Source organism: Kitasatospora sp. NPDC101183 (genome assembly GCF_044767945.1).
In the GTDB taxonomy this organism is placed as follows: Bacteria; Actinomycetota; Actinomycetes; order Streptomycetales; family Streptomycetaceae; genus Kitasatospora.
Window position 1 is genome coordinate 112,531 of the sequence record NZ_JBIWOW010000014.1, and the last position, 57,317, is coordinate 169,847.

Below are 57,317 nucleotides of genomic sequence, written 5' to 3' on the forward strand. Positions count from 1 at the left end.
TGAGGGTCGCCGCCACGCCCACTCCGCACGCGCAGATCCTCAAGTTCGTCAAGGACAACCTCGCGGACAAGGCGGGCCTCAAGCTCGAGATCAAGGAGGTCACCGACTACGTGACCCCCAACACGGCGGTGCAGGACGGTTCGGCGGACGCCAACTACTTCCAGCACCTGCCGTACCTGGAGGACTTCAACAAGAAGAACGGCACGGACATCGTCTCCGTCGAGACGGTCCACCTGGAGCCGCTCGGCGCCTACTCCAAGAAGGTCAAGTCGCTCAACGACCTTCCGGACGGCGCCACCGTCGCCGTGCCCAACGACGCCACCAACGAGGGCCGCGCGCTCAAGCTGCTCGCCGACAACAAGCTGATCACCCTCAAGGACGGCGCCGGCACGGCCGCCACCCCGACCGACGTCACCGGCAACCCGAAGCACCTCAAGTTCAAGGAGCTGGAGGCCGCCCAGCTGCCCCGCTCCCTGGGCGACGTCGACGCCGCCGTGATCAACGGCAACTTCGCGATCGAGGGCGGCCTCAAGCCGACCACCGACGCGCTGGTCCTGGAGAAGGCCGAGGGCAACCCGTACGCCAACATCCTCGCCGTCAAGAAGGGCAAGGAGAACGACCCGCGGGTGAAGAAGCTGGCCGAGCTGCTCCACTCCGCCGAGGTCAAGAAGTACATCAACGACACCTTCCAGGGCGCCGTCATCCCGGCCTTCTGATCGTCGTACCGCACCGCCGGGCACCACAGCCGCTCACCAGCGACCGGGCCCCCGCCGCACTCGGGCGGGGGCCCGGTCGGGCAGTATGCCGGGAGGGGCGCCCCGGCGGACGGCGTTCTGACGTACCGTCGTGCGCGCGGCGCACCGGGTGCCACCCGCAGCACGGCAGGGGCGTACGGTGTTGTGTTCACGACCCGGCGAGGAGAGACGGCATGCCAGCGAGCTTCCCCGAGACCGCCATCAGCACCGAACGGCTGCTGCTGCGGCCCCTGGCGGAGGACGACGCCCCGGGCCTGGCCGAGATGATGGCCGACGAGCTCGTCCTGGCCTGGACGGACCTCCCGCACCCCTTCACCGAGGCGTACGCGGCCGACCTCGCCCGCACCCTCGCCCCCGCCCACCGGGCCGCCGGCCGGGGCATCCTGTTCGCGGTCACCGAGCACCTCACCCAGCGCCTGGTCGGCCTGGTCGAGCTGCGCAACACCGACTGGCGGCTGCGCAGCACCGAGATCGCGTACGTCACCGCCGCCTGGGCGCGCGGCGAGGGCTACGCCCCGGAGGCCGTCCTCGGCGTCGCCCAGTGGCTCTTCGAGGACCGCGACTTCCTGCGCCTCGAACTGCGCACGGCCGCCGGGAACACCGCCGCCCAGCAGGTCGCCCAGAAGATCGGCGGCATCAGCGAGGGCGTGCTGCGCAGCGCCTGGATAGTCCGCGGGGAATCCGGACGGTTCGTCGAGGAGAGCCGCAGCGACCTCATCCTGTGGAGCCTCCTCCCGGAGGACCTGGAGGCCCCCGAGCCCCGGCCCGTCGACCGCTACGTGCTGCGCGACTAGCGCGCGCCTCGCGGATCTTGCCGCGCACGGACACGTGTGCGAGTCATGAGCCTCCCGGGGGATCACACCCGGTAACCTCTCCTGCGGCACACCGAGTGGCGCCCACCGGCGCCGAGTCGCTCCGCGTGGCACCGAGTCGAGGGAGAACGGCCGCAGATGGCTGACCGGATCACGGTCATCGGGTGGGACGGCACACCGCTGACCGAGGCCGCCGGCGCGGCCCTGGCCGGCGCGACCCTCGTCGCCGGCGCCCCCTACCAGCTGGGCGCCCTGCCGGTGCCGCCCTCCGCCGAGCGGATCGCCCTCGGCAACGTCCGCCAGGCCGCCCGCAGGATCGCCGAGCACCGCGGCGCCGCCGTCGTGGTCGCCGAGGGGGACCCGGGCTTCTTCGGCATCGTGCGCACCCTGCGCCGCCCCGAGTACGGCCTCGAACTCGAAGTCCTGCCCGCCGTCTCCTCCGTGGCCACCGCCTTCGCCCGGGCCGGCATGCCCTGGGAGGACGCCCAGGTGGTCAGCGCCCACGGCGGGCGGCTGCGCCGCGCGGCCAACATCTGCCGGGCCCACCCGAAGGTCGCGGTCCTCACCGCGCCGGGCGCCGGGCCCGCCGAACTCGCCCTGATGCTGCGCGGGGTGCACCGCACCTTCGTCGTCTGCGAGGCCCTCGGCACCCCGGAGGAGGACGTCACCGTCCTCACTTCCGACCGCATCGCCGACCACGACTGGCGCGACCCCAACGTGGTGCTGGTCATCGGCGGCCACGTCCAGGCGCCCAGCGGCGTGGTCGACGAGGCGGCCGGCTGGCTGGCCGGACGGCCGATCGGCTACCCCGGCGCGGAGCGCGGCTGGGCGCTCCCCGCCGACGCCTACGCGGGCGCCGGGCGCGCGGAGGGCGAAACCGGCGCACCGGAGGCCCTCCCGGCGCACGCCCGCGCGCTCGTGCTCGCCCGACTGGGCGCACGCCCCGGCGACCTCGTCTGGGTGGTCGGCGCCGGCCACGGCGCGCTCGCGGTGGAGGCGGCCCGCTTCGGCGCCGCCGTGGTCGCCGTCGAGGGCTCCCGCTCGGCCTGCGCCAGGCTCACCGTCAACGCCCGCCGCTACGGCGCCGAGGTGGAGACGGTGCACGGCCACGGCCCCGAGGTGCTCGGCGGCCTGCCGGAGCCGGACGCCGCCGTGGTGGAGTCCGGCGGCCCCGACGTCGTACGCGCGGTGCTGGCCCGCAAGCCCGAGCGGTTCGTCGCCGTGCCCCGCAGCCTCGCGGAGGCCGAGGAGGTCCGCGCCGCGATCGCGGCCGCCGGGTACCGGGTGGACGGCGCGCTGCTGCAGTCCACGCCCCTGGTGGGGGAGGGCGACGGGCTGACGCTGGGCTCCGGCGGGGGCGGCGTGCTGCTGCTCTGGGGTGAGCAGATCCTGTGAAGGCCTCGGGTGCGGGCCGGGAGTGCCCGGGGCCCCCGAGGCGGCGCGGCGGTGATCCAGGTCGCATCCGGACACCGATTCGAGAGGTCACCGCGTCGGGCCGGTAGTGTGACGTACTGGCGACCGAGGTCGTCGACGGCTCGCCCGATTCGGTCGGTTTGTCACCTTTTTGACGCGGTGCAACCCGGTTCCGCTCGGAGTGTGGGCAATTCGACGGGCCGGGCGCCGGACCTGGAGAATGCCGTAGGGTCCGGTGCGGTCGTGCCGGTCACCCCGGGTTGTCGTTGTTTCAGACGGTGTGCCGCCCCTGCGGGCGGTGCCCGGGCCGGGGTGCCGCAGCGCGCCGGAAGGACTGGCCGCAGCGCCCCGGCGCGGCGGCCAAGTGTGGTTGAGGGGCGGGTCGGTGCAGGCCCGGCCCGGCGGATGGGCGCTGCGGTCGGTTGATCGCGTCGCCAAGGGGCGCGGCAGCGGCCTGGAAGGAGCTTTGACAATGACCGATGGCGGCCACGTCCCCGGTGAGGGACTGCCGGAGCACCTGCACGCCGGGCCCGACCCGCTCGGCGGACCGGAGGGCGTCGCGGGCGTTGCACCCCAGCACGGCGTCGCGACGGCCGGCGGCTCGATCCCGCACCCGGCGGCCCCGCACGGCGGCCTGCCCCAGGGCGGCGTCATCCCGCAGCAGGGCCAGCAGGGCTTCACCGTCCCGGCCCCTGGCCTGCCCGGCGACGGCTGGGCCGTCGACCAGGGTGCGCCCCGCCCCGCCTTCCACTTCCTCGACCAGCCGGACGGGCTGGACGAGGAGGAGGACGTGCTGCTGATGCCCGGCCCGCAGGGCTCCTGGGGCGAGCCGGCCGTGGCCGCCCCGCTCGATCAGGCCGCGCACGCGCCGCAGCCCGAGGGCACGCCCGTCGAGCCGTCCTGGCCGCCGGTGGACCCGCCGGTGCTCGGCGCCGAGCACGGGCAGCAGCCCGTCCAGGCCGTGCCGGTGCAGCCGCAGGCGCCTCAGCCGGTGACGCCCGTTCAGGCGCCGCGCCGGCCGCTGCACGCCGGGCCGCCGATCCCGGACCCGTCGATGATGACCGGCCAGGTGCCGGTCCGCTCGCTCGCCGACCGCGGGCCCTCGCAGGGCGGCACGCCCGCGCACGGCATCCCGGTCGTCGGGCGGTCGCCGATGGGCGAGGCCGTCGCTCCGGCGCCCGCGCCGCAGCCGGTGGGCGTGCCGCAGGTGACCTTCGTCGCCCCGGTGATGCCGGCGGCTCCGGCGGCGCCCGTGGCTCCGGTGGCTCCGGTGGTGGAGCAGCAGCCGTACGAGCAGGTCCCGCTGGTGCCGCAGGTGTCGCAGCCGGTCGAGGGCGTGCTGACGGTGGAGACGGTCGGCGCCATCGAGGTGGTCGAGGTCGTCGAGACGCCGGAGGCCGTCCTTCCCCAGGTGTCGCCGGTCGCGGAGCCCGTCCAGGCTCCGGTGGAGCAGGCCGCCGTCGTGGAGCCGGTGGCCGAGCCGGTCGTGGTCGAGCCCGCCTCCGTCGAGACCGTGGCGGTGGAGACCGTCGCCGTCGAGACCGTCGTGGTCGAGGCCCCCGTCGGACAGGCCGTCGAACAGACTGTCGAGCAGATTGCCGAGCAGGCCGCCGCCCCGGCCGGTCAGCCGCGCCGCATCTCCGCCTTCCTCGCCGCGCCGACCTCGCACGGTCTGCCCAAGGTCGAGGCGGCCGAGCAGGCGCCGGTGGCCGAGGCGGTCGTGGAGCAGGCCGCGCCCATAGCGGCCGCCGACGCGCCGCAGGCCGTCGAGGTGGCCGAGGTGGTCGAGGCGGCCGTGGTCGTCGCGCCCGCCGAGACCGTCGAGGCGCCCGTGGTTGTGGAGCCGGTCGCGCCCGTCGAGGTCGCCGCGGTCGTCGAGGTCGTCGAGCAGCCCGCCCCGGTCGAGGCGCCGCAGGCCGAGGCGGTCGAGCAGCCCGTGGCCGTCGTGGTGGAGGCCGTCGTCACCGAGGCCGTCACCGAGGCCGCCGTCGAGCCGGTCGCCGAGACCGCCGCCGGCACCGGCGAGATGCCCTCCGGTCAGGCCGTCGCCGAGCCGGCCGAGGCCGCCGGGCCCGTGGAGGTCGTCGAGGCCACCCAGGTCCCGGAAGCCGTGGAGGCCGTGGAAGCCGCCGCCGAGGCGCAGCCCGTCGAGCAGCCCGAGCCCGTCGCCCTCGCGGCCCAGCCGCAGCCCGTCGCCGAGGAGCCGCAGGCGGATCAGGCCGAGCAGATCGAGCAGGCCGAGCAGGCGGAACAGCCCGTCGAGCAGCCCGAGCCCGCCGCCGAGCAGACCCCCGAGCAGCCGGTCGAGGCCACGGAGCCCACCGAGCCCACGGAGCCCGCCGCCCCCGAGGCCGTCCAGGAGGACACCCCGGCCGCCACCGACGAGCAGCCCGCCGAACCCGCCGAGCCCCGCGGCCCCGCCGCGCCCGGCTACGACGAGGCCGGCCGCGACGCCGTCCACCAGGTGATCCGCGAGCGCCGCGACATCCGCAACGGCTTCCGCCCGGACCCGATCCCGCACGAGGTGCTGATCCGCGTCCTGGAGGCCGCCCACACCGCCCCCAGCGTCGGCTACTCGCAGCCCTGGGACTTCGTGGTGATCCGCTCGGCGAAGACCCGCAGGCGCATGCACGCCCTGGCCGAGCGCCAGCGCGAGGCGTACGCGGACTCGCTGCCCAAGGGCCGGGCCAAGCAGTTCAAGGAAATCAAGATCGAGGCCATCCTCGACACCCCGGTGAACATCGTGGTCACCGCCGACCGCACCCGCGGCGGCCGCCACACCCTGGGCCGCCACACCCAGCCGCAGATGGCCCCGTACTCGGCCGCCCTGGCCGTCGAGAACCTCTGGCTGGCCGCCCGCGCCGAGGGCCTGGGCGTCGGCTGGGTGAGCTTCTTCGACGACGAGGAGCTGGTCCGCGAGCTGGGCCTGCCCGAGCACCTGGAGGTCGTCGCCTACCTGTGCGTCGGCTTCGTCGACGAGTTCCCGGACGAGCCCGAGCTGGAGCAGCAGGGCTGGGCGAAGAAGCGCCCGCTGTCCTGGGTCGTCCACGAGGAGCAGTACGGCAACCGCGCGCTGCCCGGCGAGGAGCCGCAGAACCTGCTCGCCGAGACCCTGCGCGGCATCCGCCCGCTGGACGCCAAGGCGCTCGGCGAGGCCTGGGACCGCCAGAAGCGGATGACCAAGCCGGCCGGCTCGCTCGGCATGCTGGAGATCATCTCCGCCCAGCTGTGCGGCCTGTCCCGCAAGTGCCCGCCGCCGATCCCGGAGCCCGCCTGCGTGGCGATCTTCGCCGGGGACCACGGCGTGCACGCCCAGGGCGTCAGCCCCTGGCCGCAGGAGGTGACCGCCCAGATGGTGGCCAACTTCCTCGCCGGGGGAGCGGTGATCAACTCCTTCGCCAAGCAGATCGGCACCGAGGTCTGCGTGGTGGACGTCGGCGTGGCCGCCGAGCTGCCGGAGGCCGTCCAGCAGGGCCGGGCGACCGGCCTGCTGCCGCGCAAGGTCAAGCCCGGCACGGACGACATGACCCAGGGCCCGGCGATGACCCGCGAGGAGGCCCTCCAGGCCATCGAGGTCGGCATCGAGACCGCCCGCGACCTCGTCGCGGCGGGCAACAAGGCCCTGGTCACCGGTGACATGGGGATCGCCAACACCACCGCCTCGGCGGCCCTGATCTCGGTGTTCACCGGCCTCGACCCGGCCGAGGTCACCGGCCGCGGCACCGGCATCGACGACGAGACCCACGCCCGCAAGATCGAGGTCATCCGCGCCGCGCTGGCCCTCCACCAGCCCGACCCGGCCGACCCGATCGGCGTCCTCGCCGCCGTCGGCGGCCTGGAGCACGCGGCCATCGCCGGCTTCCTGCTCGGCGCCGCCTCGCTGCGCACCCCGGTGGTCCTGGACGGCGTCATCGCCGGCTCGGCCGCCCTGGCGGCCAAGGCGATCGCCCCCGAGGTGCTGGCCGCCTGCATCGCGGGCCACCGCTCCGCCGAGCCCGGCCACCAGGCCGCGCTGGCGAAGCTCGGCCTGCGCCCGCTGATCGACCTGGACCTGCGCCTCGGCGAGGGCACCGGCGCCCTGCTGGCCCTCCCGCTGGTGCAGAGCGCCGCGCGGGCGATGCACGATGTAGCCACCTTCGACTCCGCCGGGGTCACCGAGAAGGCCTGACGCGGCCCGTCACCCCTGCGCGGACCGGCCCGAGGGCGCGCCGGTCCGCGCAGTGGCGTACCACCCCACGTCCCCCGTACCCTCACCTCGCACCAGGAGCACCGCCGATGACCGCGCCCACCCCGCACCCCAGCACCGAAGGCCGTACGCCCTACCCCGTCGGCCTGCTGCTGGCCGGTCGCCGCGTCGTGGTGGTCGGCGGCGGCCACGTCGCGCAGCGGCGCCTGCCGGCCCTGATCGCCTCCGGCGCGGAGCTGCACCTGATATCCCCGGCCACCACCCCGGCCGTCCAGGCCATGGCCGACGCCGGCGAGATCACCTGGCACGCCCGCCCGTACGAGGACGGTGACCTCGCCGGCACCTGGTACGCCCTGGTCGCCACCGACGACCCGGCCGTCAACGCGGCCGTCAGCGCCGAGGCCGAGCGCGAGCGCGTCTTCTGCTCCCGCAGCGACGACGCCTCCGCCGCCACCGCCTGGACCCCGGCCAGCGGCCGCGACGCGGGCGCCACCGTCGCCGTCCTCACGGGGGACCCGCGCCACTCCGCCGCCCTGCGCGACTCCATCGTGGACGGCCTGCGGGACGGCTCCCTGGCCGCCCGCCAGTACCGCTCCCGCGGCGCCGGCGTGGCCCTGGTCGGCGGCGGCCCGGGGGACCCGGACCTCATCACCGTGCGCGGCCGCCGCCTGCTCGCCGACGCCGACGTGGTCGTCGCCGACCGCCTCGCCCCGCGCGAGCTGCTCGCCGAACTGCCCGAGCACGTCGAGGTGATCGACGCCTCCAAGATCCCGTACGGCCGGTTCATGGCCCAGGAGGCGATCAACCGCACCCTGATCGAGCACGCCAAGGCCGGCAAGTTCGTCGTCCGGCTCAAGGGCGGCGACCCGTACGTCTTCGGGCGCGGCGGGGAGGAACTGCTCGCCTGTGCCGAGGAGGGCATCCCGGTCACGGTCGTGCCCGGGATCTCCAGCTCGATCAGCGTCCCGGCGGCGGCCGGCGTCCCCGTCACCCACCGCGGCCTCACCCACGAGTTCACGGTGATCTCCGGCCACGTCGGCCCCGACGACGAGCGCTCGCTCACCAACTGGGACGCCGCCGCGCGGATGAGCGGCACCCTGGTGCTGCTGATGGCCGTGGACAAGATCGGCGCGATCGCCGCCCGCCTGGTCGAGGCAGGCCGGCCCGCCGACACCCCGGTCGCGATCGTCCAGGAGGGCACCACCGCCGCCCAGCGCCGGGTCGACGCGACCCTGGGCACCGTCGGCGCCGTGGTCGCGGCCGAGGGCGTCAAGCCGCCGGCCGTGATCGTCGTCGGCGAGGTCGTCAACGTCCTGGCCGCCGCCTTCCGGAAGTGAACCCCGGGGGAGCGGGAGGTCGGCCCGCCCGACGTCCCGCTCCCCGAGGTCACTCCAACGGCTGTTCCGTCCAGATGACCTTCCCCGTCGCCGTGTAGCGCGTCCCCCACCGGTCCGCGAACTGCGCGACCAGGAACAGCCCCCGCCCGCCCTCGTCCTCGTTCGCCGCGTACCGCAGGTGCGGCGAGGTGCTGCTGCCGTCCGACACCTCGCAGATCAGCGCCCTGTCCCGCAGCAGCCGCACCCGGATCGGCCCGGAGCCGTACCGGATCGCGTTGGTCACCAGCTCGCTGAGGATCAGCTCCGTCACGAACGCCGCCTCCTCCAGCCCCCACCCCTCCAGCTGCCGCGCCACCGCCGCCCGCACCTCCCGGACGGCCGCCGGGTCCGAGGGCACCTCCCACTGGGCGACGCGGTCCGGCGCCAGCACCCGCGTCCGGGCGACCAGCAGCGCGATGTCGTCCTGCGGCTCGGCCGGCAGCAGCGCCCCCAGCAGGTCCGCACAGGTCTGCTCCGGCGAGCGCGCCGGCCCGGCCAGCGCCGTCCGCAGCCGCTCCAGCCCCGCGCCGACCTCCCGGGTGCGGTCCGCCACCAGGCCGTCCGTGAACAGCACCAGCCGGCTGCCCTCGGCGAGCTCCAGCTCCACCGCCTCGAACGGCAGGTCCGCCATCCCCAGCGGCGGCCCCGTCGGCACCGGCGCGAACTCCACCCGCCCCTGCGGGTCCACCACCGCCGGGGCCGGATGCCCCGCGCTCGCCATCGCGCACCGCCGCGAGACCGGGTCGTAGATCGCGTACAGGCAGGTCGCCCCGGCCGGGCCCGAGTCCTCCCCGGCCGCCTCCTCCCGGTCGATCCGGCTCACCAACTCGTCCAGATGGGCCAGGAGTTCATCGGGCGGCAGGTCCAGCGTCGAGAAGTTGTGGATCGCCGTGCGCAGTCGCCCCATCGTCGCCGCCGCGTGCAGCCCGTGCCCCACCACGTCCCCCACCACCAGCGCCACCCGCGCCCCCGGCAGCGGGATCACGTCGAACCAGTCCCCGCCCACCCCGGCCCGCGCCGGCAGGTACCGGTACGCCACGTCCAGCGCGTCCTGCTCCGGCAGCGAGCGCGGCAGCAGGCTGTGCTGCAGCGTCACCGCCATCTCGTGCTCCCGGGTGAAGCGCCGCGCGTTGTCCACGCACACCGCCGCGTGCGCCACCAGCTCCTCGGCCAGCGCCAGGTCCTCCGGCTCGAACGGCTCCGCCCGCTGCGCCCGCCAGAACCGCACCACCCCCAGCAGCACCCCGCGCGCCCGCAGCGGCACCCGCACCAGCGAGTGCACCCCGTACGCCAGCACCCGCTCCGACTGCTCCGGGTCCTGCCGCCGCCAGCCCTCCGCCTCCGCCAGGCGCGGCTCCAGGGCCGACTCCCCGCTGTCCAGCACCCCGGCGAGCGGCGTGGTGGGCACCACCTCCAGCACCGAGCCGACGGGATGGAACGGCGCGTCCTCGCGCACCCCGGCGAAGGCCGCCCGCCGCACCCGCCCCAGCCGCCCGCCCGGCGGGGGCTCCTCGCCCGCCAGGACCTGCTCGGCCAGGTCCACCGTGACGAAGTCCGCGAACCGCGGCACCGCGACCTGCGCCAGCTCCTCCGCCGTCCGCGTCACGTCCAGCGTGCTGCCCACCGTCATCCCGGCGTCGTACAGCAGCCGCAGCCGCCGCTGCGCGCCCTCGGCCCGTCCGGTCAGCGCCAGCAGCTCGGTGGAGTCGCGCAGCGTCGCCACACAGCCGGGCGGCCCGCCCGCCTGGTCCGTCAACCGGACGTTCACCGCCAGCAGCCGCTCACCGGCGGGCACCACCTGGTCGGTCACCGGGCGCTCGGCGGTCAGCAGCTCCAGCGGGGCGGGCTCCAGGCCCAGCTCCTCGACGGGCCGGCCCTCGGCGTCCGCCGGCAGGTCGAGCAGCCGGCGCGCCTCGTCGTTGCACAGCACCAGCCGCCCGTCCCCGCCGACGATCACCACGCCCTCGCGCACCGCGTGCAGCACCGCCGCGTGGTGCTCGTACATCCGGGTCATCTCCGCCGGGCCCAGCCCGTGCGTCTGCCGCCGCAGCCGCCGGCTGATCAGCGCCGTCCCCAGCGTGGCCAGCGCGATCCCGCCCGCCGCCACGGCCAGCACCACCGGCAGCTGGCGCTCGCTCGCGGTGTCGACGTTGTGCACGGTGATGCCCGCCGAGACCAGCCCGACCACCGAACCGTCCGGCGCGTAGACCGGCACCACGGCCTGGATCAGCGGCCCGAGCGTCCCCGCGACCTGCTCCGTCACCACCTTCCCGTGCAGCGCGGGCTCGAAGGTGCCGATGAACCTGCCGCCGATCAGCGCCGGGTTCGGGTGGGTGTAGCGGACGCCCTGGTCGTTCAGCACCACGACGAAGTCCACGCCCGAGGCCGTCCGTGCCGCCTCCGCCCGCGGCTGCAGCACCGCCGTCGGATCGGGGGAGCGCAGCGCCTCCACGATGCCGGGGGAGTTGGCGAAGGTCTGCGCCACCGCCACCGAGTGGTCCCGCGCCTCGTGGTCGGCGTCCCCCCGCGACTGCACCACCAGCGCCACCGCGGCCGCCGCCACCAGCAGCAGGACCACCAGGATCTGCAGCGCGAACACCTGCCCCGCCACCGACCGCAGCCGCACCGGCCAGGGGCGCCTCGCGCGGGGCGCCTCTCTCCGACCGTGTGGGGCCATACGGTCATGTTGGCACCGCCGTCACACCGGTACCACCCGCCCCCTCGCCCGTTTGGCCTTCCCCACCCGGGCTTGGCAAGATCACAGGGTGTCCGAACCCAGCACCGTCACCGACCCCGCCGACCCGCGCCTGGCCGACTACACCGGCCTGACCGACGTCGAACTGCGCCGACGCCGCGAACCCGCCGAGGGCCTGTTCATCGCCGAGGGTGAGAAGGTCATCCGCCGCGCCCTCGCCGCGGGCTACCGGATGCGCTCGATGCTGCTGACCGCCAAGTGGCTGGACGTGATGGCCGACGTCATCGCCGAGGCCGACGCCCCCGTCCACGTGGTCGACCCCGCCCTCGCCGAAGCCGTCACCGGCTACCACGTCCACCGCGGCGCCCTCGCCTCCATGGAACGCAGGCCCCTCCCCGACGCCGCCGCCCTCCTCACCGCCGCCCGCCGCGTCGCCGTCCTGGAGGGCCTGGTCGACCACACCAACCTCGGCGCCATCTTCCGCAGCGCCGCCGCCCTCGGCATGGACGCCGTCCTGCTCTCACCCGACTGCGCCGACCCCCTCTACCGCCGCGCCGTCAAGGTCTCCATGGGCGCCGTCTTCGCCGTCCCCTACGCCCGCCTCGACCCCTGGCCCGCCGCCCTCGACACCGTCCGAGACGCCGGCTTCACCCTCCTGGCCCTCACCCCGGCCGAGCACGCCCTCGACCTCCCCACCCTCACCCCCCACCCCCGCACCGCCCTCCTCCTCGGCGCCGAAGGCGACGGCCTCACCCCCGCCGCCATCGCCGCCTCCCACCACCCCGTCCGCATTCCGATGTCCCACGGCATCGACTCCCTCAACGTCGGCGCCGCGGCAGCCGTCGCCTTCTACGCCGTCACCACCACCCCCTGACCCCTCCCACCCCGGCCCCACTCCGCGCACGCGTCTCATCGGGGCGCCCGCTACCCCGCCGCAGCGTCGCCGCCCTGCTCCACTCCGGCCCACCCCGTTCCGCTCCCCGCCGCGTACGGGGCCCACCACCCGCCGCCGTTCTGAGGCCCCGCGCTCGCGTCCCGGCTCTCTCGCCGCACCAGAAGTCGGCCCCGCCGACCTCCTGCGCAGCAGCGTTCCACAACCCCCACCCAGCTTCGCTCCGCCCCCGCTGGGCCCGGCTCCAGCCCAGGCCCACCCTGCGCCTCTCCGGCCCGCCGCGCGCTTTCCCGCCCCCGCGCTCCTGGCCTCTCGCCGCACCAGAAGTCGGCCCCGCCGACTTCCTGTGCAACCGCCTTCCAGAGCCCCCACCCCAACGGCCCACGCGCTGCGCGCCCGCCTGTCCGATCGGGGCACTCGCCATCCCGCCGCAGAGTTGCCGCTCCACTCGGCCCACCCCGCTCCGCCTCGCCGCGCGTCCCGAGCAGCTCCCCACCCCGCGCTTCGCAGGGCGCTCACCTGTCCCGTCGGGGCGTCCACCACTCCGCCGCAGTTCTGCGCCCGGCCTCGTGCCGCGAGAAGCTCACTCCGCCCCGCGCAGGGCACCTACTCTCCGCCGGGCTACCCACGCTCGCGTTTTGGCCCCCGCCGCGCCAGAAGTCGGCCCCGCCGACTTCCTGTGCGGCCACACACACCCCAGCGGCGCGAAGCGCACCCGCTGCCCACCGCTGAACCTTCCCGCCGCCCCGCGCACGCACCGAAGTCGACCCAGCCGACTTCCTCCGCAGCCGCACGGCACATCGCGCTCGCTGCCGCCCTCTCCCCGGCTATCCCGACCTCTGCCGCACCGGAAGTCGGCCCGGCCGACTTCCGGTGCGGCCCTCAGCCCGCCGGGGCCGTAGGCGGCGCCGGAGCAGCAGCCGGGGGCGGGGCGATGAGGCCCGTGCCGCCGGAGGTGCCGGCGCCGGGCCAGGACTCGTCGAGGGTTCCGTCCGCCCGGACGGCGTAGCGGGTGGAGGCGATCGCGCCGGTCGCGGCGACGCGCTCCTCGCGGACGACCGCCCCGCTGTCCAGCCGCCAGGTGGCCGCCGCCTGCGGGTCCGCCGCCGAGGTGCGCAGGGCCGCCGCGACGGGGCTGTTGTCCGCCGCGAAGGTGTACAGCTGCACGAGGTCGACCGGTACGGCCCCCTCCGTGCGCCGCAGGACGACCACCGACGCCGGAGCGCCCCTGAACCGCGCCGGGAGTACGGCGCTCAGCGAGACCTGGGCCCCGGCCCCCGCCGCCGAGTGCCCGTCCCGCAGCGCGATCCCGGGCCCGCCCGTCCCGTCGGGGTACGTGCGGTTGGGCCAGTCCACGACGGGCCCCGGCCCCTGGACCGCCGCCAGCGAGGAGTCCCGCGCGGCAGCCGGCACCGGCGTACCGGTGGACTGAGAGGTGGACTGCGAGGTGGGCTGCGGGGTGGACTGCGGCGCCACGTCCACCGAGGGAGCCGACGGCGCCGAGGCGGTCACCCCGGCCGCCGGCCGCGCCCCCTGACTGCTGCTCCGCTCCTCGCACCCCTGCGCCGCCGCGATCGCCAGCGCGACCCCGATCGTCACGGTGACGAACACCACCAGCCGCTGCCGCAGCAGCCGCTGCCGGGCGTTGCCGGGAGCCCGCCCGCCGGGCACCGGCGTGTGCTGACGCTCCCTCGGCCGCACCCGGTCACGGGAGGCGGGCCGCCCGGGCGGGGGAGTCTGCGGCCGCTGGCGCAGCGGCCGGGTGACGGGCGTCGGCTCGGGCCGGGGGAGCGGTGCCCCCGCCGGCCGCCGCGCCGCCGCGCCGGAGGCCGCCCGCGCCCGAGCGGCCGCGGGCGCCTCGGGCGGGTGCCCGGGCCCGGGCACTGCCTGTACGGGTGCGGCAGGCGCGGCGGCCCCCGCCGGAGCGGCCCGCCCCGCCCGCGCCGTACGGCCGGAACCCCCCGACGCCGCGCCCCGAGCCGCGAGTTCGCTGAGCCGCTCGTGCAGCGCCGCCGCCCCCGGTCGCTCCGCCGGTTCCTTGGCCAGGCAGGCCCGGATCAGCGGGGCGAGCTGCGGCGGCACGGCCGACAGGTCGGGCTCCTCGTGGACGACCCGGTACAGCATCACCTCGGAGGAGGCGCCCGACCCGAACGGTGTGTCCCCGGTGAGCGCGTACGCCAGCGTCGCCCCGAAGGCGAAGACGTCCGTGGCCGGTGTGACGGCGGCCCCGCGCACCTGCTCGGGGGCGAGGAACCCGGGGGAGCCGACCGCCGTGCCGACGTGGGTGAGGGTGCTGGCGCCGCGCGACCACGCGATGCCGAAGTCGATGATCCTGGGCCCGCGCGGCGACAGCAGGATGTTGGAGGGCTTGAGGTCCCGGTGGACGACCCCGGCCTCGTGCACCTTGACGAGCCCGTCGGCGAGCGCGGCCCCGATCCGGGCGGCCTCGGCCCAGTTCAGGGGCCCGTCGTCGCCGACCCTCTTGTACAGCGAGGGCCCCGGGACGTACGCGGTGGCCAGCCAGGGCCGCTCGGCCTCGATGTCGGAACCGACGACGCGCGCCGTGCAGGCGCCCCGGATGCGGGAGGCGGCGGCGATCTCCCGGGCGAAGCGGGTGCGGAACTCCTGGTCCTCGGCGAGTTCGGCGCGGATCAGCTTGAGGGCGACGCGCTGCCCCTTGCGGTCGGAGCCGAGGTAGACGACGCCCATGCCGCCGGCGCCCAGTCTTCGGTGCAGCCGGTACGGCCCGACGATGCGGGGGTCCTCACGCCTCAGCCGCATCATCGCCATGTTCCCGTTCCCCGTCAGCCCGTGGGTGAGGCCCCGTTGGTGTGGGGCATCGTCAGTTCCTGTCCGGCACAGCTTACGGACTGCCCGCTGCGGTGTGCTGATACGCAACACCTGAAGCAGCCGTGCGATTGTCCGATCTTGGGCTGACCCGCAGGTCACAGGGGTGCCGGATCACTTCTCGGGGTTCCCCGTCAGGGTTCCCCCGGGGGCCGGATCACGGCTCCCTCCCCCTGCGGTAGTAGGCCCTAAGTACGGCAGTCATCCTCCGGGATGCCCGAGGAACAGTACGACGGCATGACGTCCGGAAGGCCCCCTCACCAATAGCGTTGTCCTCAGCGGTGGACGGGGAGCTCGTCCCCCGAGGTAAGCCGTCCACCGCGCCAACCCGACCGGATCAGGAGTAAGGCCATGGCACCGCAGCTCATGGGAACCCCGCGCCGCCGCCGCCCCGCCTTCGTCCAGACCCGGTCCTCCGAACAGCAGACGCGCCACCCCGCGGTGGCGCTGGCCATGGCCCTGCCGTGCGCCGTGCTGCTGGTGATCCTCTTCGGCGGGTGGGAGCAGATGGCGAACCAGGCCGAGGCCGTCGCCGACCTGTTCGGCCGCTGAACAACACCCGGCCCCCTCGGGGGCCGGCCACAGAACGGGCACTGATCCCCTGGGGACGGGGATCAGTGCCGCCGGGGAGGCCGCGGCCGCGATGACACGCGGACGGGCGAGAGCGGTGCGCAGAGCGCCCCGGCAGGCGGAGACGCCGCGTACGGACGTCGGTGAGGGCGACCGTACGCGGCTCTTCTCCTCTTCGGCCCTCCCCTCCTGAACCGGGCGGGAACGCCGAAACGGCCGGGGCCGCGATCCTCACGGATCGCGGCCCCGGCCGTTACTTGCTGTGCGCGATACTGGGATTGAACCAGTGACCCCTACCGTGTCAAGGTAGTGCTCTCCCGCTGAGCTAATCGCGCCTGGTAAGGCGTTCCTGCAGCGGACTCCGTGGAGTCCGACGTGCGCGATACTGGGATTGAACCAGTGACCCCTACCGTGTCAAGGTAGTGCTCTCCCGCTGAGCTAATCGCGCCTGGTGAGGCGTTCCTGCAGCAGACTCCGTGGAGTCCGACGTGCGCGATACTGGGATTGAACCAGTGACCCCTACCGTGTCAAGGTAGTGCTCTCCCGCTGAGCTAATCGCGCGGGGAGGCCTCCCGGTGGAACCGGGTGATCCTCTTGGAGGTGGAGACGGGATTTGAACCCGTGTACACGGCTTTGCAGGCCGTTGCCTCGCCTCTCGGCCACTCCACCAGGCAACACACGAAGAACGATCTTACACTGTTCTCCATCGAGCGGACGACGAGATTCGAACTCGCGACCCTCACCTTGGCAAGGTGATGCTCTACCAACTGAGCCACGTCCGCCTGTCTCCCGGGGATCTTCACCGCTTTTCTTCGGCTGCGCTCCCTGGCGACGTGTTGAACTCTAGCGGATTCCCGGGCCAGCTAAAAATCCGTTCCCGCAGCGTGCCGAGGGGATGCCCTCCGAGTGCCGCTTCGTCAGCGCCGCCGACCGGCCACCGGCCGCCACCTGCGGCGCTCCCGGACGATCATCCGCAGGCCACCCGGCGCACACCCGCGCGACGCCGGCGAGTGCTCACGCCCCCGGCCCCGGCGGGCGCCCCCGACCTACACTTCAGGCACCGCCCCCAGCACCACCGCGCAGGAGAACCGTGTCCGGCCCCACCGACCCCCGCACCCCCCTCGCCCGCTTCGGCGGCCGCCTGGCCACCGGGCTGCTCGACGTCACCTCGGACCCGGCGGCCCTCGACTCCGCCGGCCACTGGGCCGTCGCGTACGACTTCGAGGGCCGCCTCACCTGCGCCCGCTTCGACCGCGTGCGCCCCGCCCCCGCCCCGCCCCCCGGCGCGGGCTGGCAGGGCCCGGCCGCCGGCGACTGGCGCAGCTCCCTGGACCGCGCCGCCTACACCGCGGGCGTCCGCCGCATCCGCGCGCACATAGCCGCCGGCGAGGTCTACCAGGCCAACCTCTGCCGCGTCCTGTCCGCGCCCCTGCCCGACCCGGACCGCAGCGACATCGACGCCCTCACCGGCCTGCTCGCCCACGGCAACCCCGCCCCGTACGCGGGAACCCTCCGGCTGCCCGGGCACGGCGTCGAGATCGCCACCGCCTCCCCCGAGCTCTACCTGCGCCGCAGTGGACGCACCGTCTCCTCCGGCCCGATCAAGGGCACCGGCCGGACCGAGGCCGACCTCCTCGACAAGGACCACGCCGAGAACGTGATGATCGTCGACCTGGTCCGCAACGACCTCGGCCGCGTCTGCGAGACCGGCAGCGTCACCGTCCCCGACCTGTGCGTCGTCGAGAAGCACCCCGGCCTCGTCCACCTGGTCTCCACCGTCGAGGGCACCCTGCGCCGGGGCGCCGGCTGGCCCGAACTCCTCGCCGCCACCTTCCCGCCCGGCTCCGTCACCGGCGCCCCCAAGTCCAGCGCCCTGCGGATCATCGACGCCCTCGAGACCGCCCCCCGCGGCCCCTACTGCGGCGCGATCGGCTGGGTCGACGCCGACCGCGGCGAGGCCGAACTCGCCGTCGGCATCCGCACGTTCTGGATCGACCGGCAGGACCCCCACGCCCCCGTCCTGCGCTTCGGCACCGGCGCCGGCATCACCTGGGGCTCCGACCCCGACCGCGAATGGGACGAGACGGAACTCAAGGCCGCCCGCCTGGTCGCGATAGCGTCGGGCGGCCAGTGCCTCTGAGACAGGAGCAACGCCCGATGCACAACCCCACCACGAGCTGGGTCAACGGAGCGCTCGTCGACTCCACCCGGGCCGCCGTCTCCGTCCTCGACCACGGGCTCACCACCGGCGACGGCGTCTTCGAGACCATGAAGGTCGTCGACGGCCGCCCCTTCGCCCTCACCCGCCACCTCGACCGGCTCACCCGCTCCGCCCGAGGCCTCGGCCTGCCCGACCCCGACCACGACCTGGTCCGCCGCGCCTGCGCCGAGGTCCTCGCCGCCGACCCCGTCCCGCTCGGCCGCCTGCGCGTCACCTACACCGGCGGCGTCGCCCCGCTCGGCTCCGAGCGCGGCACCGACGGCCCCACCCTGGTCGCCGCCCTCGGCGCCATCACCCGCCGCCCCGACGAGACGGGCGTCGCCGTCGTCCCCTGGCGCCGCAACGAGCACAGCGCCGTCGTCGGCCTCAAGACCACCTCCTACGCCGAGAACGTCGTCGCCCTCGCCGCCGCCCACCGCGCCGGCGCCTCCGAGGCCCTCTTCGCCAACACCGCCGGTCGCCTCTGCGAGGGCACCGGCTCCAACGTCTTCCTCGTCCTCGGCGGCCGTCTGCTCACCCCGCCGCTCGCCTCCGGCTGCCTCGCCGGCATCACCCGCCAACTCGTCCTCGACTGGTGCGGCGCCGAGGAGGCCGACCTCCCCCTCGACGCCCTCCGGGACGCCGAGGAGGTCTTCCTCACCTCCAGCACCCGCGACGTCCAGGCCGTCACCCGCGTCGACGACCGCGAACTCCCCGGCCCCGGCCCCGTCACCGCCAAGGCCATGGCCGTCTTCGCCGAGCGCAGCGGCGACGACCTCGACCCGTAAAACCCTCCCGCCCCGGGCGCAGCGCCACGGGTAACCTCCCCGGCGAGGGGAAGGGACCACCACATGACCACCACGCTGCGCCCCGAGGGCCCCGAGTCACCCACCGCGGCCGGAGGCCGCACCAGACGCTGGCGCATTCTCACGAACGGCCACCAGGTCGGCGCGCTGCGCACCACGGCCACCCCGTGGGGCAGTCAACTCTGGGGCGAGATATCGGAGTTGGAGATCACCGAGGGGCTCGGCCGGGGCCGGGGCACCTTCGGCGCCCTCGCCGCCGAGGAGGTCCTGCGCGGCTGGAACTGCACCCGGGTCGACGTCAAGATCCCCGACACCGCGCCGACCGCCCGCGCCCTGGCCGCCGTCCTCGGCTACACCGAGCGCTCCCTGACCCTCTCCAAGCGGCTGACCGCCGCCCCCGCCCTGCCCCCCGGCGTCACCGCGCGCCCCTTCGAGGAGCCCGGCCTCCGGGCCTGGCTCGACCGCTCCACGGCGGACTACGCCCGCTCCCTCGTCCGCTCCGGCCTGACCGAGGAGCAGGCCCGCTCCAGGGCGGTGGGCGGCCAACAGCTCCCGCAGGGCGCCGCCACACCCGGCAACCTCGTGAGCAGCCTGTACGGCCCCGACGGCGGCCCGGAGCCCTGCGGCTCGATCTGGGTGGACCTCCACATGACCGACCTGCCCGGCGGTGAACCCCTCGCCTGGGTCATGGTCGTCGAGGTGTCCCCGGCCCACCGGGGCCGGGGACACGGACGCACCCTGATGCTGCTCGCCGAACGCGAGTGCCTCGCCGCCGGCGTGCGCGACCTCGGGCTGAACGTCTTCGCCGACAACGAGGTGGCCGTGCGCCTCTACGACTCGCTCGGCTACCAGGTCGTCAACCGCCTCTACGGCAAACAGCTCTGATCAAACGTCAGAACGGTGTCAGGACGCCTTCGCCGCCTCGATGACAGCCGTGATCCGCTCCCGCAGACCCTCCTGGCTCTGCCCGCCGTCCAGCCGCTGCCCGCCGATCACGTACGTGGGCGTGCCCGTGACCCCGATCGCCTTGCCCTCCGCCTGGTCGGCGTCCACCGTCAGCATGTGCCGCCCGTCGACCAGCGCGGTGTCGACCTCCTCGGCGTCCACCCCGACCTCCCGGGCGACCTCCAGCAGCACCTCCTGCCCGCGCTCGCCCAGCTCCTCCGCCCGCGCCAGCAGCGCCTCCACGAACGGCCACCCCAGCCCCTGTGCGAACGCCTCCTCGGCCGCCTCGGCGGCGGCGTAGGCGTGCTTGTGCTTCTCCAGCGGGAAGTGCCGCACCTCGACGGGAAGCGCGTCGCCGTACTGCGCGCGCAGTGCCCGTACGTCGTCCAGGGCGGTGCGGCAGTCCGGGCACTGCAGGTCGCACCAGAACTCAAGGCGGGGGAGGGAACCATCGATCATCCCCCCAGTGTTCCACCAATGGGCACCCCGACCGTCCACGGGTGCACCCGGCGCAGCACCACAGGAGGCACCGATGACCAGGACCACCGTTCGCGGACGTGAAGGGGCGTGCCCGTGCTGACCGCGGCGATCAGCTTCGCGCTCACGGCGGGCGGGGTGGCCCTCGCCGGCCTGCGGGCCTGGCACCGGCGCTTCCTCTCGGCGACCCGCTGGTTCGCCGTCGCCCTGCTGCCCGCCGGGCTCTACCTGACCGGCCTCTTCCCTCTGGCCGCCACGATCGGCCGGGAATTCGGCAAGTGGGCCACCAAACTCGTCTTCGACCCCCGGGTCTGGACGGGCGTCGCCCTGCTCGGCCTCTCCGCCGTCCTGCTGCTGACCACCCGCTGGGCGGGCCGCCGGGGCGCCGTCGAACAGGCCCCGGACCGCCCGGCCGCCGCCGGCCCGGCCCCCGAGCGCCCGGCGGTCGCCCCGGCCGCGCAGCAGCCGAAGCCCCAGCCGAAGCCGAAGAAGCAGTCGGGCAAGCGCGACGACGGCCTCGGCGGCGACTTCGACGACATCGAGGAGATCCTGCGCCGACGCGGGATCTGAGCGGCTCAGGCGGAGGTGACGGCCTCGGCGGAGCGCTGACGGGCCCGGTACGCGGCCACGTGCAGCCGGTTCCCGCAGGTCCGGCTGTCGCAGTACCGCCGGGAGCGGTTGCGCGAGAGGTCGACGAAGACCCGGGCACAGTCCGGCGCCTCGCAGCGCCGCAGCCGCTCCCGCTCGCCCGCCATGAGGATGAAGACCAGCGCCATGCCCAGCTCGGCCGCCAGGTGGTCGCCGATCGCGGCGTGCGGCGCGAAGTAGTGCACGTGCCAGCCGTGGTGGTCGTGGTTGACGAGGCGCGGCGTCGTCCCGGCGTCCGCGACGACCGCGTTGACCAGCTCGGCGGCCTCCTCGGTGGACTCCGTCCCGAACACCTCGCGCAGCCTGGTGCGCAGGCCGTGCACCCGGTGCAGGTCGTGTTCGGTGAGGGAGTCGACCTCGCTGATCTCGTTGCGGATCACGAAGCCGTCGAGCGCGGCGACGTCCGGCAGCCTCTCGTCGCCGCACACCTCCGGCGCGGTGTTGAGCAGGTCGACGAGGATGCTCAGAGCGCACTCGGTGTCGTGGGTGATCAGCACGTTGGGGGCTCCTCGCGCAGGGGGACTCGTGGTACCCCGCGGTCACGGTTAACCCAAGACCATACCCGCCGACGCCGGGGATGGGTGGCGCGTTCGTTCGAAGGCCTGTACGGATTCCGTCAGAGCCCCGCAAACCGGGCGCACGCCTCCCCACGCGCCCCGGCGCACCCTTCGCACACCCCCGCGAACGACGACGACGCCCGGCACCGGGGACCGGCCACCCTTACGGATGACCGGCCCGGTGCCGGGCGCCTGCGGTGTCACGGCCCGCTCCGGTGGGAGCGGGTGGTTCACCGACCCCGAGTCCGCGTCGTGCGCGGCTTGGTCCGCTGCCGTGCCCCCGAGTAGGACGGCAGTGATGGCGGCGTGGAGTACGCCCCCGCCGACGGCGGGGCCGGACCGCCCTCCGGTCGGGATCAGCTTTCGGCGAGGATGTGGGACAGCTCCCGGTCGAGGTCGAAGTGACGGTGTTCGGTGCCGGGGGGCACCGCGGCGTCCGTCCGCTTGAGGAAGGACTCAAGCGCCCGGGCCGGGGCCTCCAGCAGGGCCTCTCCTTCCGGAGAGCTAAGCGCGATGCAGACCACCCCTTGCCCGTGGCTGCGCGACGGCCACACCCGGACGTCGCCGGTACCGGTGGGTCGGTGCAGCCCCTCCGCGAGGAGATCTCGGGCGAACACCCACTCCACGGTCTCGTCGGCGCCCGTGTGGAACGTGGCGTGCACGGCGTAGGGGTCGGCGGTGTCGTAGCGCAGGCCCGCGGGGACGGGCAGTGAGGACTCGCTGGACACGATGAGGCGCAGGTGCAGCTCGCAGCTGACCGTGGTGTTCATAAGCGCCATGGCCTTTCGCTCAGTGTGCGCTCGGGGAATCGCACGTCGGCGAACGGACCATCCCACCCCCAAGACCGATGTAAACCCCTCTGTCCCGATTCGGGCGCGAGTCGTACCCCTTACGGCGCATTGCGGAATCGCCCGGCGGCGCCTGGGCCGGGCATTAGCGGGACGCTTCTCGGTACGTTTCCCGGTACGACTGTGCGAAACGACAAGACGCCCGGGAACACGAGAACGGGTGACACCGGGGGGCCGGACGGCGTGGCCGGCGGGGGTCGGCCGCGTGCGTCGGGAGGGAGGCGGCCCGGCCGTCCCGTGGAGATCGCCACCAGGCCGGGCCAGGGCGGGGGAGAGGTGCCGGGGTGTTCGGACCACCCCTCGGGATGCGGTAATGTTTTCCCTGCACCCGGGCGATTAGCTCAGCGGGAGAGCACTTCGTTCACACCGAAGGGGTCACTGGTTCGATCCCAGTATCGCCCACCGGAATGCATTGTGATACGTGAGGCCCAGTCGATTATCGGCTGGGCCTCACGTGTATTTCCGGGAAATCCCCCGGAGATCACCCGCTAATCAGGCTGAGGATCAGTCACCAACCCTGCGGGGCGCGAGTTCTGCGCAGGTGTCGACCGTCCCCGGAAGGGGCGAGTTGTACGACCGGCTCGCAACGGTGCTACAGTTCTTCTCGTTGCCCGGGCGATTAGCTCAGCGGGAGAGCACTTCGTTCACACCGAAGGGGTCACTGGTTCGATCCCAGTATCGCCCACCGGACAGCACGCAGGCCCTGATCGGATTCCGATCAGGGCCTGCGGCACGTTCGAGGCCCGCCGTGGAACGGCTACGCCGCCGCCGAGCAGCCGTGCTCCGGCTCCAGCCGTCGGCCGCAGCCGCACCGCGCCGGCCGCAGCGGCCAGGACAGGTCCACCCGCTCCGGAGTCCCCGAGCGGTCGAACCACCGCTGCAACCCCCGCGCCTGCGCCGCGTGCCACACCGCCTGCCGCAGGTGCAGCTCCGCCGCCGACAACTCGCCCAGCGCCGCCGGGTACCGGGCGCCTATCCGCCGGGTCAGCGCCAGCGCCGCCGTCGCGTCCGCCGTCGCGTCGTGAGCACCGGTCAACTCCACCTCGTAGTGCGCACACAGGTCCGTCAGCGTCCGACGGCCCTTGCGGTACCGGTCCACGTGCTTGTCCAGCACCCGCGGATCGAGCACCACCAGCGGCGACGCCCCCAGACCGTCCGCCAGCGTCACCCCGTGGTGACGCCGCAACTCCCGGTCCAGCAGCGTCAGATCGTACGGCGCGTTCATCACCACCACCGGCCGCCCCGCCCGCGCCTGATCGGCCAGCGCGCGGGCCACCTCCGCCACCACCGTCCGCGCCGGACGGCCGTGCGCCCGCACCCGCTCGTCGCTGATGCCGTGCACCGCCCGGGCGCCGTCGGGGATCGGCACGCCCGGATCGGCGAGCCAGGTCGTGCCCAGCACCGGTGTGCCCGGGGCGAGTTGGACCACCAGGGAGGCCGAGACGATCCGATCGGACTCCACGTCCACGCCGGTGGTCTCGGTGTCGAAGGAGGCGAGTGGGCCGGTGTACCAGATCTGCTGCATGACTGCCCCTCAGACGAGCGTTCCGCGCCCGGTTGATACCCGCTTCTGACACCCGTTCAACCGTTTGGCCCAGGCCCGACCGGGGATCCTCACCGAGGGTGTCCCGCCCGGTCCCGGGCGGGCCCGGAGCCGGGGGAGGCCACGGGGCGATGGCACTGACCCAGCCGCAGCCGGACGGGGCGGCGGCCGTCCTGCGCGGCAACCTCGCCGTCACCGCCTGCATGGAGACCCTGCAGGTCGGCTACCTGCACGCCGTCGCCGCGGCCGCCGGCTGCTCGCTCTCCCAGCCCTTCCCCGACAACGGCATCGACTGGCACGTCAGCCACGGCTCCCGGGCGCACGAGGTCGACGACGAGGTCACCGTCAAGATCCAGCTCAAGGCCACCCAGCAGATCGCCCCCGAGCCGCCCGGCCCCTTCTTCAGCTTCACCCTCGACAACGAGCACCTGCGCAAACTCGCCCGCACCCGCGTCGCCGTCCCCCGCATCCTCGTCGTGATGCTGCTGCCCAGCCGCGTCGACGACTGGCTCCGCGCCCGGCCCGACGCCCTCGAACTGCGGCACTGCTGCTACTGGACCAACCTCGCCGGCCACCCCGTCACCGGCCGCCGGCGCACCAACGTCAGGGTCCCCACCGACAAGGTCTTCGACGACCGCGCGCTCTGCGACATCATGGCCCGGGTCGGCGCGGGCGAGAGCCCGTGACCGCCCGGCCCCGGCAGCGAGGAAGCACGCCCATGACAGCGCCGCACGGACTGCCCGACCCGGCCACCCTCGACCCCGCGGTGCTCGCCACCCTCCTCGCCCGCCACGGCTGGGTCCGCCGCGGCGGACCGGCCGCCCGCTACGGCCGCTGGACCCCGCCCGAGGACGAACCCGGCACCAGCCTCCTCGTCCCCGCCGACGACGGCTTCGACGACGCCGTCGAACTCCTCACCGACGCCGTCACCGCCCTCTCCCGCTCCCGCACCCCCTCCGCCCGCGCGGTCCTCCTCGCCCTCGCCGTCCCCGGCGACGAACTGCGCTGGCACCGCGACCTGCCCGGCCCCGCCGACGCCACCCCCTGGGACGACGCCGAACGCCTCCAGCAGGCCGCCCGCACCATGCTCGCCGCCGCCGCCAAGGCCGCCCGCATCCGCGCCGCCTACTTCGGCGCCCGCCTCGACGGACCCGCCGGACAGTTCCTCGACGGCGTCCTGGTCGTCGAACACGGCCCCGCCCTCACCGCCTACACCCCCGCCCCCGAGGGCCGCGCCGCCGTCACCACCCTGGTCCGCGCCCTCGAGGCCCTGCGCGACGCCGTCGACTACCGGCGGGTCAGCGGCGGACTCGACGCCGTCGAGAACGCCGTCCAGGCCGGAGTCAGCCGCGAACTCGTCCAGTCCGTCGAGGAACTCGTCCGCGGCACCACCGGCGCCCGCCTCACCGTCGCCTGGTCCGCCGCCACCGGAACCCCCGGCGGCTTCGGCGACCGCCGCGTCCTCCTCGACTTCTCACCCGGCGACCTCCCCGCCCTCGCCGAGGCCGCCGACCTCCTCGAAGGCCTCGAACCCGCCGTACCCGTCACCGTCACCGGCCTGATCGTCCGCCTCAAGCGCGCCGACCCCGCCGGGCCCGGCTCCGTACGGCTGCGCGTCCTCTCCGGCGCCGACGTCCGCGAACTCAAGATCAGCCTGCCCGACCCCGACTACCGGCTCGCCGTCGAGGCGCACCTCGCCGGCCGGCCCGTCCGCGTCTCCGGCCGCCTCGAACCCCACGGCGGCTTTCGTCGGCTCGGCCGCCCCCACGGCCTCGAACCGTGCGGCTGGGAGGAGGGCGAGCGCGAACAGCTGCTCAAGGGGCTCAGGGAAGGGGCCGAGGAGACATAGGTGCACGGTGCGGGTGGCGCGCTCGGTACCATCGTCACGCGCAGCGCTGTGCTGTGCCTCGATCCAGCACGTCAGGAGAGACCGGTGACGGACGTCCGGGTAATCATCAGCCGCGAACCCGATCGGGAAGAGCGCGTGGTGACGACGGGCACTACGGCCGCCGACCTCTTCGCCGACGACCGCTCGATCATCGCCGCCCGCGTCGGCGGCCAGCTCAAGGACCTCGCGTACGCCGTCCAGGACGGCGACGAGGTCGAGCCGGTCGAGATCGGCAGCAAGGACGGCCTCGACATCCTGCGCCACTCCACCGCGCACGTCATGGCCCAGGCCGTCCAGCAGCTCTACCCCGAGGCCAAGCTCGGCATCGGCCCGCCGGTCAAGGACGGCTTCTACTACGACTTCGACGTCGAGAAGCCCTTCCACCCCGATGACCTCAAGGCCATCGAGAAGCGCATGCAGGAGATCGTCAAGCGCGGGCAGAAGTTCTCCCGCCGTGTGGTCACCGACGAGGCCGCCGCCGAGGAGCTCGCCGCCGAGCCGTACAAGCTCGAGCTGATCGGCCTCAAGGGCTCCGCCGCCACCGCCGGCGAGGGCGCCGACGTCGAGGTCGGCGGCGCCGAGCTCACCATCTACGACAACCTGGACGCCAAGACCGGCGAGCAGTGCTGGGGCGACCTCTGCCGCGGCCCGCACCTGCCCAGCACCCGGCACATCCCGGCGTTCAAGCTGATGCGCAACGCCGCCGCGTACTGGCGCGGTAGCGAGCGCAACCCCATGTTGCAGCGCATCTACGGCACCGCCTGGCCGACCAAGGACGAGCTCAAGGCGCACCTGGACTTCCTCGTCGAGGCCGAGAAGCGCGACCACCGCAAGCTCGGCAACGAGCTCGACCTCTTCTCCATCCCCGAGGAGATCGGCTCCGGCCTCGCCGTCTTCCACCCCAAGGGCGGCGTCATCCGCCGCGCCATGGAGGACTACTCGCGCAAGCGGCACGAGGAAGAGGGCTACGAGTTCGTCTACACCCCGCACGCCACCAAGGGGAAGCTCTTCGAGAAGAGCGGCCACCTCGACTGGTACGCCGACGGTATGTACCCGCCCATGCAGCTCGACGAGGGCGTGGACTACTACCTCAAGCCGATGAACTGCCCGATGCACAACCTGATCTTCGACGCGCGCGGCCGCTCGTACCGTGAACTGCCGCTGCGCCTCTTCGAGTTCGGGACGGTGTACCGGTACGAGAAGTCGGGCGTCGTGCACGGCCTGACCCGCGCCCGCGGCTTCACGCAGGACGACGCGCACATCTACTGCACCCGCGAGCAGATGGCGGAGGAGCTGGACTCCACGCTGACCTTCGTGCTCAACCTGCTGCGGGACTACGGTCTGACGGACTTCTACCTGGAGCTGTCGACCAAGGACCCGGAGAAGTTCGTCGGCAGCGACGAGACCTGGGAGGAGGCCACTCGCGTTCTGGCCTCCGTGGCCGAGAAGCAGGGTCTGCCGCTGGTTCCGGACCCGGGCGGCGCGGCCTTCTACGGGCCGAAGATCTCGGTGCAGGCGAAGGACGCCATCGGCCGTACCTGGCAGATGAGCACCATCCAGCTGGACTTCAACCTGCCCGAGCGCTTCGACCTCGAGTACACGTCGGCGGACGGCTCGCGTCAGCGGCCGGTCATGATCCACCGGGCGCTCTTCGGCTCGATCGAGCGGTTCTTCGCGGTGCTGCTGGAGCACTACGCCGGTGCCATGCCGCCGTGGCTGGCTCCGGTGACCGTGACCGGCATCCCGATCACCGACGAGCACGTGCCGTACCTGCTGGAGGTCGCGGCCGAGCTGAAGAAGCAGGGCATCCGGGTCGAGGTGGACACCTCGGACGACCGGATGCAGAAGAAGATCCGCAACGCCCAGAAGGCCAAAACGCCGTACATGCTGATCGCCGGAAACGACGACGTCGAGGCGGGCGCGGTCTCCTTCCGCTACCGCAACGGCGAGCAGAAGAACGGCGTCCCCGTGGCGGACGCCGTGCAGGAGATCGTCGAGGCAGTGAAGAACCGCATCCAGGTGTGACGCGGTAATCGGACGACCACGCGCGGGGCAGGCTCTTGAAGAGTCTGCCCCGCAGGGCTTTGCCAGCCCGGTCGGGCGAATATGCTGATCAGCATGACGACTGAGCCGGAACTGCAGCGGGGCGTCGGGGAGCCGGACGGCTTCCGCCGCCTGTGGACCCCCCATCGGATGGCGTACATCCAGGGTGAGAACAAGCCCACCGGCCCGGCTCCGGACGACGGTTGCCCGTTCTGCTCGATCCCGTCGCTGAGCGACGAGGACGGGCTGATCGTCGCCCGCGGCTCCTCGGTCTTCGCGGTGCTCAACCTGTACCCGTACAACGGCGGGCACCTGATGGTCGTCCCGTACCGGCACGTCGCGGACTACACCGAGCTGGACGGGGTGGAGACGGCGGAGCTGGCCGTGTTCACCAAGAAGGCGATGACCGCGCTGCGGGCGGCCTCCGGGGCGCACGGGTTCAACATCGGGATGAACCAGGGCGCGGCGGCCGGCGCCGGGATCGCCGCGCACCTGCACCAGCACGTGGTGCCGCGCTGGGGCGGGGACACCAACTTCATGCCGGTGGTGGGCCACACCAAGGTCCTGCCGCAGCTGCTCGCGGACACCCGCAAGATGCTGGCCGAGGCCTGGCCGCAGGGCTGAGACACACCAAGAGGGGCCCGCCACCAGGGAGTTCGGTGGCGGGCCCCTCTTGGTGTCCGTACGGCTCAGCTGGCGTTGTAGACGTCGGTGTCGTACGGGCGGGTGCCCTGCGCCTCGGACTTGATGATCGAGGTGCGGGTCTTGAAGAACCGGTCCGCGTCGAGGTCGTGCTCCTGGAGGAACTCCAGGGTGGCCGCGGTGACGGCGTTGAGCACGGGGACGGAGGCGTTGGTCGCGTTGTCGATCATCGTCCGGCTGTCCCAGGCCCGGCCGACCCAGGAGTGCCGCAGGCCGAAGGGCTCGGGCAGGCCCATGCCGCCGCCGAGCCAGCCGAGCAGCCCGGGCGTCTTGTGGAAGGGGGCGCGGACGGCCTGGCGGACGACCTCGTCGTTGTCGATCAGGGGGAGCTTGACCGTCCGCTCCTCCCAGAACTTCACGGTCTTGGCGATCGACTTCTCCTTGTCCTTCGGCTTGTCGAAGAACACGCCCTTGATCGGGCCGAGCGCGTAGCCGGCCACGGAGATGGTCAGGACGTTGGCGAGGAGGGTGACCGTGACGGTGAAGGTGAGGACCAACTTGCCGTCGTGGGTGATGAACTGGGTGGCGATGTAGTGCCGGGGGCCGCCGGGGAAGGTCTGCTTGTCGGCGATGCCCTGGACGGCGAAGTCGCGCATCCGGTCGCCGTCCATGTCGGCGCTGCCGGGGCGGCTGATCTCGTCGGCGCCGTCGCTGATGTCGAAGACGACCCACTGCTTGATGGCGACGTTGGGGATGCCGCTGTTGGCGACGTGGCTGACGCCGAGGCCCTTGAGGTGGGCGGAGATCCGGCGGACGAGGTCCCAGGGGTGGAAGGCGCGGAAGTCGACGTGGCCCTCGGCGGGGTGGAGGGTGTCGGCGAGGCGCCACTCGCCCCAGCGGCGGCCGGCTCCGAGGATGCCCTTGGGGACGGCGTAGTGCTGGATGTTGGTCTCCTGCTCGGCCTCCAGGCGGCCGAGGCTGTCGCGCAGCTCGTTGGCCTTCTTGTCGAGGTCGTCGCGGGGGACGGCCTTGGCGACGGTGGCGGCCACGGCGCTGCCGCTGACGAGGTCCTCCCAGCGGCTGCGCAGGTCCACGGCGGAGCGCTCGACGATCCGGCGGGCGAGGTACCAGCCGAGGACCGGGGCGAGCATGGTGATCCGCAGGTAGAGGCCGAGGAATCCGGCGGCCGGCGGGCGGAACACGAGGACGAGGGCGAGGATCGAGGCGGCGATCAGGGCGATGGCGCCGTAGGCGTCGGCGCCGCGGGCGTTGTCGCGCTTGAGCCAGGCGCGCAGTTGGAAGGCGCCGAGCCAGATGAGCGTGCCGGGGAGGAAGAGCAGGGCGGTGAGGACGGTGACCGTGCTGAGCTTGCGGTCGCGCTCGTGGCGCAGTTCCTCGGCCGCGAGGCAGTGTTCGACGACCTGGCGGGTGTCGACGCCGAAGGAGGGGACGAGGGGCTTGCGTCCGCCGCCAATGGTGCGGGAGATCAGCGCCTTGCTGAACGCCTCGCCGGCGTTGGGGCGGAAGAGGGCGAAGCGGCCCTTCTTGGCGCTGCCGGAGGCGAGGGCGTCGACGAATCCGCCGACCTCGCCGTCGCGGTAGGCGGCGGAGGCGAGCGCCAGGCTGACGGCGGTCTGCGGGCCGGTGTCCGTCCGGGGTATCTGCGCACCCGGGGTCATGTCGAGTGTGGTCACGGTGGCGTCCCCTCCTCCCCTTGTCAGCGGCAGGTTACCGTGCCGCGGCACTGCTGCGCCGATGATCGTCTGAAGTGCCGTCAGTAGCAGGCCTGATCGGGGCGCAGCCCGTGCGCCTGAGGGGCATGATGCCCAGCTTCCGGGGGTTCGATACCCGGCGGGCGGGGGCGCGTGGGGGTGGAGGAGGATGGGAGGGAGAGTCGAGGTAGGGGAGGTTCGTTGTGAAGGACCCGGTGCTGGTTTTCGACGGGGACTGCGCGTTCTGTTCGTCCTGCGTGCGGTGGGGGGAGCGGTACCTGCGGCAGACATTGGCCTCGGGGGGCTGGGAGTCGGTGCCGTTCCAGTTCGCGGATCTGGCGGAGCTGGACGCGTTGGCGGGCGGCCGCGGTGAGGTGTCGGCGGAGCGGGCCGAGCGCGAGGTGCTGTGGGTGACGCCGTCGGGCCGGGTGTACGGGGGCGCGCAGGCGGTGGCGCGGCTGTTGATGCGTACGGGCGGGGCGTGGGCGTACCTGGGTGCGGTGGCGGCGTTGGCGCCGGTGCGGCCGGTGGTGGCGGTGGCGTACCGCTGGGTGGCGCGGAACCGGCACCGGATGCCGGGCGGTACGGCGGCGTGTGCGCTGCCGCCGCGCAAGCCCGTCCCGTCGGCAGAGGTCGGTAGGGGTCGGGGCGGGGTCGGGTCGGTCGCTGAGGGTCAGTCGGTGTAGCGCTCGGCGACGGCGGCGGGCATGGGTTCGTGGCGCAGGTGGGCGCGGGAGAACTCGGCGGTGCCGTGGGTGAGCGAGCGCAGGTCGACGGGGTAGCGGACGAGTTCGAGTTCGGGGACCTCGGCGCGCAGGAGGGTGGTGCCGGGGCTGCCGGTCTCGGTGCCGAGGACGCGGCCGCGGCGGGCGGAGAGGTCGCCGAGGACGGCGCCGAGGTAGTCGTCGGGCAGGAGGACGGTGACGGCGGCGACGGGTTCGAGCAGGCGGATGACGGCGTGCTCGGCGGCGTCGCGCAGGGCGAGGGCGGCGGCGGCCTGGAAGGCGTTGTCGGAGGAGTCGACGGAGTGGGCCTTGCCGTCGGTGAGGGTGACGCGGACGTCGACGAGCGGGTGGCCGGTGGCGACGCCCTTGGCGAGCTGGGCGCGGATGCCCTTCTCGACGGAGGGGATGAAGTGCTTGGGGACGGCTCCGCCGACGACGCTCTCCTGGAACTCGAATCCCGAGCCGGCGGGGAGGGGTTCGACCTCGAGGTCGCAGATGGCGTACTGGCCGTGGCCGCCGGACTGTTTGACGAGGCGGCCGTGGCCGGCGGCGGCGGTGCCGAAGGTCTCGCGCAGGGCGACCTTGGGTTCGACGGTGTCGACGTGGACGCCGTGGCGGGTGCGCAGCCGGTCGAGGACGACGTCGGCGTGGGCTTCGCCGGTGCACCAGAGGACGAGCTGGTGGGTGTCGGGGTTCTGTTCGACGCGCAGGGCGGGGTCTTCGGCGGCGAGGCGGGTGAGGGCCTGGGAGAGCTTGTCGTCGTCGGCCTTGCTGTGGGCTTCGACGGCGATGGGCAGGAGGGGGTCGGGGAGGGACCAGCCGTCGAGGTCGACGGGGTGGCCGGGGTCGTGGACGGTGTCGCCGGCGCGGGCGGTGGTGAGTTTGGCGGCGCAGACGAGGTCGCCGGCGACGGCGTGGGGGACGGGCCGCTGGAGTTTGCCGAAGGGGCTGGTGAGGGCGGTGACGCGTTCGTCGCCGTTCTGGTCGGCGGTGTGGGCGGGGCCGCTGAGGTGGATCCTCGTGTCGGGGCGCAGGGTGCCGGCGTAGAGGCGCAGGAGGCTGATGCGGCCGACGTAGGCGTCTCCGGTGACGCGGACGACCTGGGCGGCGAGGGGGGCGTCGGGGTCGCAGGCGGGTCCGGGGCGGGTGCGTTCGGCGGGGGTGGGGAAGGTGTGGGCGATGAGGTCGAGGAGTTCGGCGGCGCCGAGGCCGTTGTCGCTGGTGGGGACGGCGGGGTGGAGGGTGCCGGCGAGGACTTCGCGGCGCAGGCCGGCTTCGAGGGCGTCGGGGTCGAGGGTGTCGCCGTCGAGGTAGCGCTCCATGAGGGTGTCGTCCTGGCTGGAGATGGCTTCGACGAGGCTGTCGTGGGCGGGGCCGGTGTCGGGGGTCGGGGTGGTGTCGCCGTAGGTGTCGCCGGTGATGAGGTCGACGCTGCCGTCGGGGCGTCCGTCGTGGAAGACGGGGAGGAAGAGGGGCCGCAGGGTGTCGGGGCCGAGTTCGAAGGCGTCGTGGCAGAGGGCGAGGACGTCGTCGAAGCCGGTGCGGGCGAGGTCGAGTTTGGCGACGGCGATGGCGCGGGGGACGCCTTCGGCGGCGCATTCGCGCCAGAGGGCGCGGGTGGGGGCGGTGACGGGGTCGGTGGCGGAGACGACGAAGACGGCGGCGTCGGCGGCGTGGAGGGCCGCGCGCAGGTCGGCGGTGAAGTCGGGGTGGCCGGGCGGGTCGATCAGGTTGATCTTGACGCCCTTCCACTCGAGGGGGAGCAGGGAGAGCTGGACGGAGCGCTGCTGCTGGTGCTCGATGTCCTCGTGGTCGGAGACGGTGGTGCCGTCGACGACGCGGCCGGGGCGGCCGGTGGCGCCGGCGGCGTGGGCGAGGGATTCGGCGAGGGTGGTCTTGCCCACACCGCTCGCGCCGATGAGGGCGACGTTGCGCAGGCCCTGGGGGCCGGTGACGGCGGGTGCCTGGCCGGCTCGTGCCGTGCTGCGGTCGGGCATCGGGGTCTCCTCCCGTGGCGCCGAGGCTTGTCCCTCGCAGTCTAGGGTCCGTCCTCCCGGCGACGCTCGGTGTGGCGGGAGTGCCGAGCGGCGGTGCGTGCGACGGAGGGTGTCCCGGGCCTGGCTACGATGGGTGGGCCGGTCGGGCTGATCCGTCCGGCCGTCTGCCGCGTGTCCTGCGTCGGGCGGGTACCTGGGAGATCGGAGCGGCTGGGAAGGCCATGCTCAACAAATACGCGCGTGCCTTCTTCACACGTGTCCTCACCCCGTTCGCCGCGTTCCTGATCCGCCTGGGCGTGAGCCCGGACGCCGTGACGCTGATCGGTACGGCCGGTTCGGTGGCCGGTGCGCTGGTGTTCTTCCCGCGCGGGGAGTTCTTCTGGGGCACGATCACGATCACGCTCTTCATCTTCTCGGACCTGGTGGACGGGAACATGGCCCGGCAGCTGGGCCGGACCAGCAAGTGGGGGGCGTTCCTGGACTCCACGCTGGACCGGGTCGCGGATGCGGCGATCTTCGGCGGGCTGGCGATGTGGTACGCGGGCAAGGGTGACAACAACCTGCTGTGCGCGGTGGCGATCTTCTGTCTGTCGAGCGGTCTGATCGTCTCGTACACCAAGGCGCGGGCGGAGAGCCAGGGTCTGCCGTGCGACGTGTCGGGGCTGGTGGAGCGGGCCGAGCGGCTGGTGATCAGCCTGGTGGCGGCCGGGATCTCCGGCCTGCACACGTTCGGGGTGCCGTACGTGGAGTGGCTGCTGCCGGTGGCGTTGTGGCTGGTCGCGGCGGGCAGTCTCGTGACGGTGGTCCAGCGGATGGTGACGGTGCGCCGCGAGGCGTTCGAGGCCGACCGTGCGGCGGCCGGGAGTTGATGGGGGGCGTCCTGCGGTGACGGACCGACTGGTGTACTGGGCGTACGCGCTGGGCTGGGCGGTGCTGAAGCACCTGCCGGAGTCGTGGGCGCGGGCGCTGTTCGACGTGCTGGCGGACTACGCGTGGCGCAGGCGCGGCAAGCGGGTGCTGCAGCTGGAGGCGAATCTGCGCCGGGTGCGTCCGGGGCTGGACGAGGCCGGGCTGCGGGAGCTGTCGCGGGCCGGGATGCGCTCGTACATGCGGTACTGGATGGAGTCGTTCCGGCTGCCGGTGTGGAGCCGGGAGCGGGTGGCCAGGGACGTCCAGGTGGACGGCTTCGAGCTGCTGAAGGAGCACCTGGAGAACGGCCGGGGCGCGGTGATCGCGCTGCCGCACATGGCCAACTGGGACCTGGCGGGGACGTGGGTGGCGCAGAAGGGCCACCCGTTCACGACGGTGGCGGAGCGGTTGAAGCCGGAGCGGCTGTTCGACCGGTTCGTGGAGTTCCGGGAGGGCCAGGGCATGGAGGTCCTGGCGCTGACGGGCGGCTCGGTGAACGTGATCGGCACGCTGGCGCGGCGGCTGCGCGCGGGGAAGATGGTCTGCCTGGTGGGGGACCGCGACCTCTCGGAGGCGGGCATCGAGGTGTCGTTCTTCGGGGAGACGACGCGGATGCCGGCCGGTCCGGCGGCGCTGTGCCAGCGGACGGGGGCGGCGCTGCTGCCGGTGACGCTCTGGTACGACGGGCCGGTGCTGCGGGGGCGCATCCACCCGGAGGTGGTGGACCCGCAGGTGGGCGACCGCAAGGAGCGGACGCTGGCGATGACGCAGGCGATGGCGGACATCTGGGAGCGGGGGATCGCCGAGCACCCGCAGGACTGGCACATGCTGCAGAAGTTCTGGCTGGCCGACCTTCCCGTCCGTGAGACCGTGGTCGGGAAGTCGGTGCCGGTGCCGGTCGCGGAGCCGGCGGCGGAGGCGACCGGGCCGTGATCCGGCCCTATCGAAGGAGCTTGAGGAACCCGTGAAGATCGGCATCGTCTGCCCGTACGACTGGGACGTCCCCGGTGGGGTGCAGTTCCACATCCGGGACCTGGCCGAGCACCTGATCGGTCTGGGGCACGAGGTGTCGGTGCTGGCGCCGGCCGAGGACGACGAGGCGCTGCCGCCGTACGTGGTCTCGGCGGGGCGGGCGGTGGCGGTGCCGTACAACGGGTCGGTGGCGCGGCTGAGCTTCGGCTTCCTGTCGGCGGCCCGGGTGCGGCGGTGGCTGCACGAGGGGCGGTTCGACATCCTGCACGTGCACGAGCCGGCGTCCCCGAGCCTGTCGATACTGGCCGCGTGGTCGGCGTCCGGGCCGATGGTGGCGACGTTCCACACCTCGAACCCGCGCTCGCGGGCGATGATCGCGGCTTCGCCGATCCTCCAGCCGGGGCTGGAGAAGATCCGGGCCCGGATCGCGGTGTCGGAGTACGCGCGCCGCACGCTGGTGGAGCACCTGGGCGGGGACGCGGTGGTGATCCCCAACGGGGTGGACGTGGGGTTCTTCGCGGCGGCGGAACCGGACGAGCGCTGGACGGGCCACGCGGCCAAGGGGGAGCCGGGCACGATCGGCTTCATCGGGCGGATCAACGAGCCGCGCAAGGGGCTGCCGACGCTGCTGGCGGCGCTGCCGAGGATTCTGGAGGAGCGCCCGGGGGTGCGCCTGCTGGTGGCGGGCAAGGGGGACGAGGAGGAGGCCGTCGCGGGCCTGGCGCCGGAGGTGCGGCGGCAGGTGGAGTTCCTGGGGATGGTGTCGGACCGGGAGAAGGCGCGGCTGCTGCGCAGCGTGGACCTGTACGTGGCGCCGAACACGGGCGGGGAGAGCTTCGGGATCATCCTGGTCGAGGCGATGTCGGCGGGGGCGCCGGTGCTGGCGAGCGACCTGGACGCGTTCAAGCAGGTGCTGGACGGCGGGGACGCGGGGGAGCTGTTCCCGGTGGAGGACGCGGAGGCGCTGGCGCGTACGGCGCTGCGGCTGCTGGGGGATCCGGCGCGGCTGGAGGAGCTGGGCAAGGCGGCCTCGCGGCACGTGCGGCGCTTCGACTGGTCGACGGTGGGGGCGGACATCCTGGCGGTGTACGAGACGGTGACGGCGGGCGAGGCGGCCGTGGTCGAGGAGGACGTGCGGGGCGGGCGTCGCAGCCGGTTCGGGCTGGCCCGGGACTGAGGGCTCCCGTACGGGGGGTCTAGGGTCGGGCCGACAGCACACCGCTCGATCGTTCGGGAGCAGTTCGATGCCGCAGATTTCCGTGGAGTACTCGTCGTCGCTGGCCGGTACCTTCGACCGCCGGGGCCTGGGCCTGGCGATCAACCGGCTGGCGGAGCAGACGATCGACGCGAAGCCGGAGGCCTGCAAGACGGTGTTCCGGCAGGTGGAGGCGCTGGTGGTGGGCACCAGCGGGCGGGCCGGGGACGCGCAGGTGTTCGTGGACTTCCAGATCTTCCCGGGGCGCAGCCCGGAGGCGAAGGCGGCGCTGAGCGAGGGCGTGCTGGGGCTGCTGGCCAGGTTCGTGCGGCCGGAGCGGGGCGGTCGGCTGTTCACGGCGGTGAACGTGGTGGACATCGACCGGGACAGCTACAGGTCGACGTCCGTCGAGGGGTGAGCCGGTGACACCCGGTAACGTAGCGGCCCGTGACTACCTGGATCTGGGCCGGCGTGGCCGTGGTGCTGTTCGGCATGTACCTGAGTTGGACGGCCGGTCGGCTGGACCGGCTGCACGCCCGGATCGACGCCGCGCGGGCGGCCCTGGACGCGCAACTGGTCCGTCGGGGGTCGGTGGCGATGGAGTTGGCCACATCTTCGCTGCTGGATCCGGCGGCCTCCCTGCTGCTGCTGGACGCGGCGCACGCGGCGCGGCAGGCGGAGGACGAGCAGCGCGAGGTGGCGGAGAGCCGGCTGAGCCTGGCGCTGCGGGCGGTGCTGGAGGAGCCGGAGCAGGTGGCCGCGCTGCGGGCGGAGCCGGGCGGCGAGGATGCGGTTCGTGATCTGACGGCCGCCGTGCGGCGGGTGCCGATGGCCCGCCGGTTCCACAACGACGCGGTGCGGGCGGCGCGGGCGGTGCGCGAGCACCGGCTGGTGCGGTACTTCCGTCTGGCGGGGAACGCGCCGTTCCCGATGGCGTTCGAGATGGACGACGCCCCGCCGCCCGCTCTCACGCCGGAGGGGGCGCCCGCTTAGGGTGTCCCCCGGATACGGCCTGTTTGTCGCATCCCGTCGTCCGGGCTGGACTTGGTGGCGCATGGTTGGGCCACCCGATCTGCCTACCATAGGGCGATAGCACTTACATCCTTCGAGTGAGGTCTCACGTGTCCACCACCCCCATCACCGCAGACCAGCCGCAGATCGGCACCGCCCGGGTCAAGCGGGGCATGGCCGAGCAGCTCAAGGGCGGTGTGATCATGGACGTGGTCAACGCCGAGCAGGCCAAGATCGCCGAGGACGCGGGCGCGGTGGCCGTCATGGCGCTGGAGCGGGTTCCGGCGGACATCCGCAAGGACGGCGGCGTGGCCCGCATGTCCGACCCGAACATGATCGAGGAGATCATCGGCGCGGTCTCCATCCCGGTGATGGCGAAGTCCCGCATCGGCCACTTCGTCGAGGCCCAGGTGCTCCAGTCGCTCGGCGTCGACTACATCGACGAGTCCGAGGTCCTGACCCCGGCCGACGAGGTCAACCACTCCGACAAGTGGGCGTTCACCACCCCCTTCGTCTGCGGCGCCACCAACCTGGGCGAGGCCCTGCGCCGCATCGCCGAGGGCGCGGCCATGATCCGCTCGAAGGGCGAGGCCGGCACCGGCAACGTCGTCGAGGCCGTCCGCCACCTGCGCCAGATCAAGAACGAGATCGCCAAGCTGCGCGGCTTCGACAACAACGAGCTGTACGCCGCCGCCAAGGAGCTGCGCGCCCCGTACGAGCTGGTCAAGGAGGTCGCCGAGCTCGGCAAGCTGCCGGTCGTGCTGTTCTCCGCCGGTGGCGTGGCCACCCCGGCCGACGCCGCGCTGATGCGCCAGCTGGGCGCCGAGGGCGTCTTCGTCGGCTCCGGCATCTTCAAGTCCGGCGACCCGGCCAAGCGCGCCGCCGCCATCGTGAAGGCCACCACCTTCTTCGACGACCCGAAGATCATCGCGGACGCCTCGCGCAACCTGGGCGAGGCCATGGTCGGCATCAACTGCGACACCCTGCCGGAGACCGAGCGCTACGCCAACCGCGGCTGGTAGTCGCCCCTCCCGCACAGCCGGCCCGCCGCAGCGCCTCGGCGCGCGGCGGGCCGTGCCACGCACGTCCGTCGCAACGATCGATTGAGGTTGAAGACCGTGAGCACTCCTGTCATCGGCGTCCTCGCCCTGCAGGGCGACGTCCGCGAGCACCTGGTGGCGCTGGCCGAGGCCGACGCGCTCGCCCGTCCGGTGCGCCGTGCCGAGGAGCTGGCGGAGGTCGACGCGCTGGTGATCCCCGGCGGGGAGTCCACCACCATGTCCAAGCTGGCGCTGCTGTTCGACGTGATGCAGCCGGTGCGCGACCGGGTCGCCGCCGGGATGCCGGTGTACGGCACCTGCGCCGGGATGATCATGCTGGCCGACAAGATCCTGGACGGCCGCGAGGACCAGGAGAGCGTCGGCGGCATCGACATGACCGTGCGCCGCAACGCCTTCGGGCGCCAGAACGAGTCCTTCGAGTCCGGGGTCTCCTTCGCCGGCCTGGGCGAGCAGCCGGTGCACGGCGTGTTCATCCGCGCCCCCTGGGTCGAGGAGGTCGGCGCGGGCGTCGAGGTGCTGGCCGAGCTGCCCGCCGCGGACGGCCCGGACAGCCGGATCGTGGCCGTGCGCCAGGGCAACCTGCTGGCCACCTCGTTCCACCCGGAGCTGACCGGCGACCACCGGGTGCACGCCTACTTCGTACGGATGGTCGAGGAGCACCTGGCCGCCTCGTAGCCGTGTGCGCTCCACCGGTGACGACACCGGTAAGATCTCATCTGTTTCATTTCCATTTGGCGACGTAAAGGAGCTGGCGATGTCCGGCCACTCTAAGTGGGCTACCACCAAGCACAAGAAGGCCGTGATCGACGCCAAGCGCGGCAAGCTCTTCGCCAAGATGATCAAGAACATCGAGGTGGCGGCACGCACCGGCGGTGCTGACCCGGCGGGCAACCCGACGCTCTTCGACGCCATCCAGAAGGCCAAGAAGAGCTCGGTCCCGAACAAGAACATCGACAGCGCGGTCAGCCGCGGCGCCGGCACCGAGGCCGGTGGCGCCGACTACCAGACGATCATGTACGAGGGCTACGGCCCGAACGGCGTCGCGGTGCTCATCGAGTGCCTCACCGACAACCGCAACCGCGCGGCCTCCGACGTCCGCGTCGCGATGACCCGCAACGGCGGCAACATGGCCGACCCGGGTTCGGTCTCGTACCTCTTCAACCGCAAGGGCATCATCATCGTGCCCAAGGCGGACGGCGTGGACGAGGACAAGGTGACCGAGGTCGTCCTCGATGCCGGCGCGCTGGACGTCACCGACCTCGGTGACAGCTTCGAGGTCATGAGCGAGGCGACCGACCTGGTGGCCTGCCGCACCGCGCTCGTGGACGCCGGGATCGACTACGACTCGGCCGATGCCAACTTCGTCGCCGACCTGCAGATCCCGCTGGACGCCGACGGCGCCCGCAAGATCTTCAAGCTGATCGACGCGCTGGAGGACAGCGACGACGTGCAGAACGTCTTCGCCAACTTCGACATCCCCGCTGAGGTCGAGGCGGAGCTCGACGCCGAGTAGCAGCGGCGGGTGATCGTTCCCACGGCCCGGCCCGGTGGTCCCAGGACCGCCGGGCCGGTGTCGTCGGGCGGGGTTGTCGGACCCGGCGGGTAGCCTTCGCAGGTCGGAGACGGTGACGAGACGGGCGGGGCGAAGTGGTACGGGTACTGGGCGTGGACCCGGGGCTGACCAGGTGCGGGGTCGGCGTGGTCGAGGGCGCGCCGGGCCGGCCGCTGCGGATGGCCGGGGTCGGCGTGGTGCGCACGCCCGCCGAGGCGGAGATCGGGCAGCGGCTGCTGCTGGTCGAGCAGGGCATCGAGGCCTGGCTGGACGAGCACCGGCCGGACCTCGTCGCGGTCGAGCGGGTCTTCGCCCAGCACAACGTCCGCACCGTGATGGGCACCGCGCAGGCCAGCGCCGTCGCGATGCTCTGCGCGACGCGGCGGGGCATCCCCGTCACCCTGCACACCCCGAGCGAGGTCAAGGCCGCCGTCACCGGCTCCGGCCGGGCCGACAAGGCCCAGGTCACGGCCATGGTGCAGCGGCTGCTGCGGCTGGACGCCCCGCCCAAGCCCGCCGACGCGGCCGACGCGCTGGCGCTGGCCATCTGCCACATCTGGCGCGGTGGCACGACCAACCGGCTGCAGGCCGCCGTCCAGGCGGCCCGCGCCACCCCCGTGAAAGGACCGACCAGGTGATCGCCTTCGTCCAAGGGCCCGTGGCGGCCGTCTCCTCCGGCGTCGCGGTGATCGAGGTCGGCGGCGTCGGCATGGCCGTCCAGTGCACCCCGAACACCCTGGCCGGGCTCCGGCTCGGCGAGCCGGCCCGGCTGGCGACCTCCCTGGTCGTCCGCGAGGACTCGCTGACGCTGTTCGGCTTCGCCGACGACGACGAGCGCGGGATCTTCGAGATCCTCCAGGCCGCTCCGGGCGTCGGCCCCAAGCTGGCGCAGGCCATCCTCGGGGTGCACAGCCCCGACGCGCTGCGCGCCGCGGTCGCCGGCGGGGACGAGAAGGCGCTGGTCGCCGTCCCCGGCATCGGCAAGGCGAAGGCGGCGAAGCTGCTGCTGGAGTACAAGGACAAGCTGGGCGCCCCGCACGGCGCCGTGCCCGCGCAGAAGCCCATCGCCTCGGGCCCCGCGCCGTGGAGCGAGCAGCTGCACTCCGCGCTGACCGGCCTCGGCTACGCCCCGCGCGAGGCCGACGAGGCGGTCGCCGCCGTCACGCCGGAGGCCGAGGCGCAGGCCGTGACGGACGTGGGCGCCCTGCTGCGGCTGGCGCTGCGCGGCCTCAACCGGGCACGCTGAACAGCCACTTGACGATCTGTCCGTTTGTCGACCCGGGAGCCCGCAGAGAATGAGTCCGTACGACTCCGAGCCCGCCGACCGTCTGGTCACGGCCGCCGCCGACGGCGAGGACCAGGCGGTGGAGGCGGCGCTGCGCCCCAAGCTGCTGGACGAGTTCATCGGCCAGGAGCGCGTGCGCGAGCAGCTGTCCCTGGTGCTCCAGGCGGCCCGCAAGCGCGGCAGTGCGCCCGACCACGTCCTGCTGAGCGGCCCTCCCGGGCTCGGCAAGACCACCCTGTCCATGATCATCGCCGCCGAGCTGGGCGCCCCGATCCGGATCACCTCCGGCCCGGCCATCCAGCACGCGGGCGACCTCGCGGCGATCCTCTCCTCGCTCACCGAGGGCGAGGTGCTCTTCCTCGACGAGATCCACCGGATGTCCCGGCCGGCCGAGGAGATGCTCTACATGGCGATGGAGGACTTCCGGGTCGACGTGATCGTCGGCAAGGGCCCGGGCGCCACCGCCATCCCGCTGGAGCTTCCGCCGTTCACGCTGGTCGGCGCGACCACCCGGGCCGGCCTGCTGCCGCCCCCGCTGCGCGACCGCTTCGGCTTCACCGGGCACATGGAGTTCTACGCCCCGGCCGAGCTCCAGCGGGTCGTGCGCCGCTCGGCCACCCTGCTGGACGTGGAGATAGACCCGGCCGGCGCGGCCGAGATCGCCGGGCGCTCGCGCGGCACCCCGCGCATCGCCAACCGGCTGCTGCGCCGGGTCCGGGACTTCGCCCAGGTCAGGCACGACGGCGTGGTCACCGTCGAGATCGCCGCGCAGGCCCTGGACGTGTACGAGGTCGACGCGCGCGGCCTGGACCGGCTCGACCGGGCGGTGCTGGACGCGCTGCTGCGGCTGTTCGGCGGCGGCCCGGTCGGCCTGTCCACCCTGGCCGTGGCCGTGGGGGAGGAGTCGGAGACGGTCGAGGAGGTGGCCGAGCCCTTCCTGGTGCGCGAGGGCCTGCTCGCCCGGACGCCGCGCGGGCGCATCGCCACCGCCGCCGCGTGGCAGCACCTCGGCCTCACCCCGCCGCTCCAGCCCACCCGTGGCACGGCGCTGCCGCCCCAGCCGGAGCTGTTCGGGCCGGGCGAAAGCTGACTGCTGGTGGTCCGAACGAGTGAGACGGACCTGCTGTTCCCGGTGCCCTCCGCCCCGGTGGGCGATGGGGGGCCGGGGGGAGAAGTCCGGGGAAAGCGTGGAGACGGAGGGTCGCCAGTTCCGGCGACAGGATGCGATGCTTGGCGTTGTCCGATCAGTTCGGGGTCGCCTAGACTCCGCCGGACCGCCCCTCTCAACCGACGGGCCGACCAATACCACACAGGCCGTCGACCGGCGGCCCGTAAAGGACCCTGGCTGCCGTGCAATACATCATCCTCCTCCCCCTCCTCCTCATGGTCGTGGCCATGTTCCGGGCGAACAAGAAGCGCCAGGCGCAGATGCAGCAGACGCAGACCGCGCTGCAGCCCGGGGCGGGGGTGCGCACCATCGGTGGCATGTACGCCCTGGTGAAGGCGGTCAACGAGGAGACCGTCGAGCTGGAGGTCGCGCCCGGGGTGGTCTCCCACTTCACCAAGAGCGCCATCGCGGCGGTCCTGGAGTTCCAGGAGTACGACGCGATCATCAACGGCCGCCCCGCCGAGGACGAGCTGTCCGAGGCCGAGGCCGAGGCGGAGCCCGAGGACGCGGTGTCGGTCGAGGAGAAGCCGCTGTCGCTGAGCAAGGACGGCGGCGAGAAGGGCGACGCGGAGGGCGGGGCTCCCGCCGGCAAGTAAGACGGTCGGGCACTCGCCCGGCCGCGCGGCGCAGTGCCGCGAGCCCACAGGACCTCAGGGCCGCAGAACCGCCATGTCCCCCGTCCAACCACGAGTCGGCCGGGGGACCGGTACGGGACGTGGCATGGACAGGGAGAAACGAGCAAGGTGGCAACACCCAAGTCGCGCCCGCGCGACGGCTACCCAGGGCGGGCGCTGGCCCTCATCCTGGTCGTCACCGTCGGACTGGTCGCCCTCATGTTCGGGACGGGCAACACCAAGCCCCGGCTCGGGATCGACCTCGCCGGTGGCACCAGCATCACGCTGACGGCGAAGTCGACCGATCCCAAGGCGCTCTCCAAGGCCAACATGGACACGGCCGTGGGGATCATCGAGCGCCGCGTCAACGGCATGGGTGTCTCCGAGGCGGAGGTCCAGACCCAGGGGTCGGACACGATCATCGTGAACATCCCCAAGGGCGGTGACCGGCAGAACGCGGCGGACCAGGTGGGGACCACCGCGAAGCTGTACTTCCGCCCGGTCCTGGCCGTCGCTCCCAGCGGCCTCCAGGCCCAGCCGCCCGCCTCCACGCCGTCCGCCGGCGCCACCGGCACCCCGGCGGCCACCCCGGCCGCGGGCGCCTCCGCCCCGGCGAGCACCGGCGCGAGCGCCCCGGCCGCCGGCGCGCCGTCGGCCTCCGCCACCAAGCAGGGCCGCCCGGCCAGCGAGGCGCTGGCCGCCGAGTCCACTCCGTCCGCCGTCGCGACCGCCCCGGCCTCCGCTCCGGCGGCCCCGGCCAGCGGCGCGCCCACGGCTCCGGTCCAGGCGCAGCCGAACCCGGCGGCCGACCCGACCGCCGCCCTGACCCAGGGCGCCGTCCCGCCGGAGCTGGCCGCGGCCTTCGCCGCGCTGGACTGCACCAAGCCGGACGTCCGCGCCTCCCAGACCGGCACCGAGGACAAGTCCGTGGTCGCCTGCTCCCAGAACGCCGACAAGGGCGTCTGGGAGAAGCTGGCGCTCGGCCCGGTGGCCGTCAAGGGCGCGGACATCTCCAAGGCCCAGGCCGGCATCGACACCCAGCAGGGCGGCGGCTGGCAGATCCAGCTGCAGTTCAACGACAAGGGCACCAACGCCTTCGCCGACATCACCACCAAGCTCGCCTCGATGACCGCCCCGGCCAACCAGTTCGCCATCGTGCTGGACAACCAGGTCGTCTCGCACCCGAACGTCCGGGGCCCGATCCCCGGCGGCAGCGCGGTGATCACCGGCCAGTTCAGCCAGGCCGAGGCGCAGGACCTCGCCAACGTGCTCAGCTACGGCGCCCTGCCGCTGGAGTTCAGCAAGGGCGACGTCACCACCGTCTCCCCGCAGCTCGGCAGCGACCAGCTCAAGGCGGGCATGATCGCGGGCGCGATCGGCATGATGCTGGTCATCGCCTACTCGGTGATCTACTACCGCGGCCTCGGCCTGGTCTCGATCGCCGGTCTGCTCGTCTCGGCGGCCCTGACCTACTCGATCATGAGCCTGCTCGGCGGCGGGATCGGCTTCGCGCTGAACCTGCCGGCCGTCTGCGGCGCGATCGTGGCGATCGGTATCACCGCGGACTCCTTCATCGTGTACTTCGAGCGCATCCGCGACGAGGTCCGCGAGGGCGCCCCGCTGCGCCCGGCGGTCCAGCGGGCCTGGCCGCGCGCCCGGCGCACCATCCTGGTTTCGGACTTCGTGTCGTTCCTCTGTGCCGCGGTGCTCTACGTGGTCTCGGTCGGCAAGGTCCAGGGCTTCGCCTTCACGCTCGGCCTGACCACCGCGCTCGACGTCGTGGTGATCTTCCTCTTCACCAAGCCGATGATCACCCTGCTGGCCCGCCGCAAGTTCTTCTCGGACGGTCACCCGTGGTCCGGCCTGGATCCCAAGCGTCTGGGCGCCCGCCCGCCGCTGCGCAGCACCCGTCGTCGTAGTTCCTCCTCCTCTGCCGCCGTGAAGGAGGCCTGACACCGTGTCACGCTTCTCCAATCTGGGCCACCGGCTCTACCAGGGCGAGGTCAGCTTCGACTTCGTCGGGCGCCGCAAGCTCTGGTACTCCATCTCCGGCGTGATCGTGCTCGTCGCGGCGATCGGCCTGGCCATGGGCCTGCACCTGGGCATCGAGTTCAAGGGCGGCTCGGTCTACACCGTCAACAAGCCCGGGCTCACCGTCTCGCAGGCGCAGGAGACCGCCGACGGGATCGTCTCCTCGCACCCGCTGGTGCAGTCGACGGACAACGGCAAGATCCGCATCCAGGTCAGCACCGACGAGACGAAGAGCTCGGACCAGATCCGCGACGAGCTCTCCAAGAAGCTCTCCGTGCCGCTGGACACCGTCGAGGCCCAGGTGATCGGCCCCAGCTGGGGCAAGCAGATCTCCCAGAAGGCGCTCACCGGTCTGATCGTCTTCATGATCCTGGTGACGGTCTACCTGGCGATCGCCTTCGAGTGGCGGATGGCGCTGGCCGCCCTGGTCGCGCTGATCCACGACCTCCTGATCACCATCGGGGTGTACGCCCTGGTGGGCTTCGAGGTCACCCCGGGTACGGTGATCGGCTTCCTGACGATCCTCGGGTACTCGCTCTACGACACGGTCGTCGTCTTCGACACCGTGAAGGAGAACACCAAGGGGCTCACCAAGCAGAACAAGCTCACCTACAGCGAGGCGGCCAACGCGGGCCTCAACCAGACCCTGGTGCGCTCGCTCAACACCACCGTCGTGGCGCTCCTCCCGGTGGCCGCGCTGCTGTTCATCGGCGGCGGCTTCCTGGGCGCCGGCACCCTGAACGACATCTCGCTCGCGCTGTTCATCGGCCTCGCGGCCGGTGCCTACTCCTCGATCTGCGTCGCCACCCCGCTGCTGGCGCAGCTCAAGGAGGAGCAGCCCGAGATGAAGGCGCTGCGCAAGCGCGTCCTGCAGCACCGGGCGTCGGCCGCGGCCAAGGCCGAGGCCGCGGACGCGGCGGACGCCCCGGCCGGGGGCGACGAGGAGGACGCCCAGCCTGCGGGTATGGTCGGTCAGCGCGGCAAGGCCGCCGGCACCACGCGTGCCAAGGGCCGTCCGTCCACCAAGCGCTGACCCCCGAGACCCGAGGACACCAACCGTGACCACCGCCGACACCACCTTGGCCCAGCTGCTGAACAGCCGGATCAGGGACGTCCCCGACTACCCGAAGCCGGGCGTGCTGTTCAAGGACATCGCGCCGCTGCTCGCCGACGCCGAGGCCTTCGGCGCCCTCACCCGGGCGCTGGCGGACCGGGCGAAGGAGCTGGGGGCGACCAAGGTGGTGGGCCTGGAGGCGCGCGGCTTCGTGCTGGCGGCCCCGGCGGCCTTCGCGGCCGGGCTCGGCTTCGTGCCGATCCGCAAGCAGGGCAAGCTGCCCGGCGAGGTGTTCCGGCGCTCGTACGAGCTGGAGTACGGCTCGGCGACGCTGGAGGTGCAGTGCGACGCCTTCGAGCCGGGCGAGAAGGTGCTGGTGGTGGACGACGTGCTGGCCACGGGCGGCACCATCGGCGCCTCGCTCGACCTGGTGAAGGAGGCCGGCGCCGAGCTCGTGGGCGTCGTGGTGCTGATGGAGCTGGGCTTCCTGGACGGCCGCGCGCGGCTGGCCGGGCACCTGGGCGCGGCTCCGCTGGAGACCCTGGTCACGGTCTGAACGACGGGACCCTGAGGGCGGCGGTCGGATCATCCGACCGCCGCCCTTCCGTTTGCGGCCCGGCCGACTGAACACCGGGCCTTGCGGCTCGGTACCATGAAGATTCATCCCCTCCCGGCGCAACGACCGCACGGTCCCCGGCAGGGGCCGGCCCGGTGCCCCGAGGAGTGTCCTTGCCCGACGAGGTTGTGCCCACGGCCCCAGCGGCCGCCCCCGACACCGGTACCACGCCCTCGGGGGCCACCCCGGCACGCCCGGCGCCGACCTCCCCGCGCTCCCCCGGCACCTCCGGTCGCGGCTCCTCCGGCGGCATGCGCGCCCGCCTCGCCCGCCTCGGCGGCCAGCGCTCCAGCGTGCTCAACCCCGTCCTGGAGCCGCTGTTCCGCTCGATCCGGGCCAACGACCCCAAGGCCGACCCGGCGCTGCTGCGCGACATCGAGCGCGCCTACGCCGTCGCCGAGAAGTGGCACCGCGGGCAGAAGCGCAAGAGCGGGGACCCGTACATCACCCACCCGCTGGCCGTCGCGACCATCCTGGCCGAGCTGGGCATGGACGCCCCGACGCTGATGGCCGGGCTGCTGCACGACACCGTCGAGGACACCGACTACGGCCTGGAGACCCTGCGCAAGGACTTCGGCGACTCGGTGGCCCTGCTGGTGGACGGCGTCACCAAGCTCGACCGGGTCAAGTTCGGCGAGGCCGCGCAGGCCGAGACCGTCCGCAAGATGGTCGTCGCGATGGCCAAGGACCCGCGCGTCCTGGTGATCAAGCTGGCCGACCGCCTGCACAACATGCGCACCATGCGCTACCTCAAGCGGGAGAAGCAGGAGAAGAAGGCCCGCGAGACGCTGGAGATCTACGCCCCGCTGGCGCACCGGCTGGGCATGAACACCATCAAGTGGGAGCTGGAGGACCTCGCCTTCGCGATCCTCTACCCCAAGATGTACGACGAGATCGTGCGCCTGGTCGCCGAGCGGGCCCCCAAGCGGGACGAGTACCTGGCGACCGTCATCGACCAGGTCCAGGCGGACCTGCGCGGGGCCCGGATCACCGCCTCCGTGACCGGGCGGCCGAAGCACTACTACTCGGTCTACCAGAAGATGATCGTCCGGGGCCGGGACTTCGCGGAGATCTACGACCTGGTGGGCATCCGGGTCCTCGTCGACACCGTCCGCGACTGCTACGCGGCGCTGGGCACCATCCACGCGCGGTGGAACCCGGTGCCGGGGCGGTTCAAGGACTACATCGCGATGCCCAAGTTCAACATGTACCAGTCGCTGCACACGACGGTGATCGGGCCCGGCGGCAAGCCCGTCGAGCTGCAGATCCGCACCTTCGACATGCACCGGCGGGCCGAGTACGGCATCGCCGCGCACTGGAAGTACAAGCAGCGCGCCGTCGCCGGGGCCTCCAAGGTCCGCACCGACACCCCGACGCAGACGCGCAAGGACGACAAGGCCGGCGCCGTCAACGAGATGGCCTGGCTGCGGCAGCTGCTGGACTGGCAGAAGGAGACGGCCGACCCGGGCGAGTTCCTGGAGTCGCTGCGCTTCGACCTGGCCAGCAACGAGGTCTTCGTCTTCACCCCCAAGGGCGACGTCATAGCGCTGCCCGCCGGCGCGACCCCCGTCGACTTCGCCTTCGCGGTGCACACCGAGGTCGGCTACCGGACGATAGGCGCCCGGGTCAACGGCCGCCTGGTGCCGCTGGAGTCGACGCTGGAGAACGGCGACGCCGTCGAGGTGTTCACCTCCAAGGCGGAGAACGCCGGGCCGTCCCGGGACTGGCTGGGCTTCGTCAAGTCCCCGCGCGCCCGCAACAAGATCCGCGCCTGGTTCTCCAAGGAGCGCCGCGAGGAGGCGATCGAGCACGGCAAGGAGGCGATCGTCCGGGCGATGCGCAAGCAGGGCCTGCCGATCCAGCGGATCCTCACCGGGGACTCGCTGGTCACGCTGGCCCACGAGATGCGCTACCCCGACATCTCCTCGCTCTACGCCGCGATCGGCGAGGGGCACGTCGCCGCGCAGAACATCGTGCAGAAGCTCGTCCAGGCGCTCGGCGGCGAGGAGGGCGCCACCGAGGACCTGGCGGAGACCGCCACCCCGACGCACGACAACCGCCGGGCGGTGCGCCGCCGGGCCAAGGGCGACCCGGGCGTGATCGTCAAGGGCGTCGAGGACGTCTGGGTCAAGCTGTCCCGCTGCTGCACGCCGGTGCCGGGGGACCCGATCGTCGGCTTCGTCACCCGGGGCAACGGCGTCTCGGTGCACCGCGCGGACTGCGTCAACGTCGAGGCGCTGAGCCAGCAGCCCGAGCGGATGATCGACGTCGAGTGGGCGGCCACCCAGTCCTCCGTCTTCCTGGTGGCCATCCAGGTCGAGGCGCTGGACCGCTCCCGGCTGCTCTCGGACGTCACCCGGGTGCTCTCCGACCAGCACGTCAACATCCTGTCGGCGGCCGTCCAGACCTCCCGGGACCGGGTGGCGATGAGCCGGTTCACCTTCGAGATGGGCGACCCGAAGCACCTGGGCCACGTGCTCAAGGCGGTGCGCGGCGTCGAGGGCGTGTACGACGTCTACCGCGTCACCTCGGCCCGCAAGTGAGCCGACGGGACAGGTGAGTTGACGCGTCGGGTGAGTTGACGCGAAGGGGCCCCGGGAGAGATCCCGGGGCCCCTTCGGCGTTTCGGCGTTTTCGGCGTTCGACGGCCGGATCAGCCGCTGAACTCCTCCTGGCTCTTGTGCGCCTGCTCCAGCAGGGTCTGCACGCCGGCGAGTTCGGACTCCAGCTTGGCGGTCCTCGAGGAGTTGCCCGCCGCGCGGGCCTTGTCCAGGTCGGCCTGGATCTTGTCGGCCTTCGCCTGGAACAGGCCCACCATGCCGGCCGCGCGGGCCTTGGCCTCCGGGTTGGAGCGCTTCCAGTCGGCGTCCTCGGCCTCGCGGATCGCCCGCTCGACCGTGTTCAGCCGGCCGTCCAGCTTCGGACGGACGTCGCGCGGCACGTGCCCGATCGCCTCCCAGCGCTCGTTGACCTCGCGCAGGGCGGCCTTGGCGGCCTTCAGGTCGGTGATCGGCAGGATCGCCTCGGCCTCGACGGCCAGGGCCTCCTTGAGCTTCTGGTTCTCGACCTGCTCGGCGTCGCGCTCGCTGAACACCGCGGAGCGGGCCTGGAAGAAGACGTCCTGCGCGCCGCGGAACCGCGCCCACAGCTCGTCCTCGACGTCGCGCTGGGCGCGGCCGGCGCCCTTCCAGCGGGTCATCAGGTCGCGGTAGGCGGCGGCGGTGCTGCCCCAGTCGGTGGACGAGGACAGCGCCTCGGCCTCGGCGACCAGCGCCTCCTTGGTCTGGCGGGCCTGGTCGCGCTCCGAGTCCAGGGCGGCGAAGTGGGCCTTGCGGTGCTTGGAGAACACCGAGCGGGCGTGCGAGAAGCGGTGCCACAGCTCGTCGTCGCTCTTGCGGTCGAGCCGGGGCAGGCCCTTCCAGGTGTCCACCAGGGCGCGCAGCCGGTCCCCGGCCTCCCGCCACTGGGTGGACTCGGCGAGCTGCTCGGCCTCGGAGACCAGGGCCTCCTTGGCGGCGCGGGTCTCGTCCTGCGCCTTGGCACGGGCGGCCTTGCGCTCCTCGCGGCGGTTCTCGATCTCGCCGGCGAGCGCGTCCAGGCGCGTGGCCAGGCCGGCCAGGTCACCCACGGCGTGCCCCTCGGTCACCTGCGCGCGCAGGTGCTCCAGCGCGGTCTGGGCGTCCTTCGCGGCCAGGTCGGTGGTGCGCACCCGCTTCTCCAGCAGGCCGATCTCCACCTCGATGCCCTGGAACTTGCGCTCGAAGTACGCCAGCGCCTCCTCGGGCGAGCCGGCCTGCCAGGAACCCACGGCGCGTTCGCCGTCGGCCGTCCTGACGTAGACCGTGCCCTGCTCGTCGACACGGCCCCACGGGTCGCTGCTCATAGCGCGTCCTCCACATGACGTCGCGCCCGCGTCGGGGCGGCGCGCGTCCGTCGTCCACAGTTGATGTGCGGCGGACCGAAGAAGTCCGCCGTCCCCGTCCGCCGTGTCGTGCTGCCGAGGGTGAACGGCTGGGCGGGTCCGGGCACCCTACACAACGCCAACATAGGCGACCAGGCCCGGTGCTGTCCGCATCCGGGCCGGGCGATTTCGGTCCGGGGCCCCGCCGGGGCGCTCGGGGCGCCTGCGGCGGGAGACCCGGGGTCGGTCAACCCTTGGACACCGTAACCGAGTTGAAGGTCACGTCGGCCATCGGGTGGCCGTCGGTGGCGCCTTCGAGGGTGCCCGCGGCGGCGATCTTGTTGAGGACGTCCAGGCCGCCGGTGACCCTGCCGAAGGGGATGTAGCTCGGCGGGAGCTTGGTGTCCTTGTAGACGAGGAAGAACTGGCTCCCGTTGGTGTCCGGGCCGGAGTTGGCCATCGCCACGGTGCCCGCCGGGTACGTCGCCCCGGTCAGGTTCTCGTCCTTGAACTTGTAGCCGGGGCCGCCGGTCCCGCCCGGGACGGTCGCACTGGCGGTCGGGTCGCCGCACTGCAGCACGAAGATGCCGTCCGTGGTGAGGCGGTGGCACTTGGTGTGGTCGAAGAACTGCTCCCCGGCCAGGAAGTTGAAGGAGTTCACCGTGTGCGGGGCCTTGGCGGCGTCCAACGCCACCGTCACCTTGCCGCAGTTGGTGTCCATCGTCATGGTGTACGCGGCGGACTGGTCGACGGCCATGGCCGGTTCGTCCTTCCACTGCTTGCCGTTGGGCTTGCCCGGCGCCGGGTCGACGCAGCCCGCGACCGGCGTACGGGTCGGCACGGGCGGCTCGCTCGCGGGGGTCTGCGTCTTGCTCTTGGCGGCGTCGGCGGCCGTGGTGCTCGTGGACTTGTCGTCCGAGCTGAAAGCCCCGCCGGCGACCAGCGCGCCGCCGCCGGCCAGCACCACCACGGCGAGGGAGGCGCCGAGGATCGCGGTGCGGCGCCTGCGGGCGGCCATCGCGGCGATCCGGCGCTCATTCTGGCGCTCGTACTTCTCGCGGGCGAGCTGCCGCCGCCGCTGTTCGCTGCTGACCACCGGCGTGTCTCCTGAGGATGTGCGGAAAGAGTGGATGGATTCGACGCGGATCATCGCATCCATCGGCGGCCAAGTGTAGGGACCCGCACCGTAAGAACGCGGTGAACCTGTCACGCCGCCCGGCTCGTCACCCGTATACCGGTTCGCGACGGGGACCGCGGCGCCGGTAGGCTGCGTTTACACCTTTACAGCCACATCCCGTAGCCCGCTGACCACATCACCAGAGGACGCGCGTGTTCATCGCCGGATTCCCCGCCGGAGCCTGGGGCACCAACTGCTACCTGGTCGCCCCGGCGGCGGGCGAGGAGTGCGTCATCGTCGATCCGGGGCACCAGGCCGCCGCCGGGGTCGAGGAACTGGTCCGCGAGCACCGGCTCAAGCCCGTCGCGGTGCTGCTCACCCACGGGCACATCGACCACGTGGCCTCGGTGGTCCCCGTCTGCGGCGCCCGCGGGATCCCCGCGTGGATCCACCCCGAGGACCGGTACATGATGGCCGACCCCGAGAAGGCCCTCGGCCGCGCCATCGGGGCCCCGCTGATGGGCGAGCTGACCGTCGGCGAGCCCGACGACGTGCGCGAGCTCAAGGACGGCTCCGTCCTGGAACTGGCCGGTCTGAGCATGACCGTCGACCACGCCCCGGGCCATACCGGGGGGTCGGTGACCTTTCGGACGCCCGGTGCCGAGGACCTCCCCCCGGTGCTGTTCTCGGGCGACCTGCTGTTCGCCGGCTCCATAGGGCGTACCGACCTCCCGGGCGGGGACGGCGAAGCGATCATGCGCTCGCTGGCCCGGGTGTGCCTGCCCCTCGACGACTCCACCGTGGTCCTCTCCGGCCACGGCGGACAGACCACCATCGGCCGCGAGCGCGCCACCAACCCCTACCTCCGACAGGCAGCGGGGGCGACAGGCGCCCCGGCTTTCCCGCGACGAGGAATGTGACGGATAGAGAAGTTGAGCACCTTCACCGCCCCCAAGGGCACCTACGACCTGTTGCCCCCCAGCTCCGCGACCTTCCTGGCGATCCGCGAGCGCATCGCCGATCCCGCCCGCCGGGCCGGCTACGGCTACGTCGAGACCCCGGTCTTCGAGGACGTGAAGCTGTTCTCCCGCGGTGTCGGCGAGTCCACCGACATCGTCACCAAGGAGATGTACAACCTCACCACCAAGGGCGGCGACGAGCTGGCGCTGCGCCCGGAGGGCACCGCCTCGGTGCTGCGCGCCGCGCTCCAGGCCAACCTGCACAAGCAGGGCAACCTGCCGGTCAAGCTCTGGTACTCCGGCTCGTACTACCGCTACGAGCGCGCCCAGAAGGGCCGCTACCGCCAGTTCTCCCAGGTCGGCGCGGAGGCCATCGGCGCGGAGGACCCGGCGCTGGACGCCGAGCTGATCATCCTGGCCGACGACGCCTTCCGCTCGCTGGGCCTGAGCGACTACTCGCTGCTGCTCAACAGCCTCGGCGACAAGCAGTGCCGCCCGGTCTACCGCGCCGCGCTGATCGAGTTCCTCTCCGGCCTGGACCTGGACGAGGAGACCCGCCGCCGCGCGGAGATCAACCCGCTGCGCGTCCTCGACGACAAGCGCGAGTCGGTGCAGGAGCAGCTGGTCGGCGCCCCGAAGCTGCGCGACTACCTGTGCGAGGACTGCAAGGCGTACGACGAGAAGGTCCGCGAGCTGCTCACCGCGGCCGGCGTCGCCTTCGTCGACGACCCCAAGCTGGTGCGCGGCCTGGACTACTACACCCGCACCACCTTCGAGTTCGTGCACAACGGCCTCGGCGCCCAGTCCGCGATCGGCGGCGGCGGCCGCTACGACGGCCTGTCCGAGATGATCGGCGGCCCGGCGCTGCCCTCCGTCGGCTGGGCCCTCGGCGTGGACCGCACCTACCTGGCCCTGGAGGCCGAGGGCGTCGCGCTCGACCTGCCCGCCGCCACCGCCGTCTACGCCGTCGCGCTCGGCGAGGAGGCCAAGAACGTCCTGTTCGCCAAGGTCGTCGAGCTGCGCCGGGCCGGCGTGGCCACCGACCTCGCCTTCGGCGTCAAGAGCATCAAGAACGCCATGAAGTCCGCCGACCGGTCCGGCGCCCGCTTCGCCCTGATCGCCGGGGACCGGGACCTCGCCGAAGGCGTCGTCCAGCTCAAGGACATGTCCACCGGCGAACAGACCCCCGTCGCCCTCGACGCACTCGTCACCACCCTGAAGGAGAAGCAGCTGTGATCCGCACGCACGACGCGGGCACGCTCCGCCCGGAGCACGCAGGCACCACCGTCACCCTGGCCGGCTGGGTCGCCCGCCGCCGCGACCACGGCGGCGTGGCCTTCATCGACCTGCGCGACGCCTCCGGCACCGTGCAGATCGTGGTCCGCGACCTGGACTCGGTGCACGGCCTGCGCGCCGAGTACTGCGTCAAGGTCGTCGGCGACGTCCGGGTGCGCCCCGAGGGCAACGAGAACCCCGACATCCCGACCGGCGCCGTCGAGGTCGTCGTCAGCGAGATCGAGGTCCTCTCCGAGGCCGCGCCGCTGCCCTTCCCCGTCGCCGAGTACGAGCCGGGCACCGTCAACGAGGAGGTCCGGCTGCGCTACCGCTACCTGGACCTGCGCCGCGAGGGCCCGGCCAAGGGCCTGCGGCTGCGCTCCAAGGTCAGCAACATCATCCGCCGGGTGATGGAGGAGAACGACTTCCTCGACATCGAGACGCCGTACCTCACCCGCTCCACCCCCGAGGGCGCCCGCGACTTCCTGGTGCCCGTCCGCCTGCAGCCGGGCCACTGGTACGCCCTGCCGCAGTCGCCCCAGCTGTTCAAGCAGCTGCTGATGGTGGCCGGCATGGAGCGCTACTACCAGATCGCCCGCTGCTTCCGCGACGAGGACTTCCGCGCCGACCGGCAGCCGGAGTTCACCCAGCTGGACATCGAGGCCTCCTTCGTCGACCAGGAGGACATCCTGGCCCTCGGCGAGAAGATCATCGGCGCCATCTGGCGCGAGGTCCACGGCTACGAGGTCCCGAACCCGCTGCCGCGCATGACCTACGCGGACGCGATGGGCCGCTACGGCTCCGACAAGCCGGACGTCCGCTTCGGCCAGGAGCTCACCGACCTGACCGAGTACTTCAAGGGCACCGACTTCCGCGTCTTCCAGGCCCCGTACGTCGGCGCCGTCGTCATGCCGGGCGGCGCCTCGCAGCCGCGCAAGCAGCTGGACGCCTGGCAGGACTGGGCCAAGGCGCGCGGAGCCCGCGGCCTGGCCTACGTGCTGATCGACGCCGAGACCGGCGAGCTGCGCGGCCCCGTCGCCAAGAACCTCTCCGAGGAGCACCTGGCCGGCCTCGCCGCCGCGGCCGGCGCCAAGAACGGCGACGCGATCTTCTTCGCCGCCGGCAAGGAGCGCCCCTCGCAGGAGCTGCTCGGTGCCGCCCGTCTGGAGATCGGCAAGCGCTGCGAGCTGATCGACGAGTCGAAGTGGGCCTTCCTCTGGGTCGTCGACTTCCCGATGTTCGAGCCGATCGAGGACGACAAGGGCGAGTTCCAGGGCTGGCACGCGGTGCACCACCCCTTCACCGCCCCGACCGCGGAGTCGCTGGCCACCTTCGACACCGACCCGGGCTCGGCGCTGTCCAACGCCTACGACCTGGTCCTCAACGGCTCGGAGCTGGGCGGCGGTTCGATCCGTATCCACCAGCGGGACGTGCAGAAGCGGGCGTTCGACGCGATCGGCCTCTCCGAGGAGGAGGCGGCCTCGCAGTTCGGCTTCCTGCTCGACGCGTTCAACTACGGCCCGCCGCCGCACGGCGGCGTCGCCTTCGGCCTGGACCGCGTGGTCACGCTGCTGGGCGGGTACGACACCATCCGTGACGTCATCGCGTTCCCGAAGACCTCCACCGGTGGTGACCCGCTGACCGGCGCCCCGACGCCGATCACCCCGGCGCAGCGTCGCGAGGCCGGCGTGGACGCGAAGCCCAAGGTGCGCGAGGACGCCAAGTCCGAGGCCCAGCAGGAGAACTGACGACGCGTCACGCGCGTGATCCGCTAACCTTCAACGGCCCCGGACGGTCCTTCGACCGTTCGGGGCCGGTCCACAACGGCGTGCGACACAGGGAGGGTTGACCCTTGCAGGTCAGAACGAGAATCGAATGTCCCGAGGACGCCCCGGAGATCAGACGCGTCCTGATGGCCGCGTTCCCCGGGCCGGACGAGGCGGACCTGGTGGACGCGCTGCGCCGCGACCCCGCCTGGCTGCCCGGGCTGTCCATAGTCGCCGTGGACGGCGCCGGACTGGTGATCGGGCACGCACTGCTGACCCGGCTGCGGGTCGGTGCCGCGGGGGCGGTCGGTGACGCGCTGGCGCTCGCGCCGGTCGCGGTGGCGCCCGAGTGGCAGCGCCGTGGCGTCGGCGAACTCGTCGTCCGGGCCGCGCTGTCGGCGGCCGAGGAGGCGGGGGAGAAGCTGGTGGTCGTCCTCGGCGACCCGGAGTACTACGGCCGCTTCGGCTTCACCCCGGCCGGCGGGCACGAGGTCAGCGGCCCGTTCGAGGTGCCCGAGGCCTACTTCCAGGCGCTGCCCCTGGCGGCGTACGACGGCGGCCCGCGCGGGCTGTGCCGCTACCCGGAGCCCTTCGTCGGCGTGTAGTCCCGCCGCACCTCTTCCGTCCGCAGTGCGCCACCGCGCCACCCTCTCCCACCGGAGGCCCCACCCCGGCCTCCGGTCCCCTCTCCCAGGGCCCCGACCTGCGGAACCCGTCCGTCCGTGTCTACGGTGAAGGATCATCACCGACAGGCGGACGGGAGGCCCGGCGTGGCCGAGGACCAGGGGCAGCGGCTCGCGAAGAAGGCGTACGAGAAGGAACTGCTGCGCTTGCAGGAGGAGTTGGTCAAACTCCAGGAGTGGGTGCGGGTCGAGGGCGCCCGGGTCGTGGTGATCTTCGAGGGCCGTGACGCGGCCGGCAAGGGCGGCGCGATCAAGCGCGTCACCGAGTACCTGAACCCCCGCATCGCCCGGGTCGTGGCCCTGCCGACGCCGACCGAGCGGCAGAAGACCCAGTGGTACTTCCAGCGGTACGTGGAGCAGCTCCCGGCCGCCGGCGAGATCGTCCTCCTCGACCGCAGCTGGTACAACCGCGCCGGGGTCGAGCGGGTCATGGGCTTCTGCACCGACGAGGAGTACTGGCAGTTCATGCACCAGTGCCCGACCTTCGAGCGGATGCTGACCGAGTCCGGCATCCTCCTGCGCAAGTACTGGTTCTCGGTGAGCGACACCGAGCAGGAACGGCGCTTCCGGGACCGCCTGGACGATCCGATGAAGCGCTGGAAGCTCTCCCCGATGGACGTCCAGTCGATCGAGCACTGGGAGGACTACTCCCGGGCCAAGGACGAGATGTTCGTCTACACCGACACCCCGGACTCGCCCTGGAACGTGGTCGAGAGCGACGACAAGCGCCGGGCCCGGATCAACATGATCGCCCACCTGCTCTCCACCGTGCCGTACCACGAGACCACCCCGCCGAGGATCGAGCTGCCGCCCCGCCCGGAGCCACGCGGCTACCAGCGGCCCCCGCGCGACCGGCAGAAGTACGTCCCCGACCACGCGGCCTCCCTGGAGTAGCAGGAACAGGAAGGCGTGTCGGCGCCCTCGCATAGGCTTCCGGTGTGGACGAACCGGACCTCTTCACCGCCGCAGCCGAGGAACGCCAGAGCAGGGAGCCCGGCCGCGCCCCGCTGGCCGTACGGATGCGCCCGCGCACCCTGGACGAGGTGGCCGGGCAGCGGCAGCTGCTCAAGCCCGGCTCCCCGCTGCGCCGGCTGGTGGCGAACTCCCGGGGCCCGGCCGCGACCAGCTCGGTGATCCTCTGGGGCCCGCCCGGCACCGGCAAGACGACGCTCGCGCACGTGATCAGCCAGGCTGTGGAGGGCCGCTTCGTCGAGCTGTCCGCGATCACCGCCGGGGTCAAGGAGGTCCGGGCGGTGATCGACGGGGCCCGGCGGGCCGTCGGCATGTCCGGCCGCGAGACGGTGCTGTTCCTGGACGAGATCCACCGCTTCTCCAAGGCCCAGCAGGACTCCCTGCTGCCGGCCGTGGAGAACCGGTGGGTCACCCTGATCGCGGCGACCACCGAGAACCCGTACTTCTCGGTGATCTCCCCGCTGCTCTCCCGCTCGCTGCTGCTCACCCTGGAGTCGCTGACCGACGAGGACGTCCGGTCGCTGCTGCGCCGCGCGGTGGCCGACGAGCGCGGGCTGGAGGGCGCGCTGGAGCTGACCGCCGAGGCGGAGGACCACCTG

General features: G+C 73.0%; 47 protein-coding genes, 7 tRNA genes and 1 pseudogene (2 of these 55 only partly in view). 40 read left to right on the top strand and 15 right to left on the bottom strand.

Annotated elements, in window-relative coordinates:
- The 5 genes from ACIRRS_RS20970 to cobA all read left to right on the top strand — a co-directional run.
- Positions 1 to 716: the 3' portion of a MetQ/NlpA family ABC transporter substrate-binding protein gene (locus ACIRRS_RS20970; protein WP_402972704.1), read on the top strand. Its footprint begins 109 nt before the window's first position; the window shows 716 of its 825 coding nt (coding positions 110-825); its start codon lies beyond the left edge, outside the window; it ends in the stop codon at positions 714 to 716.
- Positions 717 to 928: 212 nt separating this feature from the next.
- Positions 929 to 1,549: a GNAT family N-acetyltransferase gene (locus tag ACIRRS_RS20975; RefSeq protein WP_402972706.1), complete on the top strand. Its 621-nt coding sequence runs from the start codon at positions 929 to 931 to the stop codon at positions 1,547 to 1,549.
- Between the two features lie 156 nt (positions 1,550 to 1,705).
- Positions 1,706 to 2,962: a precorrin-6y C5,15-methyltransferase (decarboxylating) subunit CbiE gene (gene cbiE / locus ACIRRS_RS20980; RefSeq protein ID WP_402972708.1), complete on the top strand. Its 1,257-nt coding sequence runs from the start codon at positions 1,706 to 1,708 to the stop codon at positions 2,960 to 2,962.
- A 490-nt stretch (positions 2,963 to 3,452) separates the two neighbouring features.
- A complete protein-coding gene (cobT, locus tag ACIRRS_RS20985) occupies positions 3,453 to 7,148 on the top strand; it encodes a nicotinate-nucleotide--dimethylbenzimidazole phosphoribosyltransferase (protein WP_402972710.1) in 3,696 nt (1,231 codons plus the stop codon).
- Between the two features lie 107 nt (positions 7,149 to 7,255).
- On the top strand, positions 7,256 to 8,503 hold the full coding sequence (gene cobA, locus ACIRRS_RS20990; RefSeq protein WP_402972712.1) for a uroporphyrinogen-III C-methyltransferase: 1,248 nt from the start codon (positions 7,256 to 7,258) through the stop codon (positions 8,501 to 8,503).
- Between the two features lie 49 nt (positions 8,504 to 8,552).
- On the opposite strand, the gene ACIRRS_RS20995 is transcribed toward cobA, so the two are convergent.
- Positions 8,553 to 11,219, bottom strand: coding sequence for a SpoIIE family protein phosphatase (locus ACIRRS_RS20995; protein WP_402972714.1), 2,667 nt, complete (start codon positions 11,217 to 11,219; stop codon positions 8,553 to 8,555).
- An 88-nt stretch (positions 11,220 to 11,307) separates the two neighbouring features.
- On the opposite strand from ACIRRS_RS20995, the gene ACIRRS_RS21000 reads away from it, so the two are divergent.
- On the top strand, positions 11,308 to 12,111 hold the full coding sequence (locus tag ACIRRS_RS21000) for a TrmH family RNA methyltransferase (RefSeq protein WP_402972716.1): 804 nt from the start codon (positions 11,308 to 11,310) through the stop codon (positions 12,109 to 12,111).
- A 1,569-nt stretch (positions 12,112 to 13,680) separates the two neighbouring features.
- Here the strand turns inward: ACIRRS_RS21000 and ACIRRS_RS21005 are convergent.
- Positions 13,681 to 14,919: pseudogene (locus ACIRRS_RS21005) on the bottom strand (serine/threonine-protein kinase); the annotation flags it as partial.
- A 408-nt stretch (positions 14,920 to 15,327) separates the two neighbouring features.
- Here ACIRRS_RS21005 and ACIRRS_RS21010 point away from each other — a divergent pair.
- Positions 15,328 to 15,528, top strand: coding sequence for a hypothetical protein (locus ACIRRS_RS21010; RefSeq protein ID WP_402972718.1), 201 nt, complete (start codon positions 15,328 to 15,330; stop codon positions 15,526 to 15,528).
- A 281-nt stretch (positions 15,529 to 15,809) separates the two neighbouring features.
- Here ACIRRS_RS21010 and ACIRRS_RS21015 read toward each other — a convergent pair.
- The 5 genes from ACIRRS_RS21015 to ACIRRS_RS21035 all read right to left on the bottom strand — a co-directional run bounded on the left by ACIRRS_RS21015 (position 15,810) and on the right by ACIRRS_RS21035 (position 16,328).
- Positions 15,810 to 15,881 (bottom strand) — tRNA-Val (locus ACIRRS_RS21015).
- 41 nt (positions 15,882 to 15,922) lie between these two features.
- Positions 15,923 to 15,994 (bottom strand) — tRNA-Val (locus tag ACIRRS_RS21020).
- Between the two features lie 41 nt (positions 15,995 to 16,035).
- Positions 16,036 to 16,107, bottom strand: a tRNA-Val gene (locus tag ACIRRS_RS21025).
- Positions 16,108 to 16,141: 34 nt separating this feature from the next.
- A tRNA-Cys gene (locus ACIRRS_RS21030) sits at positions 16,142 to 16,215 on the bottom strand.
- Between the two features lie 40 nt (positions 16,216 to 16,255).
- A tRNA-Gly gene (locus ACIRRS_RS21035) sits at positions 16,256 to 16,328 on the bottom strand.
- 308 nt (positions 16,329 to 16,636) lie between these two features.
- Here ACIRRS_RS21035 and ACIRRS_RS21040 point away from each other — a divergent pair.
- The 3 genes from ACIRRS_RS21040 to ACIRRS_RS21050 all read left to right on the top strand — a co-directional run bounded on the left by ACIRRS_RS21040 (position 16,637) and on the right by ACIRRS_RS21050 (position 19,437).
- Positions 16,637 to 17,686 carry a chorismate-binding protein gene (locus tag ACIRRS_RS21040; protein ID WP_402972720.1) on the top strand — a complete coding sequence of 350 codons (1,050 nt, stop codon included), beginning with the start codon at positions 16,637 to 16,639 and terminating at the stop codon, positions 17,684 to 17,686.
- 17 nt (positions 17,687 to 17,703) lie between these two features.
- Positions 17,704 to 18,534 carry an aminotransferase class IV gene (locus tag ACIRRS_RS21045; protein WP_402972722.1) on the top strand — a complete coding sequence of 277 codons (831 nt, stop codon included), beginning with the start codon at positions 17,704 to 17,706 and terminating at the stop codon, positions 18,532 to 18,534.
- Between the two features lie 63 nt (positions 18,535 to 18,597).
- Positions 18,598 to 19,437 carry a GNAT family N-acetyltransferase gene (locus ACIRRS_RS21050; RefSeq protein ID WP_402972723.1) on the top strand — a complete coding sequence of 280 codons (840 nt, stop codon included), beginning with the start codon at positions 18,598 to 18,600 and terminating at the stop codon, positions 19,435 to 19,437.
- Between the two features lie 18 nt (positions 19,438 to 19,455).
- Here the strand turns inward: ACIRRS_RS21050 and ACIRRS_RS21055 are convergent, their stop codons facing one another.
- The gene (locus ACIRRS_RS21055) at positions 19,456 to 19,956 is read right to left on the bottom strand and encodes a DsbA family protein (RefSeq protein ID WP_402972725.1); all 501 of its coding nucleotides are present in this window, start codon (positions 19,954 to 19,956) and stop codon (positions 19,456 to 19,458) included.
- 114 nt (positions 19,957 to 20,070) lie between these two features.
- Between ACIRRS_RS21055 and ACIRRS_RS21060 the strand changes: the two genes are divergently transcribed.
- The gene (locus ACIRRS_RS21060; protein ID WP_402972727.1) at positions 20,071 to 20,544 is read left to right on the top strand and encodes a hypothetical protein; all 474 of its coding nucleotides are present in this window, start codon (positions 20,071 to 20,073) and stop codon (positions 20,542 to 20,544) included.
- 5 nt (positions 20,545 to 20,549) lie between these two features.
- Here ACIRRS_RS21060 and ACIRRS_RS21065 read toward each other — a convergent pair whose 3' ends face one another.
- Together ACIRRS_RS21065 and ACIRRS_RS21070 are read right to left on the bottom strand one after the other, a co-directional pair.
- A complete protein-coding gene (locus tag ACIRRS_RS21065) occupies positions 20,550 to 21,119 on the bottom strand; it encodes a CGNR zinc finger domain-containing protein (protein ID WP_402972729.1) in 570 nt (189 codons plus the stop codon).
- A gap of 416 nt (positions 21,120 to 21,535) precedes the next feature.
- Positions 21,536 to 21,949: an SsgA family sporulation/cell division regulator gene (locus tag ACIRRS_RS21070; protein ID WP_030056266.1), complete on the bottom strand. Its 414-nt coding sequence runs from the start codon at positions 21,947 to 21,949 to the stop codon at positions 21,536 to 21,538.
- Positions 21,950 to 22,357: 408 nt separating this feature from the next.
- Here ACIRRS_RS21070 and ACIRRS_RS21075 point away from each other — a divergent pair.
- Positions 22,358 to 22,429 (top strand) — tRNA-Val (locus tag ACIRRS_RS21075).
- A gap of 211 nt (positions 22,430 to 22,640) precedes the next feature.
- Positions 22,641 to 22,712, top strand: a tRNA-Val gene (locus ACIRRS_RS21080).
- Between the two features lie 72 nt (positions 22,713 to 22,784).
- Here ACIRRS_RS21080 and ACIRRS_RS21085 read toward each other — a convergent pair.
- Positions 22,785 to 23,552 carry a 3'-5' exonuclease gene (locus ACIRRS_RS21085; RefSeq protein ID WP_402972730.1) on the bottom strand — a complete coding sequence of 256 codons (768 nt, stop codon included), beginning with the start codon at positions 23,550 to 23,552 and terminating at the stop codon, positions 22,785 to 22,787.
- Between the two features lie 149 nt (positions 23,553 to 23,701).
- On the opposite strand from ACIRRS_RS21085, the gene ACIRRS_RS21090 reads away from it, so the two are divergent.
- The 4 genes from ACIRRS_RS21090 (at position 23,702) to ACIRRS_RS21105 (ending at position 28,125) form a co-directional block, all read left to right on the top strand.
- A complete protein-coding gene (locus tag ACIRRS_RS21090; RefSeq protein ID WP_402972731.1) occupies positions 23,702 to 24,256 on the top strand; it encodes a DUF4365 domain-containing protein in 555 nt (184 codons plus the stop codon).
- A gap of 32 nt (positions 24,257 to 24,288) precedes the next feature.
- Positions 24,289 to 25,419: a hypothetical protein gene (locus ACIRRS_RS21095; protein WP_402972733.1), complete on the top strand. Its 1,131-nt coding sequence runs from the start codon at positions 24,289 to 24,291 to the stop codon at positions 25,417 to 25,419.
- Between the two features lie 84 nt (positions 25,420 to 25,503).
- On the top strand, positions 25,504 to 27,483 hold the full coding sequence (gene thrS / locus ACIRRS_RS21100; RefSeq protein WP_402972741.1) for a threonine--tRNA ligase: 1,980 nt from the start codon (positions 25,504 to 25,506) through the stop codon (positions 27,481 to 27,483).
- A gap of 81 nt (positions 27,484 to 27,564) precedes the next feature.
- Positions 27,565 to 28,125, top strand: coding sequence for an HIT family protein (locus ACIRRS_RS21105; protein WP_402972743.1), 561 nt, complete (start codon positions 27,565 to 27,567; stop codon positions 28,123 to 28,125).
- Between the two features lie 65 nt (positions 28,126 to 28,190).
- On the opposite strand, the gene ACIRRS_RS21110 is transcribed toward ACIRRS_RS21105, so the two are convergent.
- The gene (locus tag ACIRRS_RS21110; protein ID WP_402972744.1) at positions 28,191 to 29,837 is read right to left on the bottom strand and encodes a hypothetical protein; all 1,647 of its coding nucleotides are present in this window, start codon (positions 29,835 to 29,837) and stop codon (positions 28,191 to 28,193) included.
- Between the two features lie 221 nt (positions 29,838 to 30,058).
- On the opposite strand from ACIRRS_RS21110, the gene ACIRRS_RS21115 reads away from it, so the two are divergent.
- Positions 30,059 to 30,541 (top strand): thiol-disulfide oxidoreductase DCC family protein, encoded by a 483-nt coding sequence (locus tag ACIRRS_RS21115; protein WP_402972745.1) that lies wholly within the window; start codon positions 30,059 to 30,061, stop codon positions 30,539 to 30,541.
- Here the strand turns inward: ACIRRS_RS21115 and ACIRRS_RS21120 are convergent.
- On the bottom strand, positions 30,529 to 32,577 hold the full coding sequence (locus ACIRRS_RS21120) for an elongation factor G-like protein EF-G2 (RefSeq protein WP_402972747.1): 2,049 nt from the start codon (positions 32,575 to 32,577) through the stop codon (positions 30,529 to 30,531). The genes ACIRRS_RS21115 and ACIRRS_RS21120 overlap by 13 nt on opposite strands.
- A gap of 221 nt (positions 32,578 to 32,798) precedes the next feature.
- On the opposite strand from ACIRRS_RS21120, the gene pgsA reads away from it, so the two are divergent.
- The 16 genes from pgsA to ACIRRS_RS21200 all read left to right on the top strand — a co-directional run bounded on the left by pgsA (position 32,799) and on the right by ACIRRS_RS21200 (position 48,588).
- Positions 32,799 to 33,446 (top strand): phosphatidylinositol phosphate synthase, encoded by a 648-nt coding sequence (gene pgsA / locus ACIRRS_RS21125; protein WP_402972749.1) that lies wholly within the window; start codon positions 32,799 to 32,801, stop codon positions 33,444 to 33,446.
- A gap of 16 nt (positions 33,447 to 33,462) precedes the next feature.
- Positions 33,463 to 34,419 (top strand): phosphatidylinositol mannoside acyltransferase, encoded by a 957-nt coding sequence (locus ACIRRS_RS21130; protein WP_402972751.1) that lies wholly within the window; start codon positions 33,463 to 33,465, stop codon positions 34,417 to 34,419.
- Positions 34,420 to 34,450: 31 nt separating this feature from the next.
- Positions 34,451 to 35,635: a glycosyltransferase family 4 protein gene (locus tag ACIRRS_RS21135; RefSeq protein ID WP_402972753.1), complete on the top strand. Its 1,185-nt coding sequence runs from the start codon at positions 34,451 to 34,453 to the stop codon at positions 35,633 to 35,635.
- A 67-nt stretch (positions 35,636 to 35,702) separates the two neighbouring features.
- The gene (locus ACIRRS_RS21140) at positions 35,703 to 36,071 is read left to right on the top strand and encodes a 5-carboxymethyl-2-hydroxymuconate Delta-isomerase (protein ID WP_402972755.1); all 369 of its coding nucleotides are present in this window, start codon (positions 35,703 to 35,705) and stop codon (positions 36,069 to 36,071) included.
- A 29-nt stretch (positions 36,072 to 36,100) separates the two neighbouring features.
- The gene (locus ACIRRS_RS21145; protein WP_402972757.1) at positions 36,101 to 36,646 is read left to right on the top strand and encodes a hypothetical protein; all 546 of its coding nucleotides are present in this window, start codon (positions 36,101 to 36,103) and stop codon (positions 36,644 to 36,646) included.
- Positions 36,647 to 36,774: 128 nt separating this feature from the next.
- Positions 36,775 to 37,686, top strand: a complete 912-nt coding sequence (pdxS, locus tag ACIRRS_RS21150; protein WP_402972759.1) for a pyridoxal 5'-phosphate synthase lyase subunit PdxS — start codon at positions 36,775 to 36,777, stop codon at positions 37,684 to 37,686.
- A 96-nt stretch (positions 37,687 to 37,782) separates the two neighbouring features.
- Entirely contained in the window at positions 37,783 to 38,400 is a 618-nt protein-coding gene (pdxT, locus tag ACIRRS_RS21155) for a pyridoxal 5'-phosphate synthase glutaminase subunit PdxT (protein WP_402972761.1), read from the top strand.
- Between the two features lie 79 nt (positions 38,401 to 38,479).
- A complete protein-coding gene (locus ACIRRS_RS21160) occupies positions 38,480 to 39,238 on the top strand; it encodes a YebC/PmpR family DNA-binding transcriptional regulator (RefSeq protein WP_402972763.1) in 759 nt (252 codons plus the stop codon).
- A 134-nt stretch (positions 39,239 to 39,372) separates the two neighbouring features.
- Positions 39,373 to 39,915 (top strand): crossover junction endodeoxyribonuclease RuvC, encoded by a 543-nt coding sequence (ruvC, locus tag ACIRRS_RS21165; protein ID WP_402972764.1) that lies wholly within the window; start codon positions 39,373 to 39,375, stop codon positions 39,913 to 39,915.
- Positions 39,912 to 40,523 (top strand): Holliday junction branch migration protein RuvA, encoded by a 612-nt coding sequence (ruvA, locus tag ACIRRS_RS21170; RefSeq protein WP_402972766.1) that lies wholly within the window; start codon positions 39,912 to 39,914, stop codon positions 40,521 to 40,523. Before ruvC ends, ruvA begins: the two co-directional genes overlap by 4 nt.
- A 49-nt stretch (positions 40,524 to 40,572) precedes the next feature.
- On the top strand, positions 40,573 to 41,652 hold the full coding sequence (ruvB, locus tag ACIRRS_RS21175) for a Holliday junction branch migration DNA helicase RuvB (protein ID WP_402972768.1): 1,080 nt from the start codon (positions 40,573 to 40,575) through the stop codon (positions 41,650 to 41,652).
- A 260-nt stretch (positions 41,653 to 41,912) separates the two neighbouring features.
- Complete coding sequence (yajC, locus tag ACIRRS_RS21180) at positions 41,913 to 42,326, top strand: preprotein translocase subunit YajC (RefSeq protein ID WP_402972770.1); 414 nt, start codon at positions 41,913 to 41,915, stop codon at positions 42,324 to 42,326.
- A 147-nt stretch (positions 42,327 to 42,473) separates the two neighbouring features.
- Positions 42,474 to 44,297: a protein translocase subunit SecD gene (secD, locus tag ACIRRS_RS21185; protein WP_402972772.1), complete on the top strand. Its 1,824-nt coding sequence runs from the start codon at positions 42,474 to 42,476 to the stop codon at positions 44,295 to 44,297.
- 4 nt (positions 44,298 to 44,301) lie between these two features.
- On the top strand, positions 44,302 to 45,408 hold the full coding sequence (gene secF, locus ACIRRS_RS21190; protein WP_402972774.1) for a protein translocase subunit SecF: 1,107 nt from the start codon (positions 44,302 to 44,304) through the stop codon (positions 45,406 to 45,408).
- A gap of 25 nt (positions 45,409 to 45,433) precedes the next feature.
- On the top strand, positions 45,434 to 45,985 hold the full coding sequence (locus ACIRRS_RS21195; protein WP_402972776.1) for an adenine phosphoribosyltransferase: 552 nt from the start codon (positions 45,434 to 45,436) through the stop codon (positions 45,983 to 45,985).
- 167 nt (positions 45,986 to 46,152) lie between these two features.
- Entirely contained in the window at positions 46,153 to 48,588 is a 2,436-nt protein-coding gene (locus ACIRRS_RS21200; RefSeq protein WP_402972777.1) for a RelA/SpoT family protein, read from the top strand.
- Between the two features lie 110 nt (positions 48,589 to 48,698).
- On the opposite strand, the gene ACIRRS_RS21205 is transcribed toward ACIRRS_RS21200, so the two are convergent.
- Entirely contained in the window at positions 48,699 to 49,928 is a 1,230-nt protein-coding gene (locus ACIRRS_RS21205) for a DUF349 domain-containing protein (protein WP_402972779.1), read from the bottom strand.
- A gap of 265 nt (positions 49,929 to 50,193) precedes the next feature.
- Positions 50,194 to 51,042 carry a peptidylprolyl isomerase gene (locus tag ACIRRS_RS21210; RefSeq protein WP_402972780.1) on the bottom strand — a complete coding sequence of 283 codons (849 nt, stop codon included), beginning with the start codon at positions 51,040 to 51,042 and terminating at the stop codon, positions 50,194 to 50,196.
- Positions 51,043 to 51,275: 233 nt separating this feature from the next.
- On the opposite strand from ACIRRS_RS21210, the gene ACIRRS_RS21215 reads away from it, so the two are divergent.
- The 6 genes from ACIRRS_RS21215 to ACIRRS_RS21240 all read left to right on the top strand — a co-directional run.
- Positions 51,276 to 51,983, top strand: a complete 708-nt coding sequence (locus ACIRRS_RS21215; RefSeq protein WP_402972782.1) for an MBL fold metallo-hydrolase — start codon at positions 51,276 to 51,278, stop codon at positions 51,981 to 51,983.
- A gap of 12 nt (positions 51,984 to 51,995) precedes the next feature.
- Positions 51,996 to 53,258 carry a histidine--tRNA ligase gene (hisS, locus tag ACIRRS_RS21220; RefSeq protein WP_402972784.1) on the top strand — a complete coding sequence of 421 codons (1,263 nt, stop codon included), beginning with the start codon at positions 51,996 to 51,998 and terminating at the stop codon, positions 53,256 to 53,258.
- Entirely contained in the window at positions 53,255 to 55,045 is a 1,791-nt protein-coding gene (gene aspS / locus ACIRRS_RS21225; protein ID WP_402972785.1) for an aspartate--tRNA ligase, read from the top strand. Before hisS ends, aspS begins: the two co-directional genes overlap by 4 nt.
- 104 nt (positions 55,046 to 55,149) lie before the next feature.
- Entirely contained in the window at positions 55,150 to 55,668 is a 519-nt protein-coding gene (locus tag ACIRRS_RS21230; RefSeq protein WP_402972787.1) for a GNAT family N-acetyltransferase, read from the top strand.
- Between the two features lie 165 nt (positions 55,669 to 55,833).
- A complete protein-coding gene (gene ppk2, locus ACIRRS_RS21235) occupies positions 55,834 to 56,640 on the top strand; it encodes a polyphosphate kinase 2 (RefSeq protein ID WP_402972788.1) in 807 nt (268 codons plus the stop codon).
- Between the two features lie 44 nt (positions 56,641 to 56,684).
- Positions 56,685 to 57,317, top strand: partial view of a replication-associated recombination protein A gene (locus tag ACIRRS_RS21240; RefSeq protein WP_402972790.1) — the start only. Its footprint extends 789 nt past the window's final position; only the first 633 of its 1,422 coding nucleotides appear in the window; its start codon is at positions 56,685 to 56,687; its stop codon lies off the right edge, out of view.

Excerpts from the sequence above, each read along its gene's own strand:
- ACIRRS_RS20975 (WP_402972706.1), top strand. The coding sequence starts at position 929 with ATGCCAGCGAGCTTCCCCGAGACCGCCATCAGCACCGAACGGCTGCTG.
- cbiE (WP_402972708.1), top strand. The coding sequence starts at position 1,706 with ATGGCTGACCGGATCACGGTCATCGGGTGGGACGGCACACCGCTGACC.
- cobT (WP_402972710.1), top strand. The coding sequence starts at position 3,453 with ATGACCGATGGCGGCCACGTCCCCGGTGAGGGACTGCCGGAGCACCTG.
- cobA (WP_402972712.1), top strand. The coding sequence starts at position 7,256 with ATGACCGCGCCCACCCCGCACCCCAGCACCGAAGGCCGTACGCCCTAC.
- ACIRRS_RS20995 (WP_402972714.1), bottom strand. The coding sequence starts at position 11,219 with ATGGCCCCACACGGTCGGAGAGAGGCGCCCCGCGCGAGGCGCCCCTGG.
- ACIRRS_RS21010 (WP_402972718.1), top strand. The coding sequence starts at position 15,328 with ATGGCACCGCAGCTCATGGGAACCCCGCGCCGCCGCCGCCCCGCCTTC.
- ACIRRS_RS21045 (WP_402972722.1), top strand. The coding sequence starts at position 17,704 with ATGCACAACCCCACCACGAGCTGGGTCAACGGAGCGCTCGTCGACTCC.
- ACIRRS_RS21050 (WP_402972723.1), top strand. The coding sequence starts at position 18,598 with ATGACCACCACGCTGCGCCCCGAGGGCCCCGAGTCACCCACCGCGGCC.
- ACIRRS_RS21055 (WP_402972725.1), bottom strand. The coding sequence starts at position 19,956 with ATGATCGATGGTTCCCTCCCCCGCCTTGAGTTCTGGTGCGACCTGCAG.
- ACIRRS_RS21070 (WP_030056266.1), bottom strand. The coding sequence starts at position 21,949 with ATGAACACCACGGTCAGCTGCGAGCTGCACCTGCGCCTCATCGTGTCC.
- ACIRRS_RS21085 (WP_402972730.1), bottom strand. The coding sequence starts at position 23,552 with ATGCAGCAGATCTGGTACACCGGCCCACTCGCCTCCTTCGACACCGAG.
- ACIRRS_RS21090 (WP_402972731.1), top strand. The coding sequence starts at position 23,702 with ATGGCACTGACCCAGCCGCAGCCGGACGGGGCGGCGGCCGTCCTGCGC.
- ACIRRS_RS21095 (WP_402972733.1), top strand. The coding sequence starts at position 24,289 with ATGACAGCGCCGCACGGACTGCCCGACCCGGCCACCCTCGACCCCGCG.
- ACIRRS_RS21105 (WP_402972743.1), top strand. The coding sequence starts at position 27,565 with ATGCTGATCAGCATGACGACTGAGCCGGAACTGCAGCGGGGCGTCGGG.
- ACIRRS_RS21120 (WP_402972747.1), bottom strand. The coding sequence starts at position 32,577 with ATGCCCGACCGCAGCACGGCACGAGCCGGCCAGGCACCCGCCGTCACC.
- pgsA (WP_402972749.1), top strand. The coding sequence starts at position 32,799 with ATGCTCAACAAATACGCGCGTGCCTTCTTCACACGTGTCCTCACCCCG.
- ACIRRS_RS21140 (WP_402972755.1), top strand. The coding sequence starts at position 35,703 with ATGCCGCAGATTTCCGTGGAGTACTCGTCGTCGCTGGCCGGTACCTTC.
- ACIRRS_RS21160 (WP_402972763.1), top strand. The coding sequence starts at position 38,480 with ATGTCCGGCCACTCTAAGTGGGCTACCACCAAGCACAAGAAGGCCGTG.
- ruvB (WP_402972768.1), top strand. The coding sequence starts at position 40,573 with ATGAGTCCGTACGACTCCGAGCCCGCCGACCGTCTGGTCACGGCCGCC.
- ACIRRS_RS21205 (WP_402972779.1), bottom strand. The coding sequence starts at position 49,928 with ATGAGCAGCGACCCGTGGGGCCGTGTCGACGAGCAGGGCACGGTCTAC.